54 protein-coding genes and 2 pseudogenes (2 of these 56 cut by a window edge) are annotated in these 55,356 nt (G+C 65.7%); 23 read left to right on the plus strand and 33 right to left on the minus strand.

The genetic code is table 11. The features are described 5' to 3' along the window. Positions 1-686, plus strand: partial view of an amino acid ABC transporter permease gene (locus PHLH3_RS15775; protein WP_213624819.1) — the 3' portion only. Its footprint begins 7 nt before the window's first position; only the last 686 of its 693 coding nucleotides appear in the window; its start codon lies beyond the left edge, outside the window; its stop codon occupies positions 684-686. A 92-nt stretch (positions 687-778) separates the two neighbouring features. Here PHLH3_RS15775 and PHLH3_RS15780 read toward each other — a convergent pair whose 3' ends face one another. The 10 genes from PHLH3_RS15780 to PHLH3_RS15825 form a co-directional block, all read right to left on the minus strand. Next, entirely contained in the window at positions 779-1,507 is a 729-nt protein-coding gene (locus tag PHLH3_RS15780) for a BPL-N domain-containing protein (protein ID WP_213624821.1), read from the minus strand. Between the two features lie 99 nt (positions 1,508-1,606). Beyond that, positions 1,607-2,377: a hypothetical protein gene (locus PHLH3_RS15785; protein ID WP_213624823.1), complete on the minus strand. Its 771-nt coding sequence runs from the start codon at positions 2,375-2,377 to the stop codon at positions 1,607-1,609. Between the two features lie 231 nt (positions 2,378-2,608). After that, on the minus strand, positions 2,609-3,946 hold the full coding sequence (locus PHLH3_RS15790) for an LLM class flavin-dependent oxidoreductase (protein ID WP_213624825.1): 1,338 nt from the start codon (positions 3,944-3,946) through the stop codon (positions 2,609-2,611). Beyond that, positions 3,933-5,489, minus strand: a complete 1,557-nt coding sequence (locus PHLH3_RS15795; protein WP_244862887.1) for a DHA2 family efflux MFS transporter permease subunit — start codon at positions 5,487-5,489, stop codon at positions 3,933-3,935. Before PHLH3_RS15795 ends, PHLH3_RS15790 begins: the two co-directional genes overlap by 14 nt. Positions 5,490-5,765: 276 nt before the next feature. Further along, positions 5,766-6,515, minus strand: coding sequence for a tRNA-dependent cyclodipeptide synthase (locus PHLH3_RS15800; protein ID WP_213624827.1), 750 nt, complete (start codon positions 6,513-6,515; stop codon positions 5,766-5,768). Between the two features lie 4 nt (positions 6,516-6,519). Then, a complete protein-coding gene (locus tag PHLH3_RS15805; RefSeq protein ID WP_213624829.1) occupies positions 6,520-7,296 on the minus strand; it encodes a 2OG-Fe(II) oxygenase in 777 nt (258 codons plus the stop codon). 269 nt (positions 7,297-7,565) lie between these two features. Continuing rightward, positions 7,566-8,513 carry an aliphatic sulfonate ABC transporter substrate-binding protein gene (locus tag PHLH3_RS15810; RefSeq protein WP_213624831.1) on the minus strand — a complete coding sequence of 316 codons (948 nt, stop codon included), beginning with the start codon at positions 8,511-8,513 and terminating at the stop codon, positions 7,566-7,568. Continuing rightward, entirely contained in the window at positions 8,513-10,966 is a 2,454-nt protein-coding gene (locus PHLH3_RS15815) for a TonB-dependent receptor (protein ID WP_213624833.1), read from the minus strand. Before PHLH3_RS15815 ends, PHLH3_RS15810 begins: the two co-directional genes overlap by 1 nt. 63 nt (positions 10,967-11,029) lie before the next feature. Then, a complete protein-coding gene (locus PHLH3_RS15820) occupies positions 11,030-11,524 on the minus strand; it encodes a RidA family protein (RefSeq protein WP_044402848.1) in 495 nt (164 codons plus the stop codon). Between the two features lie 89 nt (positions 11,525-11,613). Then, on the minus strand, positions 11,614-13,200 hold the full coding sequence (locus PHLH3_RS15825) for an FAD-dependent oxidoreductase (RefSeq protein ID WP_213624835.1): 1,587 nt from the start codon (positions 13,198-13,200) through the stop codon (positions 11,614-11,616). A 637-nt stretch (positions 13,201-13,837) separates the two neighbouring features. Between PHLH3_RS15825 and PHLH3_RS15830 the strand changes: the two genes are divergently transcribed. From PHLH3_RS15830 to PHLH3_RS15865, 8 genes and pseudogenes are all read left to right on the plus strand, one after another. Then, complete coding sequence (locus tag PHLH3_RS15830) at positions 13,838-14,494, plus strand: YjfI family protein (protein WP_213624837.1); 657 nt, start codon at positions 13,838-13,840, stop codon at positions 14,492-14,494. Between the two features lie 26 nt (positions 14,495-14,520). After that, positions 14,521-15,225, plus strand: a complete 705-nt coding sequence (locus tag PHLH3_RS15835) for a PspA/IM30 family protein (protein WP_021221891.1) — start codon at positions 14,521-14,523, stop codon at positions 15,223-15,225. Positions 15,226-15,296: 71 nt separating this feature from the next. Beyond that, a complete protein-coding gene (locus tag PHLH3_RS15840; RefSeq protein WP_213624839.1) occupies positions 15,297-15,854 on the plus strand; it encodes a rhomboid family intramembrane serine protease in 558 nt (185 codons plus the stop codon). 45 nt (positions 15,855-15,899) lie between these two features. Continuing rightward, positions 15,900-16,925, plus strand: coding sequence for an ion channel (locus PHLH3_RS15845; RefSeq protein WP_213624840.1), 1,026 nt, complete (start codon positions 15,900-15,902; stop codon positions 16,923-16,925). Beyond that, positions 16,922-17,584: a DUF2491 family protein gene (locus PHLH3_RS15850; RefSeq protein WP_213624842.1), complete on the plus strand. Its 663-nt coding sequence runs from the start codon at positions 16,922-16,924 to the stop codon at positions 17,582-17,584. The genes PHLH3_RS15845 and PHLH3_RS15850 overlap by 4 nt, the downstream gene beginning before the upstream one ends. A 16-nt stretch (positions 17,585-17,600) precedes the next feature. Beyond that, positions 17,601-18,026, plus strand: coding sequence for a DUF350 domain-containing protein (locus tag PHLH3_RS15855; RefSeq protein ID WP_213624844.1), 426 nt, complete (start codon positions 17,601-17,603; stop codon positions 18,024-18,026). Between the two features lie 25 nt (positions 18,027-18,051). Beyond that, the gene (locus PHLH3_RS15860) at positions 18,052-18,783 is read left to right on the plus strand and encodes a DUF1190 domain-containing protein (RefSeq protein WP_213624846.1); all 732 of its coding nucleotides are present in this window, start codon (positions 18,052-18,054) and stop codon (positions 18,781-18,783) included. 9 nt (positions 18,784-18,792) lie between these two features. Further along, a pseudogene (locus PHLH3_RS15865) lies at positions 18,793-19,949 on the plus strand (glutathionylspermidine synthase family protein). 327 nt (positions 19,950-20,276) lie between these two features. Here the strand turns inward: PHLH3_RS15865 and PHLH3_RS15870 are convergent. The 8 genes from PHLH3_RS15870 to PHLH3_RS15905 form a co-directional block, all read right to left on the minus strand. Further along, complete coding sequence (locus tag PHLH3_RS15870; protein WP_213624848.1) at positions 20,277-21,485, minus strand: dipeptidase; 1,209 nt, start codon at positions 21,483-21,485, stop codon at positions 20,277-20,279. A gap of 56 nt (positions 21,486-21,541) precedes the next feature. Beyond that, positions 21,542-22,495, minus strand: coding sequence for an ABC transporter substrate-binding protein (locus PHLH3_RS15875; RefSeq protein WP_213624850.1), 954 nt, complete (start codon positions 22,493-22,495; stop codon positions 21,542-21,544). Between the two features lie 15 nt (positions 22,496-22,510). Further along, a complete protein-coding gene (locus PHLH3_RS15880; RefSeq protein ID WP_213624852.1) occupies positions 22,511-23,344 on the minus strand; it encodes a class II aldolase/adducin family protein in 834 nt (277 codons plus the stop codon). Positions 23,345-23,372: 28 nt separating this feature from the next. Then, positions 23,373-24,317, minus strand: coding sequence for a D-isomer specific 2-hydroxyacid dehydrogenase family protein (locus PHLH3_RS15885; RefSeq protein WP_213624854.1), 945 nt, complete (start codon positions 24,315-24,317; stop codon positions 23,373-23,375). After that, positions 24,314-25,513 (minus strand): acyl-CoA dehydrogenase family protein, encoded by a 1,200-nt coding sequence (locus PHLH3_RS15890; protein ID WP_213624856.1) that lies wholly within the window; start codon positions 25,511-25,513, stop codon positions 24,314-24,316. The genes PHLH3_RS15885 and PHLH3_RS15890 overlap by 4 nt, the downstream gene beginning before the upstream one ends. Continuing rightward, positions 25,510-26,277: an ABC transporter ATP-binding protein gene (locus PHLH3_RS15895; RefSeq protein ID WP_172435089.1), complete on the minus strand. Its 768-nt coding sequence runs from the start codon at positions 26,275-26,277 to the stop codon at positions 25,510-25,512. Before PHLH3_RS15895 ends, PHLH3_RS15890 begins: the two co-directional genes overlap by 4 nt. Beyond that, positions 26,274-27,110, minus strand: a complete 837-nt coding sequence (locus PHLH3_RS15900; protein WP_213624858.1) for an ABC transporter permease subunit — start codon at positions 27,108-27,110, stop codon at positions 26,274-26,276. The genes PHLH3_RS15895 and PHLH3_RS15900 overlap by 4 nt, the downstream gene beginning before the upstream one ends. Before the next feature lie 187 nt (positions 27,111-27,297). Further along, a complete protein-coding gene (locus PHLH3_RS15905) occupies positions 27,298-28,218 on the minus strand; it encodes a LysR family transcriptional regulator (RefSeq protein ID WP_172433670.1) in 921 nt (306 codons plus the stop codon). Positions 28,219-28,325: 107 nt separating this feature from the next. Here PHLH3_RS15905 and PHLH3_RS15910 point away from each other — a divergent pair, with 107 nt between their 5' ends. Together PHLH3_RS15910 and PHLH3_RS15915 are read left to right on the plus strand one after the other, a co-directional pair. Continuing rightward, positions 28,326-28,934 carry a cysteine dioxygenase gene (locus PHLH3_RS15910; protein WP_044402870.1) on the plus strand — a complete coding sequence of 203 codons (609 nt, stop codon included), beginning with the start codon at positions 28,326-28,328 and terminating at the stop codon, positions 28,932-28,934. Beyond that, entirely contained in the window at positions 28,931-30,514 is a 1,584-nt protein-coding gene (locus tag PHLH3_RS15915) for a rhodanese-related sulfurtransferase (RefSeq protein WP_213624860.1), read from the plus strand. Before PHLH3_RS15910 ends, PHLH3_RS15915 begins: the two co-directional genes overlap by 4 nt. A gap of 51 nt (positions 30,515-30,565) precedes the next feature. On the opposite strand, the gene PHLH3_RS15920 is transcribed toward PHLH3_RS15915, so the two are convergent. Beyond that, the gene (locus tag PHLH3_RS15920) at positions 30,566-30,838 is read right to left on the minus strand and encodes a hypothetical protein (protein ID WP_213624862.1); all 273 of its coding nucleotides are present in this window, start codon (positions 30,836-30,838) and stop codon (positions 30,566-30,568) included. A 60-nt stretch (positions 30,839-30,898) separates the two neighbouring features. Continuing rightward, on the minus strand, positions 30,899-31,660 hold the full coding sequence (locus PHLH3_RS15925) for a hypothetical protein (protein WP_213624864.1): 762 nt from the start codon (positions 31,658-31,660) through the stop codon (positions 30,899-30,901). A gap of 721 nt (positions 31,661-32,381) precedes the next feature. Here PHLH3_RS15925 and PHLH3_RS15930 point away from each other — a divergent pair. Continuing rightward, positions 32,382-33,635 carry a hypothetical protein gene (locus PHLH3_RS15930; protein WP_213624866.1) on the plus strand — a complete coding sequence of 418 codons (1,254 nt, stop codon included), beginning with the start codon at positions 32,382-32,384 and terminating at the stop codon, positions 33,633-33,635. 12 nt (positions 33,636-33,647) lie between these two features. Here the strand turns inward: PHLH3_RS15930 and PHLH3_RS15935 are convergent. Next, positions 33,648-33,773, minus strand: a pseudogene (locus PHLH3_RS15935) (IS3 family transposase); the annotation flags it as partial. 433 nt (positions 33,774-34,206) lie between these two features. Between PHLH3_RS15935 and PHLH3_RS15940 the strand changes: the two are divergent. After that, the gene (locus PHLH3_RS15940) at positions 34,207-34,704 is read left to right on the plus strand and encodes a Bro-N domain-containing protein (RefSeq protein WP_213624867.1); all 498 of its coding nucleotides are present in this window, start codon (positions 34,207-34,209) and stop codon (positions 34,702-34,704) included. A 220-nt stretch (positions 34,705-34,924) separates the two neighbouring features. Here PHLH3_RS15940 and PHLH3_RS15945 read toward each other — a convergent pair whose 3' ends face one another. The 6 genes from PHLH3_RS15945 to PHLH3_RS15970 form a co-directional block, all read right to left on the minus strand. Further along, positions 34,925-35,812, minus strand: coding sequence for a fumarylacetoacetate hydrolase (locus tag PHLH3_RS15945; RefSeq protein WP_164707348.1), 888 nt, complete (start codon positions 35,810-35,812; stop codon positions 34,925-34,927). 5 nt (positions 35,813-35,817) lie between these two features. After that, complete coding sequence (locus tag PHLH3_RS15950) at positions 35,818-37,080, minus strand: MFS transporter (protein ID WP_213624868.1); 1,263 nt, start codon at positions 37,078-37,080, stop codon at positions 35,818-35,820. Positions 37,081-37,152: 72 nt separating this feature from the next. After that, positions 37,153-38,202: a type III polyketide synthase gene (locus tag PHLH3_RS15955; protein ID WP_044402893.1), complete on the minus strand. Its 1,050-nt coding sequence runs from the start codon at positions 38,200-38,202 to the stop codon at positions 37,153-37,155. Between the two features lie 204 nt (positions 38,203-38,406). After that, entirely contained in the window at positions 38,407-38,847 is a 441-nt protein-coding gene (locus PHLH3_RS15960; protein WP_044402896.1) for an OB-fold domain-containing protein, read from the minus strand. Between the two features lie 12 nt (positions 38,848-38,859). Next, complete coding sequence (locus PHLH3_RS15965) at positions 38,860-40,056, minus strand: thiolase family protein (RefSeq protein WP_044402899.1); 1,197 nt, start codon at positions 40,054-40,056, stop codon at positions 38,860-38,862. A 26-nt stretch (positions 40,057-40,082) separates the two neighbouring features. Continuing rightward, complete coding sequence (locus PHLH3_RS15970) at positions 40,083-41,165, minus strand: hydroxymethylglutaryl-CoA synthase (protein ID WP_213624869.1); 1,083 nt, start codon at positions 41,163-41,165, stop codon at positions 40,083-40,085. A gap of 528 nt (positions 41,166-41,693) precedes the next feature. On the opposite strand from PHLH3_RS15970, the gene PHLH3_RS15975 reads away from it, so the two are divergent. Then, a complete protein-coding gene (locus PHLH3_RS15975; protein WP_213624870.1) occupies positions 41,694-42,296 on the plus strand; it encodes a TetR/AcrR family transcriptional regulator in 603 nt (200 codons plus the stop codon). A gap of 39 nt (positions 42,297-42,335) precedes the next feature. Here PHLH3_RS15975 and PHLH3_RS15980 read toward each other — a convergent pair whose 3' ends face one another. Then, complete coding sequence (locus tag PHLH3_RS15980) at positions 42,336-43,220, minus strand: 2,4-diacetylphloroglucinol hydrolase (protein WP_213624871.1); 885 nt, start codon at positions 43,218-43,220, stop codon at positions 42,336-42,338. A gap of 153 nt (positions 43,221-43,373) precedes the next feature. On the opposite strand from PHLH3_RS15980, the gene PHLH3_RS15985 reads away from it, so the two are divergent. Further along, the gene (locus tag PHLH3_RS15985) at positions 43,374-44,048 is read left to right on the plus strand and encodes a CerR family C-terminal domain-containing protein (protein WP_213624872.1); all 675 of its coding nucleotides are present in this window, start codon (positions 43,374-43,376) and stop codon (positions 44,046-44,048) included. 86 nt (positions 44,049-44,134) lie between these two features. Here the strand turns inward: PHLH3_RS15985 and PHLH3_RS15990 are convergent, their stop codons facing one another. Beyond that, positions 44,135-44,572 carry a phosphotransferase system, HPr-related protein gene (locus PHLH3_RS15990; RefSeq protein ID WP_213624873.1) on the minus strand — a complete coding sequence of 146 codons (438 nt, stop codon included), beginning with the start codon at positions 44,570-44,572 and terminating at the stop codon, positions 44,135-44,137. 578 nt (positions 44,573-45,150) lie between these two features. Between PHLH3_RS15990 and egtB the strand changes: the two genes are divergently transcribed. Further along, the gene (gene egtB, locus PHLH3_RS15995) at positions 45,151-47,265 is read left to right on the plus strand and encodes an ergothioneine biosynthesis protein EgtB (protein WP_213624874.1); all 2,115 of its coding nucleotides are present in this window, start codon (positions 45,151-45,153) and stop codon (positions 47,263-47,265) included. Positions 47,266-47,637: 372 nt separating this feature from the next. Beyond that, on the plus strand, positions 47,638-49,014 hold the full coding sequence (locus PHLH3_RS16000; RefSeq protein ID WP_213624875.1) for a hypothetical protein: 1,377 nt from the start codon (positions 47,638-47,640) through the stop codon (positions 49,012-49,014). An 88-nt stretch (positions 49,015-49,102) separates the two neighbouring features. On the opposite strand, the gene PHLH3_RS16005 is transcribed toward PHLH3_RS16000, so the two are convergent. From PHLH3_RS16005 to PHLH3_RS16015, 3 genes are all read right to left on the minus strand, one after another. Next, positions 49,103-49,801 carry a hypothetical protein gene (locus tag PHLH3_RS16005; RefSeq protein ID WP_213624876.1) on the minus strand — a complete coding sequence of 233 codons (699 nt, stop codon included), beginning with the start codon at positions 49,799-49,801 and terminating at the stop codon, positions 49,103-49,105. Positions 49,802-49,978: 177 nt separating this feature from the next. Then, a complete protein-coding gene (locus tag PHLH3_RS16010; protein WP_213624877.1) occupies positions 49,979-50,281 on the minus strand; it encodes a hypothetical protein in 303 nt (100 codons plus the stop codon). A gap of 59 nt (positions 50,282-50,340) precedes the next feature. Next, positions 50,341-50,649 carry a hypothetical protein gene (locus tag PHLH3_RS16015; protein WP_213624878.1) on the minus strand — a complete coding sequence of 103 codons (309 nt, stop codon included), beginning with the start codon at positions 50,647-50,649 and terminating at the stop codon, positions 50,341-50,343. Positions 50,650-51,205: 556 nt separating this feature from the next. Between PHLH3_RS16015 and PHLH3_RS16020 the strand changes: the two genes are divergently transcribed. The 3 genes from PHLH3_RS16020 (at position 51,206) to PHLH3_RS16030 (ending at position 52,058) form a co-directional block, all read left to right on the plus strand. Further along, positions 51,206-51,481: a hypothetical protein gene (locus PHLH3_RS16020; RefSeq protein WP_213624879.1), complete on the plus strand. Its 276-nt coding sequence runs from the start codon at positions 51,206-51,208 to the stop codon at positions 51,479-51,481. Positions 51,482-51,483: 2 nt separating this feature from the next. Then, positions 51,484-51,708: a hypothetical protein gene (locus tag PHLH3_RS16025; RefSeq protein WP_213624880.1), complete on the plus strand. Its 225-nt coding sequence runs from the start codon at positions 51,484-51,486 to the stop codon at positions 51,706-51,708. Between the two features lie 122 nt (positions 51,709-51,830). Next, positions 51,831-52,058: a DUF2188 domain-containing protein gene (locus tag PHLH3_RS16030; protein ID WP_213624881.1), complete on the plus strand. Its 228-nt coding sequence runs from the start codon at positions 51,831-51,833 to the stop codon at positions 52,056-52,058. A gap of 145 nt (positions 52,059-52,203) precedes the next feature. Here the strand turns inward: PHLH3_RS16030 and PHLH3_RS16035 are convergent, their stop codons facing one another. After that, the gene (locus PHLH3_RS16035) at positions 52,204-52,431 is read right to left on the minus strand and encodes a hypothetical protein (protein WP_173175458.1); all 228 of its coding nucleotides are present in this window, start codon (positions 52,429-52,431) and stop codon (positions 52,204-52,206) included. Positions 52,432-52,725: 294 nt separating this feature from the next. Between PHLH3_RS16035 and PHLH3_RS16040 the strand changes: the two genes are divergently transcribed. The 3 genes in view from PHLH3_RS16040 to PHLH3_RS16050 are tightly spaced (each overlapping or abutting the next) and all read left to right on the plus strand, a layout consistent with a single transcriptional unit that may run on beyond the window. Beyond that, positions 52,726-53,802 carry an efflux RND transporter periplasmic adaptor subunit gene (locus PHLH3_RS16040; RefSeq protein ID WP_348529812.1) on the plus strand — a complete coding sequence of 359 codons (1,077 nt, stop codon included), beginning with the start codon at positions 52,726-52,728 and terminating at the stop codon, positions 53,800-53,802. Next, positions 53,795-54,892 (plus strand): efflux RND transporter periplasmic adaptor subunit, encoded by a 1,098-nt coding sequence (locus tag PHLH3_RS16045; RefSeq protein WP_213624883.1) that lies wholly within the window; start codon positions 53,795-53,797, stop codon positions 54,890-54,892. The genes PHLH3_RS16040 and PHLH3_RS16045 overlap by 8 nt, the downstream gene beginning before the upstream one ends. Further along, a protein-coding gene (locus PHLH3_RS16050) for an efflux RND transporter permease subunit (RefSeq protein WP_213624884.1) crosses the window boundary here: on the plus strand, positions 54,889-55,356 show its beginning. Its footprint extends 2,619 nt past the window's final position; 468 of the gene's 3,087 nt are visible here — the first part of the coding sequence; its start codon is at positions 54,889-54,891; the stop codon falls past the right edge of the window. Before PHLH3_RS16045 ends, PHLH3_RS16050 begins: the two co-directional genes overlap by 4 nt.

The following is a 55,356-nucleotide window of genomic DNA, read 5'->3' on the forward strand; positions in this document are numbered from 1 at the left end:
TCTCGGTGATCCTCGACAACCTCGATTACTTCCTGCTCGGCGCCTGGCCCGACGGCCCCCTGGGCGGCGCGGCGCTGACCCTGCTGCTGTCGCTGCTCTCGGGCATCGCCTCGGCGGTGCTGGGGCTGGTCCTGGGCACCGCCCTGGCGGTACTCGAAGGCCGTCCGCGCCTGGTGCTGCTGGCGGTACTGGGGTTCTTCCGCGCCATCCCGGTGCTGATGCTGATCTTCTGGAGCTACTTCCTGCTGCCGGTGCTGTTCCGCATCGACGTACCGGCGCTGGCCACGGTGGTCTGCGCGCTGTCGCTGATCGGCGGCGCCTACCTCGCCCATTCGGTGTGCGCCGGCATCCAGAGCCTGCCGCCGGGCCAATGGGACGCCGGCCGCGCCCTGGGCCTGCGGCCCTGGCAGGTGCTGCGGCTGATCATCCTGCCCCAGGCGCTGCCGATCATGCTGCCGTCGTTCCTCAACCAGTGGGTCTCGCTGATCAAGGACAGCTCCCTGGGCTACGTCATCGGCGTCGGCGAACTGTCCTTCGTCGCCACCCAGGTGAGCAACCGGGTGATGGTGCACCCGACGGAGGTATTCCTCTTCGTGGCGCTGGTGTATTTCGTGCTGTGCGCGAGCCTCGATCTGCTTGCGCGGTGGGTGACGCGGTTCACCGGTGCTTCGCGCCCGCAGGGGTGATGGGGTATGTCGGAGACGACGATTGATAGGGTTCGCGTAGCTCTACCCATCCTGCGAAGCTGAGCCGGCAACCTCGGCGGCGGAGGGCCGGATCACTGCTCATGCCGCGCGTTCATCTGCGCCAGCATCGCCATCAGGAGGTCCTGGTGCTGCTTCGCATCGGGCGGTAATCCGTCGGCGGCGTACCAGGCGCTGTCCGCTTCGTAATGCGGCCCGATGAGACCGACCGTGCCTTTGCCGTAGGACGAGATTCGCGCGGCGACGCGTCGGGATTTCGTGTAGTACGCCGTCGCCTCGGCGCCCGCCGGGAGCCGGCTGCCGAAATGCGGGCCGGCCTGGTAGTAGACGTCACGCTGCTCGTGGCCTGCGGGCAGCTGGATGGAGATGAACTGCGCCGCGTTGTCCTTCGGGATTTCCTGGTCGACCTCGGCCAGCTCGATCAGGCCAAAGGCCGGGACGCCTTCCTTCTCGTCGGCATAGCGCCCAGCCAGGTAACCGCCGGCACAGATGCCCAGGTACTGGCCACCCTGGGCGACGAAGTCGCGGATGGCCTGCACCTGGCTGGCGGACAGCTCCGACAAGGTGTCCATGATGTCGTCCGAGCCGCCCGGCTGTACGTAGAGATCGGCGTCCTCGAGCACCTCGGCGCTGAGTTGGTCTTCATCCACCAGGCGGACGTCGTAGCGATGTTTCTGCAACAGCTCGGCGATGGTCTTCGCGCAGCCGTCGCAGGTGCCGGCACCGTCGAAGATCACCGCCAGTTCGGCCTTGGCCAGCAGCGGAAACACCAGGGCCAGGGCGGCCAGTACACTCTTGTTCATCACGCACAGTTCCTTTGTGTCAGAGGTCGGTCAGGCCCTTCTAGCAGGCCTGCATGGCAATCCGTTGATTGTGGAAAAGGTTCGCCGTCATCGCCGGCTTCACAGGTGAGCGTCGACCTCGCTGGCAATGCGCCCCAATGCCAGCCACACCGTGTGCTCCCGCTGGAACGGCAGCGCGGGCTCGACGGTGATGTCCAGGGGTGTCAGCCCGGTGAGGATGTCCTTTCGTTCATCCCGGGGCAGGATCGCCACGTGCCGGAATGGCTGCCGAAGGCCCTTCGAGAGCACCAGTGTCGGGGCATCGCCAGCGATTCGAATAGGCAGGGATTCAGCTGAGGCGATGGGCTGCGCCAGGACCGAGAACACCGGGTCGATGCTCTTCTCCAGCTCGACGAAACCCACCAGGACCAGCAGCACCTGGCGTTGGCTGGGCAATGCCAGCGAGAAGACCGATCCCACAGGCGCCGTGGTACGGACCTTCCTGGGCTTGGGCGACGACACCTTTACAGGCTTTTCCGCCGGCTGAGGGGTTGCCAGCCTGGCTTCGAGCGCTTTGAGGGTCTTGCGACGGGCCGGCACATCCAGGGGCGCATCGCGCTCCCACACGAACAGGTCCCCGCCCGTGCGCAGCAGCGACAGCGCCTTGTCCTTGAGCGTCTCGTCCAGCCGGCCGTACTTCCAGGCCGTGTCGGCCAGGGCGAAGTGCACCAGGCAGGCCACCTCAGGCTCGCCCAGCCGTGCGGCATGGCGACCCAGGACCTTCTCGCAGGCCTCGCCGTGGGAAAGCCCGTGCTTCAGGTGCTGGATGTAGTCATCCCGTACATCACAGGTCGTGTCATCGGAATACAATCCCGTGCCCCAGGCGCCCATGTCCGGTCACGCCTCCTCGATGGGGAACGCAAGGCGCAGCACGAGGGATGCTGGGCTCGACGTGCTGCTGCCCTGCTTCGTGGGGACATCGGTGGCCGGGAATTGGAAAGGGTTGTCCATGTGCTGCCGCTCCGTGATGAAAGCGGGAAATCTACCGCTCTTCACCCGCGATCACCACGCCGGAGCGGAACGCCCGGATTGCAGCCCGGGGATTCCGACAGCCTGGCCGCGCTAGGCGAAATGCCGGTTGGCGATGCGCTGCAGGCCGAGGTTCTCGCGCAGGGTGCGGCCTTCGTATTCGCGGCGGAACAGCCCCACACGTTGCAGCTCCGGGATCACCAGGTCGACGAAGTCCTCCAGCCCGCCTGGCAGGTGGGTGAACAGCAGGTTGAAGCCATCCGCCGCGCGCTCTTCGTACCAGCAGGCCATCTCCTCGACTATCTGGCTCGGCGTGCCAACCAGCAGGCGATGGCCGCCGGCACCGAGCGTGCGCAGCAGCTGTGCGGCGGTGGGTTTCTCGCGGCGGATCAGGTCGATCACCAGTTGCTGGCGGCTCTTGTGGCGCTCGGTGACTGGCAAGGGATCGGGCAATACTACGGGCGCGTCCGGTGGCAGGCGTTCCAGGTCGATGCCGATGTCCAGCAGGAAGGACAGCGCCTTGAGCGCCGCCTCCGGGTCCACCAGCGCCTGCAATTCCTCGTGCTTCTCCTGCGCCTCGCTGGCGGTGCGCCCCACCACCGGGGCCAGGCCGGGAAATACCTTGAGCGCGCCCTCCTCGCGCCCGGCCAACGCCAGGCGCTGGTGGATATCGGCATGGAAAGCCTTGCCCTCCTCCAGGGTCTGCTGGGCGGTGAACACCAGCTCGGCGGTGCGCGCCGCCAGGGCCCGGCCGGCTTCGGAGGAGCCGGCCTGGGCGATCACCGGCCAGCCCTGCAACGGCCGTGGGGCATTCAACGGGCCGCGCACGCGGAAGTGCTCGCCTTCGTGGTCGAGCACGCGCATGCGCGCCGGTTCCAGCCAGGTGCCGGAAGCCTTGTCCAGGGGGAAGGCATCGTCGGCCCAGCTGTCCCAGAGCCCGGTGACCACCTCGAAGAACTCCCCGGCGCGCGCGTAGCGGTCGGCATGCTGCAGGTGCTCGGCGCGGTTGAAGTTCTCCCCGCCGATCAGCGCCGTCACCAGGTTCCAGCCGGCGCGGCCGCCGGACAGGTGATCCAGCGAGGCGAACTTGCGGGCAATGTTGTAGGGCTCGTTGTAGCTGGTGTTGGCGGTGGCGATCAGGCCGATGTGCCGGGTCGTCACCGCCAGCGCCGGCAGCAGGGTCAAGGGGTCCCAGCGCAGGCTGTAGGCGCTGCTGCGCAGCACACGCGGGTCCAGCTCGCCCACCGCCACGTTGTCGTTGAGGAACAGCGCATCGAAGCGCCCGCGCTCCAGGGTCTGGGCGTAGTGCCGGTAGCGCTCGAAGTTGATCGAGGCGTCGGCGTCCGCCCGGGGGTGGCGCCAGCTGCCGGCATGGGCGCCGGAGCCGGAGAGGAAGGCCCCCAGGCGTAGGCGACCGTCACGCCTTGCCATGGCTGGGCTCCTGCTCGGCAGCCGCCTCGGCGGGCACGGCCACCTGGGCGCGTAGCAGCAAGGCAACGCTGGCCCAGACCAACAGTACGCTGGCGGCGAGGAACAGCATCACCGCCTGGTAGCCCTGGAGGAAGGCGCCGTGCACCCAGCCCTGCAGCACCTCCGGGGCCTGTGCGAGGTGCGCGCCCAGCAGTGCCACGCCCTGCTCCGGCGCGGCCGCCGCACGGGCCAGCCAGTCGGTATCGGCCGCCACGCCCGTGGAGCCGGCCAGCGCGTGGGCGGCGAATGCGCGGTAGAGGCCCACGCCGACCGCCAGGCCGAGGCCGCCGCCGACGTTGTGCAGGGTCATCAGCGAACCCATGGCCACCGAGCCCACCTGCTGCGGCACCGAGGAGATGCCCAGCACCGTGGACGGCCCGAGGATGCAGGCCCAGCCCAGCCCCATCACCGCGAAGGCGCCCAGCAGGTACGGCAGCGAGGTGCCCTCGGCAAAGCCGGCCTGCAGCAAGGCCGACAGGGCGAAGAACAGCAGCCCGGCCTGGATCAGCAGCGCCGGGCCCTTGCGGTCCACCAGCCGCCCCACCACCGGCGACAGCAGCGCCACGCCCAGGGTGGTGGGCAGTAGCAGCAGGCCGCTGGCCTGCACGCTTTCGCCACGGATCAGCGACAGGTACAGCGGCATCACGAAGAAGGCCACGCAGTAGAACAGCGCCAGGCCGAAGCTGGCGGTCACCGCGGCCACGAAGCGGCGGTTGGCGAACAGGCGCAGGTCGACGATGGGCGCACGCACCCGCAGCTCCACCGCGACGAAGGCGATGAAGGCCAGCGCGGCCAGGCCGACCAGGCCCAGGGTGGTGGCCGAGGCCCAGCCCCAGGCACCGCCCTGGACGATCACCAGCACCAGGCTCGGCAGGCCCACCAGCAGCAGCGCTGCACCGGCCCAGTCGAGCCGCGCGCCGTCCTGCTCGGCACGGGATTCGTCCGCCGCCAGGGCGATGATCGCCAGGCTGAGCAGCACGAAGGGCACGTTGACCAGGAAGATCCACTGCCAGCCGAAGGCGCTGGTGATCACCCCGCCCAGCACCGGTCCCACGGCGAGGCCGACGCCGTTGACGCCGAACAGCACGCCGAAGGCCTTGCCCTGCTCCTCGCTGGCGAAGGTGGCCGAGACGATGGCACCGGAGGCCGTGTACAGCACCGCACAGGCCAGCCCCTGGGCCACCCGCGCGGCCACCAGGGCATCGATGCTGGTGGCCAGCCCGGCACCGAGGGAGGCCAGGCCGAATACGGCGAGGCCGATGTTCAGCACCCGCCGGCGGCCATGCAGGTCGGCCAGCCGGCCTACCAGCACCATGGCGCTGGAGAGCGCGAGGATGAAGCCGTTGATCACCCATTGCAGGCTCTCCACCGAAGCACCGAGGTCGGCCTGCAGGGCCGGCAGCGCGGTGTTGACGATGGTGAAATCCACGCAACCGAGAAAACTGGCGATGCTCACACCGAGCAAGGCCCACCATTTGCGTTGCTGTTGCGCAAAAACGCTCATGGGAACTCCTTCCGTCATGACAGGGGGTGGAGGCCGTCGTCCGTGTGGCGTGGGGCCGTGGTTGGGGCGAATTCATTCGCCCAGGCAGCCCGAAGGACTGCGTATTTTTCGCGGATGAATCCGCTCCCACAGGTGGTTCATCAACCCTCCGGCTGTGTGCCGGGTGGATTGGCGATGCGGCGCATCGCTGGGCGAATGAATTCGCCCCTACAGGTTTTTGTGGGAGCGAATTCATTCGCGATGGGCGGCGCTAGCCGCCCCTAGATGACCTGGTCCTCAGATCGCAATCGCACTCCCCGCCCAGGCCGGGTGCACGGCGCCCGGGAGGGTGAAGGGGATCGGGATGCCGCGCTTCTTGAACTTCAGCGGCAGCCAGTGCACCCGGTCCGGCGCGTGGGGTTCGATCAGCAGGCGCCGGGCGGTGGCCATGGCGTTGGTCATCTGCTGCGGGTAGATCACGTAGTCGTAGCCCTCCTCCGCCCACAGCGGGAGGATGATCGGCACCTCTTCCAGGATGTACTCGCGGCACTGGGCGGCCGCGCGCTCGACGTCAGCCTCCGGGTCGCGCAATCGCAGGCGCTCGATGAACACGCCGATGGTGGCCTCGATGGCGCCGCGCAGGTCCTCGCTCTCGCGGTAGAGCTGGTCCACCTGCTGGCGCAGCTCCGCGTAGCGGTCGGAGGCCAGCTCCTGGTTCCAGCGGCTGATGGTCACCGGCGCCTCCAGGCCGGCCAGGTACTTGCGGTTGCGCGCCAGCCAGGCGTCGCCGTCGCGGATCGAGGCGGAGAGCGCCTCGCCCGGGGATTTGCCGTGCTTGTTGTGGCGCTGCAGGGTGTCGGCCACCACCACTTTCACCCGGCTGAAGCCGGACTTGTTGATCAGGTGCACGGTGGAACTGAGCTTCTGCTCCTCGTGGTACTCCTGGCCCACGCTCACGGCCAGCACGCAGCGCTTGCCGGTGAAGTCCAGTTCTTCGCCACCCTTGTTGAAATAGGCCTTGAGGTTGATCGCTTCCACATCGCTCATGTCTTTAGCTCCAGTAGGCAAGGGGCTGGTCGTCGCCGAAATAGCCGATGAATACGCCGAGGGTGACCCGGGTGGCGGTGGCCGAGGGGCGCACCGCGTGGATCAGCCGCGGGTTGAGGAAGATCAGGTCGCCGGGCTCGGGCTTGACCACCAGGTCCGGCGGCGGCAGCAGGTGCCGCTCGATGCCGTAGGCGCGCTCGCCGCGCAGGCGGTCGTACTCGATCTCGTCGGGGTGGATGCCCCAAATCTCCAGTTCGCCGCCGTCCTCGGGTATCTGCAGGTAGATGTTGGTGGAGAGCTGGGTCAGCAGCTTCGGCTCGTGGTCCTGGGGCGCATTGCGTTCCAGGTTGTCGGTGTGCGGGGTGAGGTCGACGCCGTTGCCCTGGAAGCGGGCGATGCCGACGAAGCACTTCTCGCCGTTCACATCCAGCAGCCGCGCGCCCTTGGGCCAGACCTCGTCGAGCAGCAGGCGCAGCTCGTCGATGGGCGATGCCAACGGGCTGAACACGCTGCGGATCTTGCGGATATTGGTGACGGCCTGGGCGTGGTAGTCGACCCGGCTGGCCTCGTCGCCGATTTCGATATAGGCCTTGCCCAGGCGCACGAACTCGGTCTGTTCGCTGAAGGCACCGCGCAGCTCGTGGCGGCTCAGGCGGTCGAGCGCCAGGGCCACGGTATCGGCCGAAGCGAAGCCTTTTATGAGAATCCCGTAAGTGCGGGCGTGGATAACATCGTGTATATGCGCTGCGGTCAATTCCTCGACCGTGGTAATGGTCAGCATGAAGACTCCTCGCGTATCCCTGGAAGTTGTCGTTCGTATTAACGGCAGGCGTCCCTGCCTGGTATGCATGCATGATCCGAGATCACCTGATCTGCATATTCAACAGGTCGCAACCACTTGTGAAATATCGATTTTCTCTAGCCTCCAAACTTTGTTTCCAATTAATACGAAGTTATTCAAGGTCAGCCCTAATCACTATTAACGCCACGCATGAAGATTATGAAAGTTACAGTTTGAAGTTGAACTTACGTGCAACTTACAACCGTCATTCATTGCACTTGTCGAGTCGAATTGAATTGCCGGTCCACCTGGTCTTCAGCCTCGAATCCCGGCCCGATCACGCCCTCGTCCCGGTACAGCCGGGCGGTGTCGGCGAGGTCCTGCACCAGGGCCTCGTCCACGTCCACCCGCCTGGGTTGCGAGTAGCGGTTGGAGCGCAGGTGCACCTCCAGCGGCAGGCCGCTCTGGCGCGCCTGGATCGCCGAGAAGGCCTCGACATGGGCGTTGGCCCAGTCCCAGGCGCGGCCGACGCGCTGGAGGAAGTCCCGCAGCTGCTCCGGCTTGTCGCGGATCGCCGCCGGGTTGGCCACCAGCAGCATGTTGCCGGCGAACAGCCCTTCCCCGCTGACCAGCACCCGCGTGCCGCCTTCCAGCTGCACCATGCTGGTGTACGGGTCCCAGGTGGCCCAGGCATCCGCCCCGCCGTTGGCCAGCAGGCTGCGGGACTCCCCCGGCTGCAGGAACACGAACGTCGCATCGCGCCCGCTGCGGCCCACCGAGCGCAGCGCCGCCAGCGCCAGGTAATGGCCGATGGAGCCGCGCGTGGTGGTGATGCGCTTGCCCACCAGGGATGCCGCCTCGGTGAGCGGCGAGCCCTCGGGCACGACGATGGCCACCGCCGTGGGCGTGACCTTCAGGCGCACCACGCCCACCGTCTTCAACCCGGCACCGGCCGAGGCGGCGAAGACGAAGGGCGCGACGCCCAGGGTGCCGACATCCACCGCGCCGGCGCTCAGCGCCTCGGCCGTGGGCGCCGCCGCGCCGAAGGCGGCGAACTCGATGGGGTACGGCACCGACTCCAGTTCGCCGGCGGCCTGCAGCAGCACCTGCAGCGAGTTCTTCTGGCTCGACACGCGCAGCGCCTCGGCGCCCAGCGCGGGGGCAGCCCCCAGCGCCAGGCACAGCAGGCCCGCCAGCAAACGGCCCTTGCCCATCATCAGAACGCCAGGCTCACGCGGCCGTAGTAGTAGCCGCCACCCAGGCCGTACGGGGAGAACATGCCGTACTCGTAGGTACCGGCCCAGGGCACGATGCCGATGCTGTCCGGGTATTCGTCGAACAGGTTGTTGGCGCCCAGGGCCACGGTGAGGTTCTGGGTGACGTCGTAGGCGACGTCGATGTCGGTGATCCACTTGGCGCTGTAGGTGCGGTCGTTGGCGGGGATGTTCGAGCCCTCGGTGTACTCGCCGTAGCGGGTCAGCGTCAGGTTCAGGGTCCAGTCGTCCACCTTGTAGTTGGTGTTGATGATCCACTTGTCCTTGGGCGTGGCCTTGGTCAGGTCGGTCTGCTGCTGGCGGTCGAACAGCACGTAGCCGGAACCCAGGCTGGAGAGCTCGGACGGCGTCTCGGCCAGGTCGCGGATGGTGGTCTTGTTGTGGTTGTAGGCCAGGCTCCAGCGCACCGTGCCGTACTCGTCCAGCGGTTGGCGGTACTCGGCCACCAGGTCGACGCCCTTGGTGCGGGTGTCGGCGGCGTTGGCGAAGTACTGGCCGGAGAGGTTCGGCGACAGGCCGTTGGCCACCAGGATCGCCGACACCGCCGGGCCGGTGAGCACGCCGGTCTGCAGGATGCGGTCGTCGATGTCGATCAGGTAGAAGTCGGCGGTCAGGCGCAGGCGGTCGGTGGGCTCGGCGGTGAAGCCCAGGCTGTAGTTGCGCGAGGTTTCCGGCTCCAGGGTCTCGGCACCGAGGGCGATGGCTTCCGGCGAGCCGGGGCGCATCTGCTTGGTACGCGCGGTGGTGGTGGAGCCGCCGGCACCGAAGAGGGTCACCGAGCTGGTGGAGGAGAACACGTTCTGCGCCAGGGACGGCGCGCGGAAGCCGTTGCTCAACGCCGCCCGCACCGCATAGCCCGGGGCGAACTCGTAGCGGGTGGTGAACTTGCCGCTGGTGGTCTCACCGATGTCCTGGTTGTACTTCTCGTGGCGCAGGGCGAAGGCGGTGTACCACTCGGGCGTGATGTTGAGGCCGAAGTCCACATAGGCGGCGCCGCTGTGGCGGATCATGTCGCCGGCGTCATCGGGCGTGGTGCCGTTGACCGAGAACAGGCCCGGGTCGGGGCGCGTGCCGGCGCTGGGGATGACGTAGCTGCCGTAGTTGTAGGAGTTGGGTTCACCCTCGGTGAGCTCGTATTTCTCCCAGCGGTATTCGATGCCGAAGGAGGTTTCCAGCGGGCTGCTCCAACCGATGTCCAGCGCGCGGCTGAAGTCCAGGTTGGTGGTCCACTGGTCGAAGATCTCGTCGGTCAGGTGGAAGCGCCGCTGGCTCAACAGCGGGTTGTTGGAAAGGTTGAGGTTGTTGTCGGTGTAGAGCTCGGCCTTGTCGCGGCCGTAGGTGGTGGAGAGGTCCCAGTCCCAGTCGGCGGCCAGGCCCTTGAGCCCGCCGAGGAACTGGTAGTCGGTCTCCTCCACTTCACGGGTGGCCTGGCCGCCCTTGGGGTACGGCGCATTGGGCAGCCAGGTGGTGGCGGTGATGTCGGTGGGCGCGCGGTGGCCGAGCACCTTCTTGCCATCGCGGTAGCTGAGGGTGGAGAAGGAGTAGAACTTGAGGTCATCGCCCAGCGGCAGCTCCAGGTTGTAGGCGCTGCTGTAGGTGCGGTCGCGGCCCAGGCCGTACTCTTCGCCCCAGCCGTGGCGCTGGGTGATGCGCGGGTCGGGCTGGCCGTTGGCGAGGGTGCCGAAGTTGCCGCGCACCGCGCCGGCGCGGTCGTAGGGCTCCTGCACCTTGGCGTCGAAGGAAAGGTTGAAGAAGCCGCCCTCCCCCAGGCCGAAGCCGAAGTTGGCGGCCTCGTGGCCGGTGGTGCCGTCGCCGCTGTAGTACTGGCCGAGGGAACTGTCCGAGGTGATCCCCTCGGCGTCCTTCTTGAGGATGATGTTGATCACCCCGGCGATGGCGTCGGAGCCGTACTGGGCGGCGGCGCCGTCGCGCAGCACCTCGATGCGCTCGATGGCGGCGGTGGGGATCAGGTCCAGGTCCACCGGCACGGCGGCGGTGCCGACCCGGGCGTTGTTGTTGATCATCGCGGTGTTATGGCGGCGCTTGCCGTTCACCAGGATCAGCACCTGGTCACCGCCCAGGCCGCGCATGCTGATGCCACGCACCAGGAAGGCGGTGCCGCCGCCGTTGATTGTGGGTGCGTTGAAGGATGGCAGCAGGCGCGTGAGCATGTCCTTGAGGCCGTTCTGGCCGCTGGTCTTCAACTGCTCGCCGGAGATCACGTCCACCGGCGCGGGGCTGTCGGTCACGGTGCGCTGCTGGCTGCCGCGCACGCCGGTCACCACCACGGTGGACAGTGTCGGGTCGCTGGCGGCCAGCGCCTCGCCGCCCAGGGCGAGGAGCAGCGCGGCGCTGAGGGGGGAAAGCGAGAAGGTCTTGCTGAAGGCGTTACGCATCACGGGACTTCCTGTAGGCGACCGCAACCCGGCCGCATCTGGCTCGATCTGTGGGGGATTGGGTCAGCGGGCCTTGGCGGCCACCGCCTCGACTTCGATCAGCGCGCCGGGCAGCACCAGCCCGGCCACCTGCACCGTGGTGCGGGTCGGCTTCAGCGGCTGCTTCTCGCTGCCGAAGAACTGCCGGAAACCGCGCTGCAGGCCCTCGAAGTCCATGCGCCCGTCCAGTTTCGGGTCGCCCACCAGGTACACCCGCAGTTGCACCACATCGCCCAGGCCGAGGCCGCGCGGGGCCAGGGCGGCCTCCACCTTGCGCAGCACGGCGACGGTCTGCGCCTCGGTGTCGCCGGCGGCGCGCAGGTCGTCCTTGGCGGCCTTGGGGTCGGCCGGGTCCGGCAGGATGCCGGAGACGAAGGTCAGCGCCGTGCCCGGCGGCAGGGTCGCCGACTGCAGGATCGGCGAGTTGGGATAGGTCGAGGGCACCCGCTCGATCTCCGCGGCCTGGCCGACGGTGGCGAAAAGGACACCCAACCCCAGAAGGGCATGTTTGAAAGGCATCGCGAAAGCTCCAAGGTCTGTGTTGGCGCCAGCCTCGGAGGTCCGCTACCTGGCAGGTGGATCTGGTTATGGATGTGGCGCGGCGTGGTTCAGGCCGTTTGCCGGTGTTGCGACGTGCCTTGCGCACGCTCGAAGATGTTCCGCACCACGCGCCGGGCAGCGCCGGCGGCGGCCTCCTGCCAGATGCCCACGCCGCTGTGGGCGAGGCCGTCGCTGGTCAGGTGCACGCGGCCCTGGGCCTGGTTGAGCAGGCCGTAGTCCGGCTCCGCCACCTCATGGCTGATCCAGGGGCCGAGACTGTGGGGAATGCGGTTCCAGGCGATGGCCAGCGGCTTGCGCAGGTCCTGCCCGTGGCCGGGGTGCAGCAGCTCCACGGCCTGGCGCGACAGGGCGATCTGCTCGTCGATGGTCTTGTCGCCGAATTTGCGCGCCACCTCGCCGTTGTTGTATGCGGCGATGAGGATGCCCTCGGCCTGGTTGAAGCCACCGCTGGGGTACCAGAGCCCGGAGGCCTCCTGGTTGATGAAGGAAAGCCCGCCGTAGATCTGGTAGTCGGTCTCCCAGAAGCGTCGCGACTGCCAGGCCACCTTGTTGGCGTAGCCGAACTGCACCGCCGAGATCGCCTGGCGCACCGGTGCGGTGAAGTTGCTGTCGATCCTGGCCAGCAGCGGCAGCGGCAGCGCGATCACCGCGTAGTCGCTGGTCACCTGCAGCTCGCGGCCGCTGCGGCGGTCGCGGTAGCCGATCTCCACGCGGTCCTCGTGGTTGCGGATGGAGCGCACCTCCGCACCCAGGCGCAGGGACGGCTGCAGGTGGCGCTGGAAGGCCGCCGGGATGCGGTCCATGCCGCCCACCGGCTGGAACATGGTGGGCGAGAATTCCGGGTATTCGTCGATCATCAGCGCGGTGCCCAGGGCCGGGTTGAGCAGCGTGCGCAGCGGCAGCGGCTCGTTCTTCTGCGCCAGCTGGTCGCCGGCACCGGGCCACACCTTGTAGCCGGAGCGCGCCGAGCCGAGGTAGTCGAGCTTCTCCGAGAGGTCGCCCCAGGTCTTGAGGAAACCCAGCAGGTTCTGCCGGTCGGCTGCGTTCAGCTCCTGGTCCAGGGCCTGGCGGTTGACCGCCTTGGCCAGCAGCTCGGCGATGTGGCCACGGCTGTCGTTCACCGCCTGGCGGATCTGCATCGGCGGTGCGGACAGGTCCGGGCGTACCAGGGCGTTGCGGCTGGTGTTGACCAGCACCTCCAGCTCCACGCCCAGCTCGCGGCAGTAGCCGAGCATCAACTGGTGGTGGCTGGGCAGGCGCGCGGGGCCGGCGTTGAAGTAGAAGCCTTCGTCGAAGTCGGCGACCTGGGTGGTGCCGTCGGTGTACTCGACGCGATCGCCACGGCGCAGCGTCCAGTTGCGCCCGCCGACCCGCTCGCGGGCCTCCAGCAGGGTCACGGCGAAACCGGCCTTGCGCAGCTCGTAGGCCGCCACCAGCCCGCCGATGCCGGCGCCGACCACGGTGACGCTGGCGCCCTGCCCCAGCCCGCTGGCCGGTTGCAGCGCCGCGTAGTTCTCCTGGCTGGCACCCGTGGCCGGGCTCATCACCCCGAGCACACCCATGGCCGCCATGGCGGCGCGGTAGCCCCCAACGGCACCGATGCGGGCGATGAGCTGTCGTCTGGTCAAAGGCATTGCAGGCACTCTCCTTGATTCCCTTCCACCAGGCATGGCTCGCCCGATGGCGCCCTTCCCTGGCTGCATCCGGATATCGCATCCGGTTATAGATTCACATCAAAGAGCTTCGAAATCGCTCTATGTGGAGCCATCCTATGGGGCGGAATTTGATAAGAGAAATACATTTTGAGCATATGCAAATATTAAAATGTTTCATTTTTATCAATCTGCATATTGCGCGAAACGCATAATTATCTTGAAACATCATGCCCGCTCGCCCCGAGGCACGGGCGGCGCGGTGTTGGCGGGAACGCGGAGCTGACGAGACGGGATGGCGATCGTAGGAGCGAGCTCTGCTCGCGAAGGGCGTGGCACCACCGTAGGTTGGGCTGAGGCACGAAGCCCAACGTTGCGGGGTTGGAAATCGCTGCGTTGGGCCTCGCTGCGCTCGGCACCAACCTACGGTCTACCGTCTGTAAATTCCGGCATGGGTTTCGCTTCGCTCGCGCAACGCCGCCCTACCCATCCTATGGTCTGCTCCAAAAAATCCGACAAAAACCCTTACATGAAAGATTTAAAAATCTTTCATGTAAGGAATTGCGCGACAGCAGAAATCACCCTACTCTGCGCAGCACACCCTTGAGGAGGAACACAGATGCCTCGCAAGACCACTACGGACAAGGCCGCCAAGAAGCCCTCCAGCACCGCTGGCAAGTCTTCCGCCGACTACGTCCGCGACATGAGGAACCGGCTCCGCGAAGCGGGGTTGGTGAAACGCGAGTTCTGGATACTTCCCGAGAACGTGAACGCCCTGAAGGGCATCGAGAGAGCTTTACGGCAGCCCTTCCTGGGCGACCGAGTCAAACTGGAGGACTACATGACCGAGAACAGCAACTGGACCCTCAGCTCGCTTCACAACGCCCTGGCCGAACTGGCCCTGGTGACGTCCGGCGAGATCCTGCTGAGCGTCATCGACGGCGAGCAGGCCGGGCTCAGGCTGACCATGAGCGAGTACGGCGACCTGCCGATCTACCTGGCAGTCGAGGGTGACCACATCATGGTCGACGCCACCCTGGTGCCGCTTGACCTGGTGGAGGATGCAAAGGAGTTCAACGCACTGGTGCTGCGTACCCGGGACCTGTTCCCGCTGTCCTCGGTCGGCGTCGAGGTTATCGACGGCCAGGAGGTGTACTCCATGTTCGGCGCCCTCAGCGCCGCCTCGTCGCTTACCGTCATCGTCCAGGAAATCTACACCCTGGCGGAAAACGTGATCCGCGCCGTCGAAGCCTTCGAAGACCACTTCAAGGCTTGACCGAATCCATTCAAGGAGAAGTTTTCATGAGTATCTGGAAGAAGATCATCACCGCCGTTCGTGGCGGCGCCTCCGAAGTCGGCGAAGCCATCGTCGACGCCAACGCCATCCGCATCCTCGAGCAGGAAATGCGTGACGCCGACCGCGCGGTGCTGCAGGCCAAGAACGGCCTGGTGGACATCAAGGCCAAGCAGAAACTGTCGCAGCAACGCCTGGAAAGCCTCAACGGCGACGTCGCCAACTGGGAAGCCAAGGCCACCTCAGCCCTGAACAAGGGCGAAGAAGGCCTGGCCCTGGAATGCGCCAACCGCATCGCCGAGATCGAGGCCCAGCGTGACCAGGAGCGCAACCAGTCCGAGCAGTTCGGCAAGCAGGCCGACCTCCTCCACGCCCAGGTCAACAAGGCCGAAGGCCAGCTCAAGAGCCTGAAGCAGCAGATCGAAATGGCCAAGGCCCGCGAAGTGGTGCAAAAAGCCCGCGTCGCCACCGCCGAAGCCACCGGTGGCGCCAACGGCAAGGTGGAGTCCGCCCTGGACAGCCTCAACCGCCTGCGCCAGCGCCAGGACGAGCAGGATGCCCGTCTGGCCGCCGCCGAAGAGCTGCAGACCGCTGCCAACGGCGGTGACCTGGAGCGTCGCCTGCAGGAAGCCGGCATCGGCGCCCAGAGCGGCAGCGGTGCCGATGTACTGGCCCGCTTGAAAGCCAAGCAAACCCCGGACGGATCGCAGTAGAATCCGCGCCCGGCAGGCGACCCCGGTCGCCTGCCCACCACCTACCCGCAAATGGAGTTCGGGGAACGCAGATGGAAACAGGCAAGCGACTCAGGGTCATCCTGGCACTGGCGGCGATGATGGCCGTGGTCCAGGTGATCAATACCCTCACCGCCAACAGCCTGGTCCACCATGGCATCCTCCCGCGCACCCTCAGCGGGCTCCAGGGGCTGATCTTCGCGCCCTTCCTGCACGGTTCCTTCGCTCATCTGCTGAGCAACCTGCCACCCTTCATCATCCTCAGCTGGTTGGTGTCCACCGAGGGGCTCGGGCGTTATGTCCGCGTGGCCCTGCTGGTGAGCATCCTCGGCGGCGGCATGGTCTGGTTGTTCGCCCGCAACAGTCTGCACATCGGCGCCAGCGGCCTGATCTTCGGGCTCTGGACCTACCTGTTGGCCCGCGCCTGGTACCAGCGCAGCATCGCCAGCCTGCTGGTCGCCCTGGTGGCCCTCGCCGGCTACAGCGGCCTGGTCTTCGGCTTCATCCCCACCCCGGGGATATCGGTGGAATCGCATATCGCCGGAGCCGTCGCCGGTTGCATCGTCGCCTGGCTGATGCACTCGAAGTCGCTCCTCGAAACCGCCCACTGACCCCGCCCCCTTAACCACTCGAAAAGGATCAATGGAGTTGATTCCATGTCGCTGATCTTGCTGTTGCGGCACCAAACCTCGGCCTTCTTCCAGCGCTTCGGCTGGGCCGGCATCGGCTCGCTGCTGGCCATCCACTACCTGGCGTCCTACCTGCTCCTGGCGCTGGCCGGTGAGCAGCACCTGCTGCAAGGGCAGGACTTCACCTATTTCTATTTCACCACCGCGACGACCGTGGGCTATGGCGACCTCTCCCCCAAGAGCGCCTTCGGCAAACTCGTCACGGCACTGTGGATCATGCTGGGCGGCATCGCCCTGCTCACTGCGGTCATCGGCAAGGCATCGGCTTCGGTCGGCGAACTCTGGAGAAAGAACATGAAAGGCCTGGGCGACTACTCCAACCTCAAGGGCCACACCGTCCTCATCGGCTGGGAAGGCGAAGCCAGCGAGCGCATCGTCGAGCTGCTCTACCAGGACGAAGCCACGCGGGACGACAGCCTGGTGATCTGCGACGCGCTGATCGAGGAAAACCCTCTGCCCGGGCGCGCCTCCTTCGTCCGTGGTGATTCGCTGGACAACCCCGTGCTGCTGCGCCGCGCCGGCATCGAGAGCGCCGAGCGCATCCTTGTGCACACCCGCTCCGACAGCCTGACCCTGGCCATCGTCCTCACCATCAAGGCGATCGGCACGCGCGCCCATGTGGTCGCGCACTTCAACGACTCCGAGCGCGCCGCCCTCGCCCGCCGCTACGCCCCCGAGCTGGAGTGCACCTCCAACATGGCCATCGAGATGCTGGTGCGCGCCTCCCAGGACCCGGGCTCCAGCGCCGTGGTCACCGAGCTGCTGTGTGTCGGCGACGGCGCCACCCAGTTCCGCCATGTACTGCCCGAGGGTTTCAGTGGTACCTGCGGCGAGCTGTACATCCGCCTGCGCCAGGACCACGACGCCACCCTCATCGGCTACCGCGCCTCAGGCTCCAGCCGCTTCGAGATCAACCCCGCCAACGCGCTGGAAATCCGCGGTGGGGAAATCTTCTACATCGCCAGTGAACGCCTGGAGGAGAACGCACTATGAGCAAACTCAAGCGCTGGCTGGGCCTGGAACCGCCGCTGCCTTCCAGCGACGCGCACCGCCACCCCAGTGACAGCCGCCCTCTGGGGCTGGCAGCGGGCCGCATGCTCTGCCTGAACCCTTCGCTGGCGACGCTGCTCGACGGCCAGTCCCACGTCACTCTCCCCGGCGACGAGAAGATCTGGGCCGTCGGCACCATCGAGCTTGGCCAGTCCACGCGGATCAAGCGCTACTACCTGGACAATGAGGATTACTTCCTGCAAGTGATCATGAACGGCCCCCAGGACAGCGACATCGAGGCGGTGATCCTGTTCGGCTACCACCAGGTCACCCCCATCAACAGCCGCGAGGAACTGCTGCGCCTGGCCGGGCCCAATGCCCGCATCGGCATGCAGGTCTACGAGCTGGAGGGCGAGGAATACGGCCGCCAGTGGGGCAGCGAAGACGGCCAGACCGAGCTGGTGCCCATGCACGAGTACGTGGTCAGCCCCGAAGCCAGTTATGGCGTGGTGCATCAGAGCATGCTCTACGCCCGCGAGATCGGCTTGCTCAACCGGAGGGAGTTCCTGCTCTTCTCGGTGGAGGAAGACGAAGAAGGTGCCATCGCCCTGACCACCGCGGTGGGCGTGACACTGCAGATCACCGACATCCAAGTTCTCTAACCAAGGAAGATCCACCATGCTCGACGCGCTGCGCATGTCGCTCAACTCAACCGCCGTCATCGGCTTCGTCATCTACATCCTGGTGGCGGCGGCCCTGTTCGCCCTGTTCCAGTTCATCTACACCCGCGTCACCCCGCACCGCGAGTTCGCCCTGATCCGCGAAGGCAACAGCGCAGCGGCCATCGCCCTGGGCGGCTCGCTGATCGGCTTCGCCCTGCCGGCCAGCAACATCATCACCTACAGCGTCAGCGTCCTCGATTTCGTGGTCTGGGTAGTGATCGCCGCCGTCGTCCAGCTGCTGGCGTTCTTCGTCACCAGCCTGGTGCTCAAGGACCTGCCCGGCCGCATCGCCCGTGGCGAGTACGCCGCCGCCATCTACTCCGGCGCCGTGGCCGTCAGCATCGGCCTGCTCAACTCCGCCTGCATGACCCCTTCGACCTGATCCCCGGCCGCGCAAGGAAATCCAGATGAGAAAGCGCAATTCCATCCAGCTGGTGCTCGCCGGCACACTGCCGCTGGCCCTGGCCGGCTGCAACGACCCGCAGGACACCGTGCAGATCAGCGCCACCAAGACCTTCAAGAACGTGCAGGCCTGCGTGGCCGACAAGTTCCCGGTCGACGTCTGCTCGGACGCCTACATGACCGCCATGGCCGACCACAAGCTGATCGCCCCCACCTACGACAGCCAGGCCGCATGCGACGCCGACTTCGTGCCCGACTACTGCCAGCCCACCTCGGGCGGCAAGTTCATGCCGCGCCTGGCCGGCTTCGAACTGTCGATGACCAATGAGGTCTCCCGCGCCAGCTACGAGCAGGCCGAGCAGCAGGTGGTGCACAGCACCGGCCACAGCGACAACGGCCTGATCACCGGCATCCTCATCGGCCAGATGATGGGCAGCGGTGGCAACCACTACTACTCGCAGCCGATCTACCGCTACCGCGACGCCCGTGGCAGCTACAGCACCTCCACGCTGTCCCGGCAGATCGAACAGGGCAAGACCTTCAGCCGCTCCAACCAGGCGCGCAACAGCCCGACCTCGACCTACACCCAGCAGACCCTGGGCAAGAGCCTGAGCAGCAAGACCGGCAAGGGTGGCTCGGCGGTGGCCTCGACCATCTCCCGTGGCGGCTTCGGCTCCGAGGCCAACGCACGCGGTGGCTGGGGCGGCAAGACCGGCGGCTTCGGGTTCGGTGGCTAAGGACTGCAGATGAAAAAGATCAGCATCGAAGAACGCCCGGGCTGGCAGGCGCAGGTGGAGCGTGAGGGCTTCCTGTTCCACACCATCGACGGCGAACGCTACTGGGACGAGCGCGGCTACTACCTGTTCACCCGCGAGCAGGTGACCCGCGATATCGAGCAACCCACCCGCGAACTGCACGAGATGTGCCTGGACGTGGTCGATCGCGTGGTGGCGAGCGAGGAGCTGCTCAGCGGCCTGGCCATCCCCCGGCGTTCTTCGATCTGGTCCGCACCTCCTGGCTGGAGGGGCACCCACACCTCTACGGGCGCATGGACTTCAGCTACGACGGCAAGGGACCGGCCAAGCTGCTGGAGATCAACGCCGACACGCCGACCTCGCTGCTCGAATGCGCCTCGGTGCAGCTGCTCTGGCTGGAAGACCAGATACGTCGCGGCGCCCTCCCCGCCGAGGCCGATCAGTTCAACACCCTGGCCGAAGACCTGATCCGCGCGCTGGGCACCTTCCGCAAGGACATCCCCTTCCACTTCGCCGCCATCGCCGGCTCCATCGAGGATCGCGGCACCACCGACTTCCTTGCGCAGATGGCCCGGCTGGCCGGCATCGATACACGGCACATCGACATCGAGGATATAGGCCTGAACGGCGACGGCCGCTTCGTCGACCTGCAGGGGCAGTGGATTCCCCGGCTGTTCAAGCTGCACGCCTGGGAGCACATCTTCAGCGAGGCGTTCGGCAAGGCCGTGCCGGGCTGCGACACCCAGTTCGTCGAGCCGGCCTGGAAGTCGATTATCAGCAACAAGGGCATCCTGCCGCTGCTGTGGAAATTCAACGAGGGCCACCCCAACCTGCTTCCCACCCAGGTCGACGCCAACCCGCGCACACCGGTGCCCCGGGGCTGGGTGCGCAAGCCGTTCTTCTCCCGCGAGGGCGCCAACATCGAGATCCGCACCCAGCAGGACGAAGTGGTGGTGCAGGACGGCCCCTACACCGACGCCCCCTACATCCTCCAGCAGTTCTCGCCCCTGCCCCGCTTCGGCGACAGCTACACACTGATCGGCTCCTGGATCGTCGGCGATACCGCCTCCGGCATGGGCATCCGCGAGGACGACAGCCTCATCACCAAGGACACCAGCCGTTTCCTGCCCCATGTGGTGATGGATTGAGTTGCCGAGGCTGGCGCGCTCCCTCGTAGGATGGCGTAGAGCGAAGCGAAACCCATCAGCGACGTCAGCATGGGTTTCGTACCTCTACCCATCCTACGAAGCCAGCACCGAGGCACTCACCGTAGGTTGGGCTGAGGTACGAAGCCCAACATGACCAGGCCCAGCATCACACCGTTGGGCCTCGCTGCGCTCGGCACCAACCTACGGGCTGAAGCCTGGGCTACCGTCTCGTCACCTGCCGCCTTGAGGGCGTCCGTAGGATGGCGTAGAGCGCAGCGAAACCCATCGGCGACGTTCGTACCTCACGGAGATGCCGCCCGCCCCATCCTACGGAGCAGTTCCGGCAGCTTCGGCAGCGGCCAGTACTCGCAATAGATTTCCACCCCAGATGGCAGCGAGGTCCTGCTCGCTGTAGCCGGCGGCGAGCAGGCGTTCGCTGATGCGTGGCAGGTCGCTGACGTCGCGCAGGCCTTCCACGCCGCCGCCACCGTCCCAGTCGGCGCCGATGCCGACGTGTTGCGGGCCGACCACGTCGAGGATGTGCAGCAGGTGTGCCATGAAGTCGTCCAGGCGCGTGGGCGGAAGCGGGTAGCGGGCGTCGGCCTCGCGGATGCGCCGGGCGAGGTCGGCCACCTGCTCCGGGGAGAGGCTGGCGGCCAGGCGGAACTCGCGATAGAGCGGCGCCAGGACCTTGTCCCGCTCGGGGTTTGGCGGCCGGGGGACCAGGTCGCTGGGGAAGCTGTTGACCTGTATCACGCCGCCCTTTTCCGCGAGCCTGCGCAGCCGCGCGTCGTCGAGGTTGCGCGGGTGCGGGCCGATGGCGCGGGCGCCGGAGTGGGAGGCGATCACCGGCGCGCGGGACAGCGCCAGCACCTGGTCGAACACCGCGTCGGAGGCATGGGACACATCGATGAGAATGCCCAGCCGGTTGGCCTCCCCCACCAGTTCGCGCCCCGCCGGGCTGAGACCGTGCCATTCCGGCAGCGCGGTGGCCGAGTCGGCGAATGAATTGTTCTGCGCGTGCACCAGGCCGAGCATGCGCAGCCCCAGGCGCTGGTAGGTGGCCAGGCGGCCCGGGTCGGCGGCCAGGGGCTCGGCGTTCTCCATGCTGATCAGCACCACGCGGCGCCCCGAGGCGACGATGCCGGGCACCTCCTGCGCGCGGGTGGCCAGGGCGAATTCATCGGGCCGCGCGGCGACCATGTCACGGATGCGGGTGATCACCGCCAGGCCGTGTTCGCTGGCCAGGGTGCGCCCCTCCGCCGTGCGCGGGCCCTGGGGCGTGAACACGGCGAAGAAGCCGCCATCCAGCCCGCCCTCGCGCATGCGCGGCAGGTCGACCTGGGACAGGTCGTCGGCGTAGCGGTGGCGCTGGCTGATGTCCCAGCCGGGCCGCGCCAGTTGCATGGGGGTGTCGAGGTGGCTGTCGAGCACCAGCAGCCGCTCGTGGAGGGCGCGGATAGCGGGCGGGACGTCGGCAGCCTGGGCGCTGCCGGTGAGCAGTGCCAGGGCGATCAGGATGGGTTTGAAGGGCATGGAGCCGGGTCCTTGGCGGTTTGTAGGTCGGGTGAAACCCGGCGTATTGCAGCGGCTCAACCCCAGCGGAAGCTCCGATCCCACAACGGCGCCACGTCCAGCCGCTGCGGCAGCACACCGGCCTCGAAGAAGGTGTCGGCCACGGCCTGCTGGGAGCGCACGGCGGCGTCGTCCACCGCCTGCAGCACGCGGGGCCCGCTCTGGGCCTTGTACTGGGCGAGGAACACCTCGCGGGGGATGCCGAGGATCTTCTCGCTCTTCGCCGCCCAGGCCTCGGGGTTGTGCTGCACCCATTGCCAGCTGCGGTACTCGCGCTGGACGTAGTCCTCGATGGCGGCGCGCTTGTCCGGGTCGGCGATGGCGCGCTGGTTGGCGGCGATCACGTAGTTGCCGGAGAGGTAGCCCTGCCCCGTGCGCAGCACCCGCGCGCCGCTGCGCAGTTCGGCCAGCTGGATGAAGTAGCCGAAGGTCACCCAGACATCCAGGTTGCCGTTCTGGAAGGCGGCGAAACCGTCCTGGGGCGTCAGCGCGAAGGGCTGGATATCGGCCAGGGTCAGGCCCTGCTCCTTGAGCGCACGCAGCAGCATGTAGTGCGAGGAGGTGGAGCGGATGTAGCCCACGCGCTTGCCCGGCAGCTCCGCCAGGGACTGCATGGCCGAGCCCTTGGGCACCACGAAGGCCTGGTTGTTGACGTCGCCGGTGAGCACGGCGATGAGCTTCACCGGCGCCTGGTTCCTGATGCCGAAGATCGGCGGGATCTCGCTCATGGGCGCGAGGTCCAGGGTGCCGCTGATCAGCGCTTCGAATCCGAGGTTGCCGCCGTTGAATTCGGCGTACTTCACCGCGTAGGGCGGGCGCTCGATGCCCGCCTCGTCGAAGAAGGTGGGCGCCGCGCCCTTGTAGGTGGCCACGTTCAGGCCGATGCCGTTCCAGTCCCGGGCGAAGGCCGTGGGCAACGCGCAGGCGAGCCCGGCCAGGGCGGAATACTGGAGGAAATGACGGCGATTCATGGGGGCTCCTTGCAATCAGTCGAGGAAGTCGGGCTCGTCGCGCAACAGGCGGTCCCAGTAGGGCTGGAAGCTGAACCAGCCGCCGAATTCGGTGCCCACCTGGCGCGCGGTGTGTTCGGCCACGGCCGGGGGAATGGGCCGGGGCGTGCCGGCGGCTTCGGCCAGCAGTTGGGCGTGGGCGGCGTTGTCCAGGGCGATGAAGCGCCACACCGCCGCCTCCACCGTGCGGCCGACGGTGAGCAGGCCGTGGTTCTGCAGGATCAGCGCGACGTTGCTCGGCCCCAGGGTGGCGGCGATGCGCGCGCCCTCGCTGGCTTCCAGCACCACGCCGGTGAAGTTGTCGAACAGCGCGTGCTTGCCGTGGAATGCGCAGGCGTCCTGAGTCAGCGGGTCGAGCAGGCGCCCGAGGCTGGACCAGGCCTTGCCATAGAGCGAATGGGCATGGGCGGCGGCGACCACGTCCGGCCTGGCCTCGTGCAGCGCGGCATGGATGGCGAAGGCGGCGAGGTTGAGCGCGCCCTGCCCTTCGACGATTTCGCCGTGGGGGTTGACCAGCAGCAGGTCGGAGACGCGGATGTGGCCGAAGTACACGCCCACCGGGTTGACCCAGAAGTGGTCGGGAAACTCCGGGTCGCGCACGGTGATGTGCCCGGCGCCGCCCATGTCGAAGCCGTACCGGGCGAACAGGCGGAAGGAGCCGGCCAGGCGCTGCTTGCGCAGCAGGCGCTCGGCCTCGACCGTGGGCTGCTGCGGCGGCTCCTGCCAGCGGAATACGGTGTGGCCGTCGCGGGGCAGCGAGTAGGCCGTGGGTTGCGGGGTGCCGGTGAGGCCGGTCAGCCTGGCGGTCATGCGGTTTCTCCTTGAAGGGCCGGCGGGCTCAGTAGCCACGTGCGGCCTGCACCAGGTTCTCCAGCGGTTGCCCGCTGTGGAAACGTTCGAGGTTGCGCGCCAGCAGCGCGACGAGGTTGCGGTACACCTGCGGCGTGTTGGCCGAGGTGTGGGGGCTCAGCCGTACACGGGGATGGCTGTAGAACGGGTGCCCGGCCGGCAGCGGCTCGGGGTCGGTGACATCGAGGCTGGCCAGGGCCAGGCGCCCGTCGTCCAGGGCCTGGAGCAACGCGGCCTGGTCCACCAGGGCGCCACGCGCGACGTTGATCAGGTGCAGGCCGGGGCGCGCCGACGCCAGGGTCTGGCGGTTGACCACGTGGTGCGTCTCGGCGGTGGCGGGCGCGGCCAGCACCAGGTGATCGGCACGGGCGAAGAGTTCATGGATGTTGCCGGCACGCTGCACGCCGTCCAGGCCGAAGGGCTGGGGCGAACGGCGCAGGGCGAGCACCTGCATGTCCAGCGCCAGGGCCTTGCGCGCCAGGTCCCGGGCGATGCTGCCGAAGCCGTAGAGGCCGAGGGTGCTGCCGGCCAAGGACGCCAGCGGGCGTTGCCGCCAGGCGTCGGCGCTGTCGATCCACAGCTCGGGCAGTTGCTTGGCGGCGGCGAAGATGGCCGCCAGGGCGAACTCGGCGATGCTGCTGGCGGTGGCGCCCCGGGCGCTGGCCACCGGCAGGCCGTCGAACAGCCAGGGCGGGAAGAAATCCAGCCCCGAGCTCACCAGTTGCACGAAGCCCAGGCCGAAGGGCCAGCCGGCGGGCGGCTCGGCGGCGTTGCGCCAATCGGCGTGGGGCGCGGCGAGCAGCACCTGTATGTCCGTCGGCAGCGTGCTGGGTACTCCACGAGGCAGGTCCAGCACCTCCACGCCCGGCAGGCGCGCGCGCAGCAGGTCGTTGAAGGTGCCGTCCAGCTGGCTGGCGATGCGCGCCCGGCTCATGCCTGCCCGCCCCGGCTGGGCAAGGCGAACGCGGCGCGACCGGCGGCGCCGAGCACGGCGTCGTTCTGCGGGGTGTGGATGCGGCTGCAGAGCACGTCGCGGTAGTGCCGCTCCAGTGGGTTGCCCCGGGCCAGGGCCGGGTTGCCGATGGCTTCCACGCCCAGCTCCACGGCGGTGATGGCCTGGGTGGTGACCAGGTACTTGACCTGGGTCGCCTCGCTGGCGGGGATGCGGCCTTCGGCGGCGGCATCGAGCAGCACGCGGTTGGACAGCAGCAGCGCGTCGATGCGCCCCACCAGCTCCTGGAAGCGCGGCAGGCTGGAGAGCGGCGCGCCGAGGTTGGCCGGCGTGCGCTCGGCCAGCCAGCCCACCAGCCAGTCCCGGGCGGCGCGGGCGACGCCGTCGTAGATGCTGGAGAGCAGCACGGCGAGCCAGAGCACGCCGCTGGAGTCCAGTTCCGAGGGGCGCGGCTGGCTGGCGGGGAGGATGTCCACGGCGTATTCGTCGGGCACCAGGACGTCGTCGAAGACCACGTCGTGGCTGCAGGTGGCGCGCATGCCCAGGTGGTCCCAGGTTTCCTCGATGCGGATGCCCGGCGTGTCGCGGTGCACCAGCCAGGTGCCGACGCGGGGCTCGGTTTCGTCGCTGCGCGCCCACACAGAAAGCCAGGTGAGCCCGGGGATGCCGGTGGAGTAGATCTTCCGCCCGCTGATGCGCCAGCCCTCGGGCGCGCGCCGGGCGATGGTGCCCGGCAGGCCGCCACGGGCGGGGGTGCCCAGGTCCGGCTCCACGCGCAGGGCGTTGATCAGCGCGCCCTCTTCCACCGCCTCGCGGGCCAGGCGCAGGCGCAGGTGCTCGGGCCAGGCCTGGTTGGCCTGCAGGCGCGCGTGCTGCAGGTATTGCATCACCAGCACCAGGGCGGTGGACGGCTCGCCCCGCGCCACGGCGGCGATCACCCGGCGCGCCTGGGCCAGGCTGGCCTCGCTGCCGCCGAGGCGACGCGGCACGGTGAGGGCGATGAGGCCGTGCTCGTGCAGGCGGCGCAGGTTGGCGTGGGGGAATTCGCCGTGGCGGTCGTAATGGGCGGCGCTGGCGGCGAACTCGTCGCTGAGCTGGGCCAGCAGGTCGGCGAAGGCCGGGGAATCGAGGTCGGGCACGCGGGCCGTCTCCTTGGCGGTTTTCAGGTCGAGGCTCATCGTTGGGCGGTCCGTGCGAGGGTGTGGACGAAGGGGCTGGCCGGCGCTTCGACGCCGAGCAGGGTGAGCAGGTGCTGGCGCAGCTCCTGGAAGCCGCGGCTGGCCACCTCCCGTGGACGCGGCAGGCGCACGGGGATCTGCTCGGCGATGCGCCCGGCCTCCAGCACGACGACGCGATCGGCCAGCAGCACGGCCTCGTCGACGTCGTGGGTGACCAGCAGCACCGAGGGCTGGTGGGTGCGCCACAGCTCGATGATCAGTTGGTGCATGCGGATACGGGTCAGGGCGTCCAGCGCGGCGAAGGGCTCGTCCAGCAGCAGCAACTCCGGCTCGCGCACCAGGGCGCGGGCCAGTGCCACGCGCTGCGCCTCGCCGCCGGACAGGGTGCCGGGCCAGGCGTCGAGGCGGTGGCCCAGCCCCACTTCCTGCAAGGCGGCCAGGGCGCGGGTCTGCGGGTTGGCGCCGCGCAGGCCGAGGGCGACGTTGCGCCAGGCGCGCTTCCAGGGCATCAGCCGGGGCTCCTGGAACACCGCCGCGTGGGCCTCGGGCACTTCCAGCGTGCCGCCGTCCACCGCGTCCAGCCCGGCCAGGGCGCGCAGCAGGGTGGTCTTGCCCGAGCCGCTGCGCCCCAGCAGGGCGACGAATTCGCCGGCACCCAACTCCAGGTCGAGGCCGTCGAGCACGGCCTGGCCGGCGAAGCGACGGGTCAGCCCGCGCACGCGCACCGGTGGGCGCAGGCGTTGCAGCGCAACATCCATGGTCAGTTCCTTATGAAGGTGGGGCGCCAGGCCAGGGCCAGGCGTTCGAGCAGGCGCACCAGGGCGTCGATGGACAGGCCCAGCACGCTGTAGACGATGAGGCAGATGACGATCACGTCGGTGCGCATGAAATCGCGGGCGTCGTTGACCAGGTAGCCGAGGCCGGCGCTGGCGTTGATCTGCTCCACCACCACCAGGCCGAGCCAGCTGATGCCGAAGGCGTAGCGCAGGCCGACGAAGAAGGACGGCAAGGCACCGGGCAGGATGACGTGGACCACCAGCTCCAGGCGGCTGAGGCCGAACAGGCGCCCGGCCTCCACCAGCTTGGGGTCGACGCCACGGATGCCGGAGAACAGCGTGAGGTAGACCGGGAAGGTGGTGCCGAGGGCGATCAGGGCGATCTTCGGCGTCTCACCCACGCCGAACCAGAGGATGAACAGCGGCACGATGGCCAGGAACGGCAGCGTGCGCAGCATCTGCACCGGGGAGTCGATGATCAGCTCGCCCCGGCGCGACAGGCCGGCCAGCAGGGCCAGCACCGTGCCGATGGACACGCCTATGGCCAGGCCGCTGAGGGCGCGCTTGAGGGACACCCAGAGGTGCCCGGCCAGTTCGCCGCTGGCGATCATCTGCCAGAGGGTGTCGCCGATGGCGCTGGGCGCGGCGATGATGCGCGCCGGCAGCAGGCCCGTGCGGGAGGCCAGCTCCCAGAGCAGGAGCAGCACCAGCGGGCTGACCAGGCGCAGGCCGAGGTTGCTCCAGCCCTTCCAGCGCAGGGGCGCCAGCAGGGCCGTCAGTGCGGTGCCCGGGGGCACCAGGGCGTTGCTTCGCCGGGACATTCCTTCTCCTCGCTCGGGGCCTTTCCAATGGTCGGGGGCCGCAGGCGGGAGGTTGGATCGAGCCCGCTGCAGCCTGGCTTGACCCACATGCTATCCATCTAAAAAACCGCAGTGAAATTCGATCTGGTTCTAATCTAATATACAAATCGCGCATCTAACAGATGCGGTTACATGCAAGATGCTTTGGTTATGAGCCTGCCGCGGCCCCCTCCTCCGCCTGGTGCGCCACGCGCTGGGCCACGGTCTCGCCGAACAGCGCCACCGGCGCCTGCAGGTTGCCGAGGAAGCGCGGGTGGATCAGCCACAGGTCGATCACCGGCTTGAAGTCGCTCACCGGCACCACCTCCAGGCGCTCGCGGTGGCGGCTGTTCTCCAGCAGCGGGCGCGGCACCAGGCCGAAGCCCAGGCCATTGGCGATCAGCCCCAGCTGCAGCTCGGTGCCGAAGGTCTCCAGGTTGATGCGCAGCGACAGCCCCTCGTCGCTCAGGGCGCGTTGCAGGCCGGCGCGGAAGCCGCAGCCATCGGGGTTCAGCACCCAGCCGCGCTGGTAGCAGTCGGCGAGCTTGCAGGAGCGCTTGCGCACCTCGCCCTTGGCCGCGACCACCACCAGGTCCATGCGCGCCAGGGAGCGCCCGACGATGCCTTCGGGGAACACCTTGCCCGCCGGGAACAGCGCCGCCACGGCGTCCAGCTCGCCGTTCTCCATCTTGCCCAGCAGGTGGCTGCCCCAGCCGGTGGAGACCTGGGTCTGCAGGTCCGGGTAGAGGGTCTTGAGCTGGCTGAGGGCGTCCAGCAGCACCACGTCGCCCACCGTCTGCGGCACGCCCAGGCGCAGCACGCCGCTGGGGGAGGAATCGCTCAGCACCAGTTCGCGCAGGGCGTCCATCTCGCGCAGCACCGCGCGGCATTGCTCGTACACGCGCATGCCCATGGGCGTGGGCTTCAGCGGCTTGGTGTTGCGGTCCAGCAGGCTGACGCCGAGGGCCTCCTCGAAGTTCTGCACGCGCCGGGTGATGGCCGGCTGGGTGAGCTGCAGGGACTCCGCCGCCTGGCTGATCGACTGGCTGCGGATGACGGCCACGAATGCATCGATATCATCTATCTTCATTCTTTATTCGCATAATAAATGGCTGGAAGAATACGCAAGAAGAATAATATCTTTTGCCCCGGCACGGTAGCGGTTACCGCTGCGCACTCACGGACATCGAGGGAACCATGTCTCAAACGCCCAACCTCGGACGACTACGCGGCTTCATCGTCGACCTCGCCGACCTCCTCGCCCAGGCACCGGACGAGCCACGGATACTCGACCAGGGCGCCGCGCTGCTGCGCGACCTGGTGAGCACCGACGACTGGCTGCCGGACGCCTACGCCCAGCCCAGCCCGGAGCGCTACCAGCAGTACCTGCTGCACGCGGACTCACGCCAGGCCTTCTCCATCGTCAGCTTCGTCTGGGGCCCCGGCCAGTCCACCCCGGTGCACGACCACCGCACCTGGGGGCTGATCGGCATGCTGCGCGGCGCCGAACTCAGCCAGGGCTTCGCCCGCAACGCCGACGGCAGCCTGCGGCCCGACGGCGCGGCCGAATCCCTGCAACCGGGCGATGTGGTCGCCGTGTCGCCCCGGGTGGGCGACATCCACCAGGTGCGCAATGCCTTCGAGAACCGCACCTCCATCAGCATCCACGTGTACGGCGCCAACATCGGCGCGGTGCGCCGCGCCGTCTATGCCGAGGGCGGCGTCGAGAAACCCTTCATCTCCGGTTATTCCAACCTCCACCTGCCCAATATCTGGGACCTGTCGAAAGAGAGCCTGGCGCCATGAGCCGCATCCCCCTTCGCCGTTTTGCCGACATCCGCTCCGCCCTCCTCGCCCACGAGGAAGTCGCCCTCATCGATCTGCGCGAGGAGGCCCCCTTCGCCGAGGCGCACCCCCTGTTCGCCGCCAATATCCCGCTGTCCAAGCTCGAACTGGAAGTGCTCGACCGCGTGCCCCGCCGCGACACCGCCGTGACCCTCTACGACGACGGCGAAGGCCTGGCCGAACGCGCCGCCGAGCGCCTGCTGCAACTCGGCTACAGCGACGTGGCCCTACTGGAAGGCGGCCTGGCCGGCTGGCGCGAGGCCGGTGGCGAGCTGTTCCGCGACGTCAACGTGCCCAGCAAGGCCTTCGGCGAACTGGTGGAAAGCCAGCGCCACACGCCCTCCCTCGCCGCCGAAGAAGTGAAGGCGCTGCTGGACGCCAAAGCCGACGTGGTGGTGCTCGACGCCCGCCGCTTCGACGAGTACCAGACCATGAACATCCCCGGCTCCATCAGCGTGCCCGGCGCCGAACTGGTGCTGCGCGTACGCGAACTGGCGCCGGCCCCGAGCACCCGTGTGATCGTCAACTGTGCCGGGCGCACCCGCAGCATCATCGGCACCCAATCCCTGGTGAACGCCGGCATCCCAAACCCGGTGGCCGCCCTGCGCAACGGCACCATCGGCTGGACCCTGGCCGGGCAGACGCTGGAGCACGGCCAGCAACGGCGCTTCGCCGAGGTCGGCCAGCACACCCGCGAACAGGCCGCACAGGCAGCCCGCGCCGTGGCCGACAAGGCCGGCGTACACCGCGCCGGCCTCGCGCAGCTAAGCGCATGGCGCGCCGAGGCCGGCCGCACCACCTACCTGTTCGACGTGCGCACCGAAGAGGAATACCGCGCCGGCCACCTGCCCGGCGCCCGCTGGGTCGCCGGCGGCCAGCTGGTGCAGGAGACCGACCACTACGCCAGCGTGCGCGGCGCGCGCATCGTCCTCGCCGACGACGACGGCACCCGCGCCAACATGACCGGCTCCTGGCTGGCGCAACTGGGTTGGGAGGTGCATGTGCTCGATGGACTCACGGCAGCGGACTTCAGCGAGAGCGGCGCCTGGCGCCCCACCCTGCCCGCCCTGCCCCAGGTCGAAGCCATCGCCCCCCAGACCCTGGCCACCTGGCTGGAGCATGGCGACACGTCGGTGCTGGACTTCACTGCCAGCGCCAACCACGTCAAACGCCACATCCCCGGCGCCCGCTGGGTGCTGCGCGCCCAACTGCGCGAAGCCCTCGCCGCAGGCCCCAAAGCCGAGCGCTACGTCCTCACCTGCGGCAGCGGCCTGCTGGCCCGCTTCGCCGTGGACGAAGTGGCCGCCATCACCGGCAAACCCGCCTTCCTGCTCGACGGCGGCAACACCGCCTGGGCCGACGCCGGCCTGCCGGTGGAAGCCGGTGAAAGCGGCCTGCTGTCACCGCGCATCGACCGCTACCGCCGCCCCTACGAAGGCACCGACAACCCGCGCGAGGCCATGCAGGCGTACCTGGATTGGGAGTTCGGGTTGGTGGAGCAGTTGGGGCGGGATGGGACGCATGGGTTCTTTGTGGTGTGAGTGACAGCCGAGGCAGGTGCTTGCATGAGTGCCTGCTTCAGCGGCGTTCGACTAGAAACCCGATGAGTGAAGCCTTTGCCGTATCCATTCACAGAGCTGAGCATCAAGACAGGCGGGGATGTGTTCATCCCCACCCCAGGATCGATTGATCCGATGTTCCCACTCCATGGCTACATCCATCAGGGCTTGCGACTGCCCCCAGAAATGGGTTGCATGCACCGTGGCCTTCGCCACGCTGTACAACTCAGGCAACGTGCTAGCGCCTTCAAGATAACGTTGGCTGACACCGATCATTTTCCTGAACTCAATGATCGCTACGGTCATATTGCTGCATCCCCTCTTGGCACAGCGCAGTAACCTCCTCGCAGCACCCGCATGAGTGCCTCAAGCCTCTTTCCCATACGGGCTGGGCATGTCGTTGCGTTCGAGCAGGTATTCCATCGAGTTGTTGATCGCCCACACCATCAGCGCATCCAGCGTCATGTCGAGGGGTTGGCCGTTCAGCAGTGGTTCGAGCCGCTGCAGGGTGCCGGGGTAGTCTTCGGTGTGGAAGCGGAACCGCCCGTAGTTGCCGTGGCGGTCCACCAGGAGATAGGTGCAGTAGTGGTCATCGTCCGACCAGCGCCCGAAGCAGAAGTAGTTGGCGCTCAGGTGCGCGATCTGTTCTTCCGTCAACTCTTCCCTGGCGAAGTACTCGCCGAAGTTCCAGGCGATCGCCGGGCAGAACGCATGCAGGCACGGGTAGGAGGTCGAGGTTGAACGCCCGTAGATCTCGAGGATGCGACGGTCGCCCCAGCGGCCGCGATCCGCAATGACGTCGTAGATGGCGAAGCGCTTCCTGAACAGCGCCTTCAGCTCCTCCGGCATCGCGAACGCATGCTGCGTCTCGGCGCTCAGCAGGTCCTCGTCGGATACAGCGCCCGACCACTCGAACAGCGTGCCGTCCTGGAAGTACTCGTCGAAGTACAGCTCATAAGTCTCCCCTTCCTCGTCGTAGAACGCATGCAGGCTCCGGCAGAACGGCTCGAAACGGTTCAGTGCCTCAGGCCAGGTTTCGTCCGCCCCGCCACGGAGATGCTCGCCATAGCTGTTTTCACCAGCGGGTTTGGGCTGGATGCCGAGAATGCCTTTGAGTTTTTTGAACACGATGGGGGGCCTGATGAGGGGCTGGGGATGCGAGGACATTAAATGAAAATGCCCCTGATTGGATGGGCGTAGTTATCGAATCGAGTACTAGCTAGCGGTATGGCCCACTCCCTCCTCCAGTGCGCTCTTGTCGGCCTGCCGAACATAGACACGCAGCCGACGACTTCTTAACCTCCAAGCAGGTTTTTGCCACTTCCGCCACTCCGGGTGGCCCGAATCTTTAGCGCTTAGGCAACCGACTCAAAAGACAAGGAAGGTCATGCATCAAGGATTGATCCGCTTTACAACGCTCGCTCTCGACCGCGACCAGGTCATACAACCGGGATTCTAATAGCCGCGTATGGCTCTTTGAGACACAGGGGATCTCACTGTCAGCGAACACTCGGATCTGCGGGCCTCATGGCTTTCCCTGTCGAACCTATGGATGGTACGCCGACAATTGCTACTGGCGCAGGAGAGGTGCGCTCGTAATGTAGGAAATATCGTGATGGCCAAAAACGGAGAGTTGAGCGGGCAACCTGACCAGTTTTGATCGGTTTGCTGTCTTCAAAGTCGGCGCTAGCCGAAGTCAACACAGAAATTTAGAGCTACTTCAGACCATCCCTAGCAGAGCTTTGGAATACTAATAATTTATAAATTAAGTTCTGCGAGCGTTATGTGTTGTGTGTGCTGAGGCATCTCAGCCGGGCATTGATAACAAAATCCAATGGATACCAGGCAAATGAAAGAAAAAATTATTCAACTGATTGCAAGCTCCAATTCCACGCAAGAGGCTCTTTATTTGTATCGAATGTTTAAAGGAGTACTACCAAATTGTAAATTCGTATTTGCAGCAAAGCATGGAGTAGCTCCCGGGCTCTCCATAAATCGCGAGTTTTCAGCAGGCGCGGTAGTTCGCAGTCTATTCCACACTCCAAAGGTGCTGCTCCTAGATGAACAGACCATTGAAGAAATGGATTCAGGGAAAGCTATTTTTCCAATTGATTATTCGATCTCCTTGGATACTCAGGCCCTTAGTTATCTTGAGCCTTATATAGGGGGGAACACATCAAAACTTCCAAAAGACTTTGAAGAGGTTTTCAGGTTCATTGCTGCAGATAACGTTTATGTAGACCCCCTGCCCTACACGCTTGAGAATATGAAAAACCTCAGCAACCCTGAGAAAGCACAAAAAATATTCAAGAAGATGAAATTCTATGAAATCCTTCGAGATATAGATACTGAAGTGCTTGCCGCAAGAGGAGAAGTCCATTCTAAGGCGACAGAGGGAGAGATTGAAAAGAGAGCGCAAGAGAGCATGGCTAGAATGTATATGAATCTCGATGATGACGATTTCATGGATTCGCTATCTTCACGCCATAGATTTATGTATTGCCAGCTTTTAAAAATGACTGTTATAAATCTAAGAAATGAGCTTGGCACGCCATTTCTCAAAACCCGTTGCTTTCTCGACTTTTGCGATCAGTCACTCGGCAGTATGGGGGCAAGGGAGATAGTCGTTGCTAAAGAGTATTTTACGAAAGGCCAAAAATTTAGATTTTTTGGAAAAATACAGAAAAATAAAAAAGACATATTGGAAATTCTTGATGGAATGGCTTGGGATCTTTGGCATCTCAGACAGCTTGAGCAAAACATGACGATAACTCTTGACTCTCGCGCCAGATATTTCTTTCCATCTCTCTTAACATTTGACAAGCGTTTTATTGAAGTAATGGATCTCTATCCACTCAAATCTCTTGCTTATATTGATGGCAGTAGTGAGCCGATGCCATTCTACGATGGGAATCTAATAAGCTTTTTAGCTGATGGGGAACTAAAGCAGGAAAAAGAAATTGAAAATCGCTATTACTCCATTAGTGCAAAAGAAAGTAGAGGCACAAGGAGAGCTGCATGCCAGAAAAATATAGAGCAAATCATTGAAAGCCTGGAGAAGGAGTTGAGGCAAATTGTCCCGAGCATTGAGCCGCTTGAATAAAATACGTGAAACGTTGTGACAGTTGCCGCGTCGATTCATGCTACTGATCAAGTTGTTGGCTTTGAGGAAACTCTGCTAGTCCGAGCTACTGAACTGGTCGCCCTGATCGGAGTGGATTATTACCTCCTGGCGCCTCCTAACGGTGCCCAATTATGAGGCTTGGAAGTGTCTACGAAATCAGGAGCGATTAAGTCCTACTATGCTGTTTACAACCGCTAATTATGAGGCGCATTGCGAACTTCTATTTACACGCTATGCACTCTTCCCCTTGCCCTAAACCCTTCCCATCCCTATCCTCCCCTCGCCACGGTAGATCCCGTGGTCGGGTTTGACAGCCCGCATACGTTGGCGCGATTGCGCCGCAGGGTGCATGCGAAAAACGGCGAATGTTTTTTGCAGGCATCAGCACGCATGCAGTTTTCATAACTGCTCTGCTTTATGGCAGGTCGCGCGGGGAGGTCCTCGTGGCCTGCCGGTTCCAACGTACCGGTCTGTCAACCCCGCGTGCCCTGTCACCCTTCGATTGACAGCGAATGGCGACAGCTACCTGACCTTACGTTGGAGCTGCACCATGCATGACGCATCCATACCCATCACCTTTCAACGCCATTGTCATCAACTTCGCGCAGTGATGATCGACAACCGCCCCTGGTTCGTCGCCATCGATTTCGCCCTGATGATCGCCGCTGTCCGCCCCTATCGGCTGACCAAGCGCCTGTATCCCCACCAGCACCGTTTCGCCACGCTGCGCTTTGCCAGCGGTCATTGTGAGGAACTGGAGTTAATCAGCGAGGCCGGGCTTTACCGGGCGCTGTATCGCTTCGGGCATCCGGAGCATTGCGCGTTGAGCCAGTGGCTCAGCGATGAGGTGATCCCTGCGCTGTACGACTGTCACCGCGAGGTCGATGCCAGCCCGCGACGCATCCTGATGACCTGGGCGAACCAGCGTGTCGGCGCTCTGCGTTGGCAGGGGGAGCTGTGGATCGCGCGGCGGGACCTGCCGCGTTTCATGGCGGCGCATGATGACCCGGCATTGAGTGATGGGCCGAGTTGGAAGCGGTTCTTCTAGTGAAGGTGCGGCGTTTTCGTTGTTGCCTGTGCCGTGCAAGAACGGTGGGCTGAAGCCCACCCTACGGCGCTCCTCCTGGCGGGCTCTTGGCTCGGGCCTGATGACTCGTGAGCACATCCAGATGAAAAGCGCCGCATGGGAATGCGGCGCTTTTCTGTGTTGCGCTCGCTGGGCAAGTTGGTGGGCTGAAGCGGAACGCCACCCGGCCCACCTTGCTGACTCAGGCCGCCCTGCCCTGCCCCGCGCGGCGGCGCGATGAGAGCGGCAGCAGGTGGCGCAGTTCCTCTTCGACGATGCGGTTTTCGAGGCGCATGTCGAGCATGGGGCAGCTCAGTTCCAGGCAGTCGCCGTGTTGCAGGTGGGTGGCGACGATTTCGCTGTCGAGGCGGCTGAAGAGGTAGTGGACCATGCCCGGCTGGAGGAATTGCGGGTGTTGTTCCAGCAGGGCTTCGCCGGCTTCCCGCGAGGCGCGCCAGGCCTGCGGGTCGAGGCGCAGGTGGGTTTCGCTGAAGCAGGTGCCATTGCGTTCGATGCGTTGGCGCAGGTGCAGCGGTTCGTCCAGTTCGCCCAGCAGCAGTTCCGAGGCCACGGCGCATTCGAGCAGGTGGGCGCGGGCGGATTGGCCCTGCAGCGGGTCGTGCAGGTCGTGGCCGAGGGTGACGCCGACGTGGAGCAACTGGCCACGCGAGCCCACCAGGTAGATGGAGACCAGGCAGGCGTCCGCCGCGATGGCCTGGACGTGGTACGGCACTTCGAGGTCGTCGCGGTCGATGCGCAGGACGCGGCCGTTGCCCTTGTAGAACCAGCCGGCGTCGTCCCGCGCGCCCAGCGGCAGGCCGCTGACGTGGGTGAGCAGCGGGTTGTCGGGCATGGCGGGCGGGCGCAGGCGGGTTTCCTGGCGCAGGGCGGGCAGCGTGTGCGTTGGGCCCGGCAGGTGGCGCAGGTGCGCCAGGTGGTCCTGATGGCGGCGGGCGCAGTCCTGCAGGGTCTGGTAGAGGCCGCTGCTTTCGCCGTGCACCCGCACCGTGTGCGCGGGGTCGTCGCCCAGCAGGCCGATGCGCGGCCCGCCGCTGTGTTCGATGTCGAGGACTTTCAGGTAGTCGCCCATTTCAATTACTCCCTAATAAGCAGTGCGGCGTTGGCCGGCGGTGTGGCTTCGCGGGGTTCCTGTGCGCGGCCTTCCTTGAGCCCGAGCGCCAGGCACAGGCCGGCGAGGCTGCCGGCCAGGGCCAGGTAGAGGATCGATGGCAACCCGTGTTGGGTGGCGAGGTAGCCGGCGAGGATCGGCGCCAGGCCGCCACCGAGGATTTCGCCGAAGCCGATGACGATGCCGGTGGCCGCCGTGAGCAGGTGCGGCGCCACCGACTCGCCCGTGAGTGGGCCGACGGTGAGGCAGATGAGGCTGAAGTTGAAGAAGGTGATGAAGAACAGCACCAGGAACAGCAACCAGGGCTCGGCGGGGGTGACGATCAGCGTGGCGACCAGCGCAGCGCTGGCGCAGAACGAGAGCAGCACCACCGGCTTGCGCCCGAAGCGGTCGGACAGGCCGGGGATGATCAGTTGGCCGACGAAGCCGCCGAAGCCGATCGCCGAGATCACCAGCGCCATCGCCTCCAGCGACAGCCCGAGGTGGTCGGTGAGGTAGCTGGGCAGCAGCGCGCAGAGCACGAACTGGCAGGTGAGGATGCAGAACATGATGCCGATGTTGCGCCGCACGTTGCCGCTGCCGAGGGCCGCGAGCCAAAGGCGCCAGGGCCGCTCCTGCCCGGCCTGGACGGGTGCGGGGACGGGGCGGTAGGTGCGCTGCAGCCACCAGGCGAGGATGAACCCGGGGATGGACACGCTGATGAACACCCAGCGCCAGGAGCCGAGCCAGGCCAGCAGGCCGGCGGCGATCAGCGGCCCGAGGCCAAGCCCGAGGATGGGGAACACGGCCTGCTGCACGCCGATGTTGAACCCGGTGCGCCGGGGGTGCGAGACCTGGGTGGTGACGCTGATGCTGGTGGGCGTGAACGCGCCCTCCGAGAAGCCCATGAGGCCGCGCAGGAGGATGAGCCCGAGCACGCCGCCGGCCAGGGCGGAGAGCCCCGAAAGCAGCGAGAAGGCGAGCACGGAGACGACCAGCACGCGCTTGGCGCCGAGCCGCTCCACGAGGCAGCCCATGCCCAGGGCGGAGACGCCCCAGGTGAGGGCCAGGGCCGCGGAGATGTTGCCGAGGTCCTGATAGTCCAGCTGCAGGTCGCGCATGATCAGCGGGAACAGCGGCAGGATGATGAAGCGATCCAGCCCCACCAGGCCGAAGCTCAGCGACAGCAGGATCACCATGCGTGTTTCGTAGCGGGCATCCCAGCCCGTGTCGCTTGCCTGCTCGCGCATGGCCAGCCCTCCTCTTCTAAGGAGCCGAAAAGGGTGGCGCGGGTTACCCCGCGCCACCGCGCCCGAGGGTACTCAGGCTGCCCATTCACCGAGTGCCATTTCGGCGGTGAAGCCCGGCCCGAACGCGGCGAGCAGGCCTTTGCTGCCGGGTTTGGGGGAGCTGTCGAACTGCCGGCGCAGGACGTCGAAGACCACCACGCTGGCGATGTTGCCGGCCTCGGAGAGGCTGGTGCGCGAGAGCGAGACGCGCTCGGACGGCAGGTCCAGGTGGCGGACCAGTTCGTCGAGGATCTTGCGGCCGCCGGTGTGGAAGATGAAGAAGTCGTTCTGCGCGCAGTTCTGCTGGTAGCCGGCCTGGTTGAGGCGCTCGATCACCGGGGCGACGTCCTTGATGGAGTTCATCACGGCCTTGTCGAGGGTGAAGTGGAAGCCGGTGTCCTTCACGTCGTACTTGATGAAGTGCTCGCTCTTGGGCAGGAAGAACGAGTCGGTGGCCTTGATGCGGAAGCCCTTGGCCTCGTCGTCGGCACGCAGCACGCAGGCGGAGACGGCATCACCGAACAGCGCCGCGGAGATGAAGGAGTGCAGCTTGGTGTCGTCCGGCTGGTAGCACAGCGAGGAGAACTCCAGGGAGACGATCAGCACGTGGTTGTCGGCCTTCAGGGTGGCGAAGTCGTGGGCGCGGTTGATGGCGGCGGCGCCGGCCACGCAGCCGAGCTGGGCGATGGGCAGCTGGATGGTGGAGTTCGGCAGGCCGAGGTCGTTGATCAGGTGGGCGGTGAGCGACGGCATCATGAAGCCGGTGCAGGAGGTGACGATGACCATGCGCACGTCCTCGGGCTTGAGGCCGGCGTTGTCCAACGCCTGGCGGGCGGCAGCGGAGGACATCTCGCGGGCGGCACGCTCGTAGACGATGCTGCGGTGGGTGAAGCCGGTGTGGATGGCCAGCTCGTCGATGGGCAGCACGAGGTGGCGCTCGTTGACCTCGGTGTTGAGGATCATGCGCTTGGCCAGGGCCATGCGCGGGTGGTCACCGTGGAGGTTCTCCAGGTGCTCGATCATCTGCTGCTGGGTGATCTTGTGTTGCGGGAACAGTACGTGGGGTTGGCAAAGAGTCGACATGTTGAATCCTCGTTGATCGTTCAAAATTCGTTCATTCAGTGGGTAGGAACCCGTTCTTCAGGCACAGCCAAGCCCGTCAGCGCTGGCGTGGGCCAGCACTTCCCGGGGGGCAGCGGCAGGAGAAAAGGGCGTAAACCGCACGCCGGAAAATGACGTTCTTGTTTTAGCTGCCACGGAGCCCTTCCGGGCCCCGCGGCAAGAGCCTCAGTGGTCGAGTACGAACTTGTAGGCGTACTGCCAGGCCAGGTTGCTTTCACGCACCTGCTTGCGCACCACCATCCTCACGCGCGCGCCGACCTTGAGCTGGGCCGGGTCGACGACATCGACGATCTCGGAGGCGATCACCAGGCCGTCGTCCAGCCGCACCATGGCGATGTGCCGGGGCACCACTTCGCCGTAGCCCATGGCCGCGAGGATCGGGTTCTCGGCGTTGGCCATGACTTCGATATGGCCGGTGCGCTCGCAGCGGTAGGCGCTGACCTTCAGCGAGTTGCAGGCGCCGCAGACGGTGCGCCGGGGGAAGAAGATCTCGTGGCATTCGTCGCAACGGCTGCCTTCGAGCCGGTACTTGCCGCCGTGCTCGCGCCATTCGCGGAGCATGCTGGCGGTGGTCATCCGGTGGATCTGTTCGGGATAGAGAGACATGGTCGACACTCCTCAGTCGTTGGCCAGGACGATCACCGAGTTGTGGGCGGCGTAACCCCCCAGGTTCTGCGAGACGGCGATACGGGCGCCGGGAACCTGGTTGGTGGACTCGCCGCGCAACTGGCGGAACAGTTCGGTGATGTGCAGGATGCCGTCGGCGCCGGAGGCGTGGCCGCGTCCGATGTTGCCGCCGTCGGTGTTCAACGGCAGTTGGCCGTCCAGGGCGATGCCGCCCTCGCGGACGAAGTCGCCGGCCTGGCCGGGTTTGCACACGCCCATGGACTCCATCTGGATGAGCCCGGCGCCGAGCAGGTCGTAGACCTGGGCGACGTCGATGTCCTTGGCGGTGATGCCGGCCTTCTTGTAGGCGATCTCGGCGCAGGCGATGGAGTTGGCCGAGACGGCCATGCCGACGTCCTGGGGCAGGCCCGGGTACTTCAGCGTCGGGTTGTGGTAGCGGGTGCCGTAGTAGTGCGACACGCCGGTGTAGGCGCAGCCCCGCACGAACACCGGTTTGTCGGTGTACTTGTGGGCCAGGTGCTCGGCCACGAGGATGGCGCAGCCGCTGGCCTCGCCCCAGGCGAGCATGGAGCCGCAGGCTTCGGTGCGCTTGAGCTCTTCTAGGCTGGGGATGGGGTGGCCGTAGCGGGTGGAGCCGGGGGTGTTGTGGGCGTAGATGCGCATCTGCCGGCCGAAGCTGGCGAGCACGTCGGCCTCGCGACCGGCGTAGCCGTACTTGTGGAAGTACTCGGCGGTGGCCAGGGCGAAGGCGTCGGTGTGGGAGATGCCGAGGAAGTAGTCGTACTCGCACTCGGTGCTGGAGCCGATGTACTCGGCGTAGTTGAAGTGGTCGGTCATCTTCTCGAAGCCGCCGCACAGGACGATGTCGTATTCACCGGAGGCCACCATCTGGTGGGCCATCTGGAACGACACCGAGCTGCTGGTGCAGTTGGCGGTGCTCATGAAGGTGGGCGCGGGGCTGATGCCGAGGGCGTCGGACAGGGTCGGGCCGAGGCCGCCGTATTCGGAAATGCCCTCGCCGTGGTAGCCGTAGGCGACGCCCTGGATTTCACGCGGGTGCATCTTGGCGGCGTGGATGGCCTCGTAGGCGGACTCGACGATCATTTCCTTGAAGGTCTGCCGGACGCGGGAGTTGCCGGGTTTCGGCGTATGGGCGGCCGACACGATTGCAACGCGACGTGCAGTCATGGTTGTGCTCCTTGCAGTACGGGCGGTCAGAGGTAGGCGGTCAGGGCGTAGTCGGCGCGCAAATACTTGAATTCGTATTTGATCGACGTGCCGTAATCCACGTACACCTTGTTCTCCAGCACCTTGCGCAGCGGCTTGGTGCGCTGCTGGTAGGCGAGGATGGCGTCGGTGACCGTCAGCGCGATGGCATCGCTGCCGGCGCCGAACCCGTACGACGAGAGGAGGATCTTCTGCCCCGGCCGTGCCTGGTCGAGCACGTTGATCAACCCCAGCAGCGGGCTGGCCGAACCGGTGTCGCCGACGCTGCCGGCGTAGATGCCGGGCTCGATCTGGCGCGGCTCGAAGCCCAGGTGGCGACCCAGAGAGCGGGGGGTGGAGACGAGGTTCTGCTGGAACACCGCGTAGTCGTAGTCATGGCTGGAGGTGCCGAGCTTCTTGAACAGGCCGTGCACGGCGCGGGCGGTCTGCTCTTCCAGGCCGATGCTGTTCTTGTCGGAGCCCAGCCCCATGCCGGAACGGATGTAGCGTTCGCCCTGGGGGCGGATGTTGTCGGCGACGTCGGCGGCGCAGGAGAAGCTGCCGTCGAACTCGGCGATCAGGTTGTCGCGGCCCAGCAGCAGCGCGGCGGCACCAGCGCCGGCGTAGGCTTCTGTGAGGTCGCCCGGGGCGGTGTTGCGGTTGATGGTGTCGGCGCCGATGGCCAGGGCGTTGCTGGCCATGCCGGAGGCGACCAGGGCGTGGCCGATCTGCAGGGCCGAGGTGCCGGACTTGCCGGCGAACTGGACGTCGGCGCAGAAGGCGTCGTAGCCGCTGCCGAGCATCTCCAGGATCACCGCCGCCGAGGCGCGGGATTCATAGGGGTTGGTGCAGGTTCCCAGGTACAGGGCGTCGAGCTCGGCGATACCGCCCTGCTCCACCGCCTGCTGGGCCGCGAGGGCACCCAGGGTGATCACATCCTCGTCCGGCTGGAGCACGGCACGTTCGGTTATCCCTAACTGATCCCTGACCAGTCTCAGGTCGGCGTTACGCCAGACGCTGAGCACGTCTTCGACTTTCAGGCGGCACACGGGCAGCCCGTAGCCGTAACTGACAATTCCTGTCTTATGCACGGTCGTATTCCTCTTGAGCACATTTTCATTGAGACAAGCCATCCCTTGCCGTCCGGAATGGGCAGCACGCAAATCACATCGAAAAAGGAGTACCTGCTTGTAGTTGTTCTGATAGGTGGGAACGACGCGATGTTCGCTCGCCACAGGTATCCGCGACGTCCGCAGGTTGTCACGGGCACCGACCACCGCCACGCAGCGCTAACGCTTGGGCGTGCTGCATTTCTCAGCGCATTGACGCTGCAAAGTGGCACTGCGTGAAAATCTCTTCGTCTTCGTTGCCTCTCATCAGAGATACGAAACGTGCCGTATCGTATTTAGGAAACAATTCAACAGCCGTCACCCAAAGAGAAAAGGAAACCGGTAGCCTTGGTTCTATCTGCCTGTGATATGTGACCGCCGACCCGATCCCCTCATCTCAAGAGGGATTTTGTTACAGAACAACTAACCGAAACGGTCCGTATCGTTTCGTAAAAACGAGCCTATACCTTAGAATTCGTTTGTCAATACATTTTCTATGGGGACTTTGCCTTGAATCGAACCCGCTCCAGAAGCTCCATCGGCTCGCTACGTAGCCCGCATGCGCACAAAGCCATCCTCAAATCGACGACAGAAATTCTGACGGAAAGTGGCTATGCGGGGTTGAGCATCGAATCCGTCGCGCGACGGGCCAGTGCCAGCAAACCGACGATCTATCGCTGGTGGCGGAACAAGGCAGCCCTCATAGCTGAGGTCTACGAGAAGGAAAGCGAGCAGGTCAGGGTTTTTCCGGAATTGGGCTCGTTCCGCGAAGATCTCTCCTTCCTGCTGCACAATCTGTGGAATATCTGGAGGGAAACCATTTGCGGCCTGGCCTTCCGCAGTGTCATCGCGGAAGCCCAGCTGGACCCGGAAACGCTCGAGGAGCTCAAGGACCAGTTCATGGAACGGCGCCGGGAAGTACCCAAGCGCCTGGTGGAAAATGCGGTGAGTCGCGGTGAGCTGCCGAAGGACATCAACCAGGACCTGCTGCTCGACATGATCTTCGGGTTCTGCTGGTACCGGCTGCTCACCGATCAGTTGCGCGCCGAAGAGGACATCGACGACTTCATCAACTTGCTGATCAACGGTGTCTGCTCCTCCCCCGCCACCTGAAGCAGGAACAGGACCCGCAGGGAACGCGGGTCGTCCAGGTCAGGCCGGATCGCCGGAGAACTCGCGGTAGAGTTCCGGCAGGAAACTCGCCAGGTGATTGAACTCGCACAGGTCGTGCACCGCGAACTCGAACGCCAGCTCTTCCAGACCGGCGGCGTCAAGGCCCAAGCCGGCGAGCAGGGCTTCCGCGCGCTCGGCGCCGGGGAACCGCGCCATCGACGGATGCGCACCGACCCAGTAGCGGCTGGTCAGCCACATCCCCTCTTCCGTTTCCTTGAACAGATGGATCATCAGCGACACCGGCACGTCCGGCTCCTGGGCCAGGCTCATCAGCGCACTGACGCTGCCGTCGATCTTCGCCTCGCGGTAGAGCGCCGGGTCCAGCCCCAGCTGCGCCGGCTCGTGGAAGTCGATCTTCAGGTCCATCAGCCGGGAGCCGACGTATTCCGTGGCACAGAAGCTGTTGCCGTACAGCCGGTGCCGGAAGCAGCGCTCGGTATCGCAGAGCTTATGGGCGTTCAGGCAGGGGTTCCTCACATGGGCGTAGGGGAACCAGAGCATGTAGCGCTCGGCCTCCAGCGGGTGCCAGAGGAACCACCACTCGAACATCCGTGCGCTGCAGCCCGGAAAGAACTTGCGGCTCTGGACATAGGCCATCGGCCCGCTCAACAGTGCGTACCCGGCCTCCGCGCTGGCGTAGTCCGGATCGAGCAGGCGATTGATGTCCTCCACCGAGGGGCTCAGCGTCTGCTCCAGGGGCAAAGGCCCCTGCTGCAGTAAACGCATGGCCGATAGCGGAACCCGCATATCGCCGCTGAAAAAGCGCGCATAGGGCTTGCCGCGGATCGCTTCGCGGTTGCGCAGGAACTGCTTCTGCATGGGCAGGGAAAAATAACTGAATGGCACCATCACGCGTGTTTGCATTGAAGTAACCTGCATCGTTGGCTCGATGGGATCAGGTGCGGACGGATCACATATCTCACCTTCCTGCGGGAAGGTGTCGGCCCCTGAGACGCTAGGACAGGCTAAAAGCAAAGTCAAATTTGAATTTAAACTAAGACGAAAAGAGTCGGTTCCATGACAACTACCGAGCAGCAGGCCCCCAGCCGGGCGCCTCGCCAGGACGGCCAGGCCACACGCCAGCAGATTCTCGAGATCGCCGGGCAGGTTTTCGCCGAACGCGGCTTCGCCAATGCCACCAGCAAGGAGATCTGTGCGCGCTCGCAGGCCAACGTCGCCGCCGTGAATTACCACTTCGAGGGCAAGGACGGGCTCTACACCGCCGTCCTGCTGGAAGCCCACCAGCGCATCATGACCCTGGAGACGCTGGAAGCGCTGACGACCAGCGAGCTGACCGGCGAGGAAAAACTGCGCCGCCTGATCACGGAGCTGCTGGCGAGTCTCGGCAGCCCTCGCCTGGCCTGGCCCGCCAAGGTGCTGGCGCGGGAGCTGTTGTCACCCTCCCCGCTGCTGCCGGCCGTGCTGAAGAAAGAATCCTTCCCCAAGGCCCTCGCCACCCGGCGCATCATCGGCGAGCTGCTGGGCCTCCCGGAGGATGACCCGGCCGTGCTGCGCAGCGCCGTGAATATCTTTTCGCCCTGCCTGTTCCTGCTGATCGCCCACGACACCCTCAGCACGACCGTGCTCCCGGGCCTGGATACGGAACCTCAACCGCTGCTGGAGCACATGCTGACTTACGCCCTGGGCGGGCTTGCGGCGATTGGCGAACACCGCCGCAACGGCGGCGCTTGACGCCCTTGACGAACGCCCGGGCTTTAGCCCGGAGCGACATCAAGGGCCTTCCCGGGCTGAAGCCCGGGCTACGTTTGGCGGCCCGGCTATTGCGCCTCGCCATCCCAGGGCTTGCCGTCCAGCGGTCGGGCCCGCGCTTCCTCGGCCTCATCCAGCCCACCGCCCGCGCCGATCTCGCCGCCCCTCACCACGGACAGATCCTTGTCCGCCGGCAATACGCCGCCCGGGTCACGGCCGACACGGGTCTCGTTCTCGTCGATCAGGGTCTCGGGGCTGAGGTCATCGGCGGAGACGCCGTCCTCATGCAGGCTGCGCCCCAGCGTCTCGCCGCCCGACATGCCGGCCTCCCGCACACGGCGGTCAGGGAACTCACGCTCCACCTCTTCCTCCGGGCGCAGGTCGCCCACGCGCCCCTGGCGCTCGTCCTTGCGGTCACTGAAATCCAGCTGCTCCATGGAGCCCATGCGGTCCTCGATGTCGTCGATCTCGCGAGGGGTATAGGGCTTGCGTTCACTGCTGCTCATGGCGGCTCTCCTGCTTGGCGTGTTCAAGGTGGACAGGCCAAAACCCGCAAAGATTCAGGCTTTTCGATGCCTGCACGCCCGCCACAAGCCAATGCCCAGGCAAAATCTAGAATTCACCTTAAGTATTAGAAATCAATAAATATCAATAGTTTAAGAGATATTCATAAAGTCGGAAGGCAGGAAATTCGTCGCCAGCCCCCCCTCAGCCCTGGGCGACGAGCCAAATAAGCAAGGCGCGACACGCGTTGCGTAGCGAGCACCTGTGGCCAGCATGAAATTCACAGCAACCAAGAAATTAAATACATATTTATCAATGTTTTATGAGCGAAATCTAAAAATAAAATAAAAATTTGCGCTCTTGGAGCGTGGCGTTGCCTGGCCCTTTGAGCCGGGCACACCCAGAGCTCGGAGCATGCCGCCGCCGCTCGCTCCGGATGGCGAAACCACACGAACTTTCCTCGACCCCAAAGCATCAGACCCTATGACCCCGCTCTTCGGGGCCTGCTGCCCTGCCTGCCGTTCGGGCATGCCATCACGCGCATCCAACAGTCCTGCCAACAGCACTGAGAGAGAGGCCGATGAACCGCACCACGCTGCTCGACCGATACCTGCAAGTCCGTAGCCACAGCGAATCCCTGGTGGCGCCCCTGAGCGAAGAGGACATGGTCGTGCAGTCCATGCCCGACACCAGCCCGGCCAAATGGCACCTCGCACACACCACCTGGTTCTTCGAAACCTTCCTGCTGGCGCCGAACCTCGCGGACTACAAGGTCTTCGACCTGGGCTTCGCCTACCTCTTCAACTCCTACTACGAGGCCCTCGGCCCACGCCAGCCGCGCCCCCAGCGCGGGCTGCTGACCCGACCACCGGTGTCGCAGGTCATGGCCTACCGCCGCTACATCGACGAACACATGCATGCACTGCTGCAGGACGGCATCACGGACGAGCTGGCCACCCTCGTGGAGCTCGGCCTGGCCCATGAGCAGCAGCATCAGGAACTGCTGCTCATGGACCTGCTGCACCTGTTCAGCCGCTCGCCCCTGCACCCGGCCTACGACACCCGCTGGCGCGAGCCGGGTGGCGACCGGCCGGCGCGCTTCGTCGCCCTCGCCGGCGGCCTGGTCGAGATCGGCCACGACGGCCAGGGCTTCGCGTTCGACAACGAGGGGCCGCGCCATCAGGTATTCCTGCCCCCGTTCCAGATCGCCGACCGCCTGGTGAGCAACGGCCAATGGCTGGCGTTCATCGAGGCAGGCGGCTACTCCCGTGCGGACCTCTGGCTCTCCGAAGGCTGGGCAAAAGTACAGGAAGAAGGCTGGGAAGCGCCCCTGTACTGGCAGCATGGCGAAACGGGCTGGATGGAGATGGGCCTCGGCGGCCTGCGCCCGCTGCAGCCGGCATCACCGGTGACCCACATCAGCTACTACGAAGCCTGCGCCTACGCGACCTGGGCGGACGCCCGCCTGCCCAGCGAAGCGGAATGGGAAGTCGCGGCGCGCGCAGGGCTGCTCGGCCAGGTGGAGGATTGCGCCTGGCAATGGACCGGCAGCGCCTACCTGCCCTACCCCGGCTTCCATCCCTCCGCCGGCGCGGTGGGCGAGTACAACGGCAAGTTCATGGTCAGCCAGATGGTCCTGCGCGGCGGCGCCAGCATCACCCCGGCCGGCCACGCACGGCCCAGCTACCGCAATTTCTTCTACCCGGCCCAGCGCTGGATGTTCTCCGGCCTGCGACTGGCCCGCGACGCCAGCGCCGACGAGCAGGCCAGCGAGCACGAAGGCTTCGCCGAGGACGTGCGCAGCGGGCTCGGGGCGCCGAACAAGAGCCTGCCGCCGAAGTACTTCTACGACGCCGCCGGTTCCGAGCTGTTCGAAGCCATCTGCCGCACCCGCGAGTACTACCCCACGCGCATGGAAACGGCGCTGCTGGGCGATATCGCCAGGGAGCTTTCAGCGGTCATCCCACCTGGCGCGGCGCTGGTGGAGTTCGGCAGCGGTGCCAGCCTGAAGACCCGCCTGTTGCTGGACGCGGCGCCGCAGATCGGCCTCTACCTGCCCATCGACATCAGCGAGTCGGCCCTGCGCAAGGCCACCGCCATGTTGCAGGGCGCCTATCCGGATCTCTGCGTACTGCCCCAGGTGGGTGACTTCACCCACTTGCCGCACCTGCCGCAGGCGGCCGCCTCCCGGGCACGGGTGGCCTTCTTCCCCGGCTCGACCCTGGGCAACTTCAGCCCGGTGGAGGCGCTGCGCTTCCTGCGCTCGGTGCGCCGCTTCCTCGGTCGCGACTCACGCCTGATCCTGGGCCTGGACATGCAGAAGGATGTCGCCACGCTGGAGGCCGCCTACGACGACGCCGACGGCATCACCGCACAGTTCAACAAGAACCTGCTCGCCCGCATCAACCGCGAACTGGATGGTGACTTCGACCTCGACGCCTTCGCCCACCTGGCGCGCTGGAACGCGCAGGACCGCTGCATGGAGATGTTCCTGGTCAGCCTTCACGAGCAGGACGTCCGCGTCGCCGGCCGGCGCTTCCACTTCACCGCCGGGGAGCGCCTGCACACCGAGTGCTCGCACAAGTACAGCCTGGAAGGCATCGCCGAGATGGCCGCCGAATCCGGCTGGCACCTCGCCCGCCACTGGCTGAGCTCGGAACCGCAGGTGGGGATATTCGTGTTGGAGAGTGGTTGAGGCTGCTGAGGGCACCTGAAGCTGGCAGGCGCTCGGCTCAGCCTCCTACACCAACGCCGTCTTCGCACATGAGCATCTGCCTGGGCGATCTCATCGCTACGATGCATGCCATTGCGACCCAGGCCGTGCCTACCGACAGCGGCATGGCCACCCCGTCACTGCGCCTATCACCGTGAAGGAACAGGCCTGAGCCTGATGTGCCAGCGGGCAATCTGCCGGTCAGGTTTCCTTACTCATCTCCCGCGACCCCTTGCAATACAAACACCTGCTGCACAACAGCGGAAAAAACCACTGACGCCCCCACCGGAAGGTGATCGACGGGGTCGCCCTAGCATCTGCGCTCGCCCTTTCACAGACACAAGGATGAAGCCGATGCCAGCCCTCAAAACCACGCTCCACGCACCCCAGCTATTGCTGCTGGCCATGCTTGGCGCCCAGGCTTCCAATGCACTGGCCGACACCCCCAGGCTTCCGCCGGGAAGCACCCTTACCGCCGAGTCCCATTTTGCGCCACCTGCCGTCCTGCGGCAGGTGCCGTTACCCGGCAACCTCCCCGCTACTCCCCCGGTCTCATCAGTACCGCAAGCGGCAGCGCCCAAACCTCCCATCAGCAGAAGCAACGGCCTGCAAGCACGCAGCAATGCTTACACCCCGTTGTGTACGTCGCTTTCGATCAACCAGCTGTACACCCTTTCCGGTGTGCAGCAAGGCGGCAGCTACTGCTACCACTTCGAAATCGGCCAGCATTCCAAGACCGAAGCCGTCGTCACCGAGCAGAGCCCAGGCACTGACTTCGAACTCTTCCTGTTGAGAGACATCGGCAACGGCAACCTCCGGTTGGTCGGGCATTCCAACCAACCCGGCAATGCGGACGAATCGATCCTCGCCGTCACACCTCCCGGTCATTACTACTGGCTGATGAACGCCCACGCCTCCGACGGCTCGCCCGTCGGCTTCGGCGCACTGGTCGCTGCCCCGATCGATGCCCATGAACCCAACGACAGCCTCGAGTCGGCCACCGTCCTGCCCGACACCCTGAACGTCATCACGGGTAACTCGGACAGTGCCTGGGACTACGACTATTACGCGTTCACCAGTGTTCGTGGGCAGACGCTGCGGCTCATGCTGACGGGGGAGGATTCAGGGACGAGCAATCGCTGGTTGCTGGAGGTCTACAACAACGGTGCCTGGCAGCAGGAGACCAAGGACATACGACTGAATATCAACGGGCTGCCAGCCAATGAGCGCCTCCAGGTTCGGGTTCGCCCCAACCCGGTAGTGGCGTGGACTCCCCATCTGCGCTATCGCCTGACTATTGGCTCAACGCCCTTCATGCGCAATCACTACGTCGAGGGAGAGTCGAATGTCCTTCGCATTCCATACTCCGCTCCATTGGCATACGGGCAGCGATACATGACGACACAGGCTTATAAACAGGTGAAGTGGTCGATGTTGCTGACAGACAGCACCGACACTCCGATAAAGGGGGTCACACCAGTACTCCACCTGTTACAGCGAACGCGTCTCGGGCAGGAGCCTTATATTTCGTATCCTGCAAAAACCGATATCAATGGATGGGCTCGTGGCACCATAAATCTGGGGACTTGTTATGGGGACTGGAGCACGACTTTTGTCGACTATTCGGGAAGTTACAGGAACACGTGGAAGACTGACTACAACTACGGCTCATGGTACCTAAGGCTTAACGAAGAACCGAGTGTAGGAGTCGGCAGCCAGAGAATTCCGTAGTTTTAGGGCATCTATGTCAACAGACACTTCTTAAGAGCGAGCGTTGATGCTTGAGCTTTGTGCGGGCTAATAAGCCCGCACATTCCAACTAGGCTGGCGGATGAATCCGTCGCTCGGTCCAGTGTCCATAACGTACGACACCCCATGAGAACAGATGGGCCTGAAGGCTGTTGTACTCAAGGGCTCTGACAACGCTCGAGAAATTGCTTTTGTCCAAGTGATAACGGCCGAACCCATCGAAGTCCACGTTCATATCCGACTCGATACGCTCGATGGCCAACTCCACATAACGATTGGCGTACTGCAGCAATTCGGTGGAAGCGTTCATTCGTGCAGACAGCCGTTTCGCCACATCATCCCTGAGTAAGCCATTGTGATTACTGACGATGATGTTGCCTGCGCTATCCACCGATATACCAACCAATCCGTCACGCATAACCGGCTCCCGCCCCGACAACCCTCTCAATATGCTGCCGTAGATCGCCTGAAACCCCGCATGCGCCATGTTCAGCTCCGCATCGATGATTTCCAGCGGACGCGCATTGTCCTTGGGCGGGCGCGTCACCTGTTCGATGGCCCATATCTCAAGATCGAAACTCACCTGCGGCTTCGTTGGCAATTGCGCCAACCGGTTGTAAGTATGACTTTCGATGACTCGATCCAGATCTTTCTGCGGCAGTGCCTCTGGCAGTGCCAGTGCTCGGGCCGACTCGCCCGCCTTGGCCACTTCGGCGACCCGGGTATCCGAGCGCATGAGCCATAACGGCAGGTTGCGCGTGATTTCCATGACGACCTCTCCTTTCTGGGGTGTTCCCTCAAGGTCGGCCGGTGTGTTTTTAAGCTGAGTGCGACGAGCGACTGGAACGTCCTATTCCCATGTAGGAACAAGACGCTCCAGTCGGAGCAGCCCGGGGGTGTGGGTGATGCAGCTCACCGGGCACGATCGGCACCGGTGGAAACAGCATCAGCCCGCCTGGCGGATCCCCTGCTCCTGGGCGCTGGCGAGCTTGACGATGCGCCGGCTGCCGCAGCCGGCCTGGAGCAGCACCATGTCCTCGAACACCTGCTTGCCCAGGCGCAACACGGCGCTGGGGTCCTGGTAATCGAGGTGGTTGAGCCCGGCCACGGTGAAGTGTTCATGGGTCGCCGGGTTATGCACGAAGAGGCTGAAGGTGCCGTCCGTGAGCGTCCGGCTTTCCACCCTGCAACTGGGGATGGCGCGCGCGAGCATCAGGTCCAGTTCCTTGCCAGACAGTGCAGTTTTCATCAACAGCCTCCTTGTTACGGTCATGCCGGCCGCGTGAATTCGGGCCGCGCGCAATGGGGTCAGAGCATGCGTACCGGGAACACCGATGCGCCGTCCACGCCCCTGATGGATGGCCGCTCGGCCATCACCTCGAAAATCGCCTTGTCCTGCCCGGGGTCCAGCGGCTCCAGTTCGATCAGCCGCGTGCGGTTCCAGTTCTCCGGTGCCGCCCCCACGAAGCTGATGTGCCCGGCGAGCCCATCCAGCGCCGCCCAGTCTTCGAACTGCGCCAGGCCGAAGTCGAGCGTCACCGCGCGCGGCTCAAGCCGCACGACGCCTTCGGACAGTGCGGGCGAGTACAGGGTCAGATGAGCGAGGGACGTGATCATCCTGATACCTCCGGAAGCCGGTGAGACAGGCTCGGAAAAGGTTTTCAACCCCCAGGGGAGCACAGGCAACTAGCGATAAACATGCCAATACAGGTTTTCTGCAACTTCCCTGCACCCCGTCGCCGCCCTGCACAGGAAAACCGCCACAACCTGATATCGACACGATGGCAAACCACCCAAAAAGCCGGGGAACCCGCGTCCTTGAGCGGGGTCGAGCCCATGCATTCTGCACGGGCGTTCTGCACGATTCGGGCGATTTGCAAGGTCGCGAACAGGCACGATGCGATGATCGGGGGCGGGCTGCACGCTAATGGTGCTCGTCGACCCCGCACGGGGAAGCGGCCGGGAAATCACCTGATATCAGCGCGTCATCTCGATGATATTGAAACCATTGCAGCGGACGAACGGCCTCTTCCAGCAGCGTAATAAGGCTGAACTCACACCCGCTCCCGGACTTCTCAATAGCAACTCACGCGTATCCCAACTTGAGGCCCGGTCGCTGCGGCATGCGTCGGGCTTCTTTTTTGGATGGACCCACCCGTACCTGGACATAGCCATGGCTTTTCAACCCTCAGCCGAAGAATTGCAGCAAAGGCTGGACGCCCGGCTGGACAACCACCTGTGCGTGGTCAAGTTCCGCGACGACGAGGTGGTGCTGTCCCTGCGCGACCTGCGCACCGGCCGCCTGACCATCGTCTCCGGCCTCTTCCCCCGCCACTGGGCCAGCCACGCGCAGTTCGAGGCCCTCAATAACCAGTTGATCGACGAACTGGAGCGCATGCTCGAGCAGGACCCGGGTGGAGGCGACGACGCCCTGCCGGAGGGCGACTGACCATGCCCCTCGCCCCGCTCGACGAGCCATTGCGCACCACCCTGCACGACGCCTCGCTGAACAATCAGGTGGCCTGCATCACGCTGGTCAGCGCCGCGCAGAAGATCGACGACGAAGAACTCTGCGAGGCCCTGTTCCGCACGGTGGCGATCCTGCGCAGCGAAGCCGAGCGCCTGGCAGCGCTCGCCAGGGAGGCTTCACGCGGACGCATCCGCTGCAAGCCCTGAAAGAGCACGCACCGGCACAAAGGCGGAACCTGTCCGGCAGCACCGGCTCTATAAGTCCCTGAGAGGCGCCTGGGGGCGCAAACGGCATCAAGACCGTCGACGTTAATGAACTGGAGATCCACATGGGCTGTTATCACATTTCCCCCACGGAAAAGGGGTGGGAGTTGCGCAAGGAAGGTGCGACGCGCCCGTCCAAGACCGCCAGCGAGAAAGCCGTACTGCTCGAGAGCATCGAGAGCTTCATGCAGAACCGTGCAGGCACGGTGAAGGTGCACGGGGAGGACGGTAGCGTCGAGCAGGAGCTGCGCTATCCGCCCACCCGGCGTTACTACGAGCCGTCGGACGACTAGCGCGCGTCACCGCCTCGCCAGGGTTGTCAGCGGCCTCTTGGCCACTGACCGCTGCCCGCGCCGAGAAACGCGACCGACCCGGGACATCCGCCTCACGCCTTGCAAGGTGAACGTCCCGGATCGGTCGCGTTGTCACATTCGAGGCTCAGGCGCGCGAGATGCCGGTGATGGTGATGCCGTAGCGCTTGAGCAACTGGATCGCCGGCTCGCGGCTGTGGTCCTCGCTCTCGGCGTACTCCCCGGCAGGCAGGTTGTCCTCGGCCCACGCCAGCAACTGGCGGTTGGCCTCCTCCGTATCCGGTTTGCTCGCCGCCTCGATGTCCAGCGTCGAGGTGTTGTTGTCCTTGTGGTAGGTGATGATCCAGTGCGCCATGTCGGTTACCTCGGCGTTGGCGGGTGTCTCTCTGCTGACTGGCGTCGACGACGATGAGTTCACTGCCAAGCGCCTTGCCGACTTGAACTTTCCTCCTGCCGCTTCCCTCGAATTGCCATCGGCGCCACCGCTTCGCTGCACGCTCGGCGCCATTCACGTCGCATTCGCCACCGGAGGCCTGGTCCAGGGATGAACCCGCTGCATACCCCCTCATCGAGGAACATTCGCATCGCAACCGGCCTCCTGGCCGCCTTGCTGTTGGCCGCCTGCCAGGAGCAGGAGACGCCCAAGCCCGTGCAGCGAGTCCTGGTGCAGAACATCGAGGAAGCCGATTTCAGCGCCGAAGTGCGCCTCACCGGCGACATCCAGGCCCGCGTCGAGGCGCAGCAGGCCTTCCGCGTGGGCGGCAAGATCATCGAACGCCTGGTGGACGTGGGTGACCAGGTCCAGGCGCAGCAGGTACTGGCGCGCCTCGACCCGCAGGAGCAGCGCAGCAACCTCGACACCGCCAATGCGGCCGTCACCGCCCAGCGCGCGCAGCTCAGGGAGGCCGAGCTGGCCTTCGAGCGCCAGCGCAAGCTGCTGCCCAAGGGCTACACCAGCCGGAGCGAGTTCGACCAGGCACAGGCCCAGCTGCGTGCCACCCGCAGCTCCCTGGACGCCGCCGAGGCACAGGCCGCCAACGCCCGCGACATGCTCGCCTACACCGAGCTGAAGGCGTCGACCGACGGCGTGATCACCAGCCGCCACGCCGAAGTCGGCCAGGTGGTGCAAGCCACGGTGCCGATCTTCACCCTCGCCCGCGAGGGCGAGCGTGACGCCGTGTTCAACGTCTACGAATCGCTGTTCGACCAGCAGCTGGAGAGCCAGGACGTGACCGTCGCCCTCCTCGGCCAGCCGCAGGTGACCGCCAAGGGCGAGGTGCGCGAGATCACCCCGACCATCGACCCGCAGAGCGGCACCCTCAAGGTCAAGGTGGCGCTGCAGGACGTGCCGCCACAGATGAACCTGGGTGCCGTGGTCACCACCCGCCTGCGGCCGCGCAGCGGCGATGGCGTCGTGCTGCCCTGGTCGGCGCTGACCAAGGCCGGGCGCGAACCGGCGGTGTGGCTGGTCGGTGATGACCAGCGGGTGGCGCTGCAGAAGGTCGGCGCGGTTCGCTACGCCAGCGGCAAGGTGCTGGTGGGCCAGGGTTTGCAAGCGGGCCAGCGGGTGGTGATCGCCGGCGGCCAGTTGCTGCACCCCGGCCAGCAGGTAGAAATCGCCCGCGCCGAACAGGCCGCCGAACCGGACAAGGCCGCAGCGGTGCGAGAGGACCGCGACGAGCCGGCGCCACAGCCCCAGGTCGAAGGGAGCGTGCCCCATGAATGACGCCACCCGCATCGCCTGCCTCCTGCCCCTCGGCGCCCTGCTGCTGGCCGGTTGCGGCGAGCAGGAACAGACGCCGCCCCCACCGCGCCCGGTGCTCAGCGTGGTGGTGGAGAGCCAGCGCCAGGAGAGTGTCGGCCGCTTCGCCGGCACCATCCAGGCGCGCTACGAAACCACCCTGGGCTTCCGCACCAACGGCCGCATCGCCTCGCGTGCGGTGGATGTCGGCGACAAGGTGGCCAAGGGCGCCCTCCTCGCCACCCTCGACCCCACCGACCAGCAGAACCGCCTGCGTGCCAGCGAGGGCGACCGCGCCAGCGCCGAAGCGCAATGGATCGACGCCCAGGCCGATGCCCGCCGCCAGGAGGAGCTGTTCGCCCGGGGCGTCGGCGCCAAGGCCAACCTCGACGCCGCGCGCACCCGCCTGCAGACAAGCCGCGCCAGCCTCGACCAGGCCCGCGCGGCGGTGCAGCAGGCCAGCGACCAGCTCGACTACACCCGCCTCACCACCGACTTCGACGGCGTCGTCACCGCCTGGCGCGCCGAGGCCGGCCAGGTGGTCGCCGCCGGCCAGGACGTGGTGACCCTCGCACGCCCGGAAGTGCGCGAGGCGGTGTTCGACCTGCCCGACGACCTCGTCGCCGCCCTGCCCGAGGACGCCACCTTCCTCGTCAGCGCCCAGCTGCAGGAGAACGCCTCCACCACCGGGCGCATCCGCGAGATGGCGCCCCAGGCCGACGCCGCCACCCGCACCCGCCGCGTGCGCCTGAGCCTGGAGCAGACCCCGGACAGCTTCCGCCTCGGCACCACGGTGCGGGTGGAACTGAGCAGCCCGGTGACCCCGCGCGCCAGCCTGCCCGCCAGCGTGCTGGTGCGTGCGGAACCCGGCGCGCAGGAGGACCGTGGCCAGGTCTGGGTGGTGGACGAACAGGCCGCCGTCGTGCACCGCCGCGAGGTGCAGGTGCTGAGTCGCGAAGGCGAGCACGTGCTGGTCGGCAAGGGGCTCGCCGATGGCGAGCGGGTGGTCAGTGCCGGGGTCAACAGCCTCAAGGAAGGCCAGGCAGTGAAACTGGATGAAGGGGATCGGCCATGAGTGATGCCAAGGGCGGCTTCAACCTCTCGGAATGGGCGCTGCGCCACCAGTCGTTCGCCTGGTACCTGATGGCGGTGGCACTGGTGATGGGGGTTTTCTCCTATTTCGAACTGGGCCGCGAGGAAGACCCGGCCTTCACCATCAAGACCATGGTCATCCAGACCCGCTGGCCCGGCGCCACGGTGAACGACACCCTGGAACAGGTCACCGACCGCATCGAGAAAAAGCTCGAGGAACTGGACAGCCTCGACTACGTGAAGAGCTACACGCGGCCGGGCGAATCCACCGTCTTCGTCTACCTCAAGGACACCACCGACGGCACCCGGATACCCGACATCTGGTACCAGGTGCGCAAGAAGATCGACGACATCCGCGGCGAGTTTCCCCAGGGCCTGCAGGGCCCGGCGTTCAACGACGAGTTCGGCGACGTCTACGGCAGCCTCTATGCCTTCACCGGCGACGGC

The sequence above is a fragment of the Pseudomonas sp. Pc102 genome (assembly GCF_018408275.1).
Classification (GTDB): domain Bacteria; phylum Pseudomonadota; class Gammaproteobacteria; order Pseudomonadales; family Pseudomonadaceae; genus Metapseudomonas; species Metapseudomonas tohonis.

What these genes read in the sequence shown, in the direction of transcription:
- PHLH3_RS15830 (WP_213624837.1), top strand. Translation starts at nt 13,838, where the DNA reads ATGCCTCGCAAGACCACTACGGACAAGGCCGCCAAGAAGCCCTCCAGC.
- PHLH3_RS15885 (WP_213624854.1), bottom strand. Translation starts at nt 24,317, where the DNA reads ATGAGCCGGGCGCGCATCGCCAGCCAGCTGGACGGCACCTTCAACGAC.
- PHLH3_RS15835 (WP_021221891.1), top strand. Translation starts at nt 14,521, where the DNA reads ATGAGTATCTGGAAGAAGATCATCACCGCCGTTCGTGGCGGCGCCTCC.
- PHLH3_RS15840 (WP_213624839.1), top strand. Translation starts at nt 15,297, where the DNA reads ATGGAAACAGGCAAGCGACTCAGGGTCATCCTGGCACTGGCGGCGATG.
- PHLH3_RS15915 (WP_213624860.1), top strand. Translation starts at nt 28,931, where the DNA reads ATGAGCCGCATCCCCCTTCGCCGTTTTGCCGACATCCGCTCCGCCCTC.
- PHLH3_RS15990 (WP_213624873.1), bottom strand. Translation starts at nt 44,572, where the DNA reads ATGAGCAGCAGTGAACGCAAGCCCTATACCCCTCGCGAGATCGACGAC.
- PHLH3_RS15955 (WP_044402893.1), bottom strand. Translation starts at nt 38,202, where the DNA reads ATGTCGACTCTTTGCCAACCCCACGTACTGTTCCCGCAACACAAGATC.
- PHLH3_RS15850 (WP_213624842.1), top strand. Translation starts at nt 16,922, where the DNA reads ATGAGCAAACTCAAGCGCTGGCTGGGCCTGGAACCGCCGCTGCCTTCC.
- PHLH3_RS15845 (WP_213624840.1), top strand. Translation starts at nt 15,900, where the DNA reads ATGTCGCTGATCTTGCTGTTGCGGCACCAAACCTCGGCCTTCTTCCAG.
- PHLH3_RS15870 (WP_213624848.1), bottom strand. Translation starts at nt 21,485, where the DNA reads ATGCCCTTCAAACCCATCCTGATCGCCCTGGCACTGCTCACCGGCAGC.
- PHLH3_RS15890 (WP_213624856.1), bottom strand. Translation starts at nt 25,513, where the DNA reads ATGAGCCTCGACCTGAAAACCGCCAAGGAGACGGCCCGCGTGCCCGAC.
- PHLH3_RS16025 (WP_213624880.1), top strand. Translation starts at nt 51,484, where the DNA reads ATGCCCCTCGCCCCGCTCGACGAGCCATTGCGCACCACCCTGCACGAC.
- PHLH3_RS16010 (WP_213624877.1), bottom strand. Translation starts at nt 50,281, where the DNA reads ATGAAAACTGCACTGTCTGGCAAGGAACTGGACCTGATGCTCGCGCGC.
- PHLH3_RS15875 (WP_213624850.1), bottom strand. Translation starts at nt 22,495, where the DNA reads ATGAATCGCCGTCATTTCCTCCAGTATTCCGCCCTGGCCGGGCTCGCC.
- PHLH3_RS15795 (WP_244862887.1), bottom strand. Translation starts at nt 5,489, where the DNA reads ATGAGCGTTTTTGCGCAACAGCAACGCAAATGGTGGGCCTTGCTCGGT.
- egtB (WP_213624874.1), top strand. Translation starts at nt 45,151, where the DNA reads ATGAACCGCACCACGCTGCTCGACCGATACCTGCAAGTCCGTAGCCAC.
- PHLH3_RS15780 (WP_213624821.1), bottom strand. Translation starts at nt 1,507, where the DNA reads ATGAACAAGAGTGTACTGGCCGCCCTGGCCCTGGTGTTTCCGCTGCTG.
- PHLH3_RS15930 (WP_213624866.1), top strand. Translation starts at nt 32,382, where the DNA reads ATGAAAGAAAAAATTATTCAACTGATTGCAAGCTCCAATTCCACGCAA.
- PHLH3_RS16020 (WP_213624879.1), top strand. Translation starts at nt 51,206, where the DNA reads ATGGCTTTTCAACCCTCAGCCGAAGAATTGCAGCAAAGGCTGGACGCC.
- PHLH3_RS16005 (WP_213624876.1), bottom strand. Translation starts at nt 49,801, where the DNA reads ATGGAAATCACGCGCAACCTGCCGTTATGGCTCATGCGCTCGGATACC.
- PHLH3_RS15920 (WP_213624862.1), bottom strand. Translation starts at nt 30,838, where the DNA reads ATGACCGTAGCGATCATTGAGTTCAGGAAAATGATCGGTGTCAGCCAA.
- PHLH3_RS15860 (WP_213624846.1), top strand. Translation starts at nt 18,052, where the DNA reads ATGAGAAAGCGCAATTCCATCCAGCTGGTGCTCGCCGGCACACTGCCG.
- PHLH3_RS15910 (WP_044402870.1), top strand. Translation starts at nt 28,326, where the DNA reads ATGTCTCAAACGCCCAACCTCGGACGACTACGCGGCTTCATCGTCGAC.
- PHLH3_RS15905 (WP_172433670.1), bottom strand. Translation starts at nt 28,218, where the DNA reads ATGAAGATAGATGATATCGATGCATTCGTGGCCGTCATCCGCAGCCAG.
- PHLH3_RS15820 (WP_044402848.1), bottom strand. Translation starts at nt 11,524, where the DNA reads ATGCCTTTCAAACATGCCCTTCTGGGGTTGGGTGTCCTTTTCGCCACC.
- PHLH3_RS16035 (WP_173175458.1), bottom strand. Translation starts at nt 52,431, where the DNA reads ATGGCGCACTGGATCATCACCTACCACAAGGACAACAACACCTCGACG.
- PHLH3_RS15855 (WP_213624844.1), top strand. Translation starts at nt 17,601, where the DNA reads ATGCTCGACGCGCTGCGCATGTCGCTCAACTCAACCGCCGTCATCGGC.
- PHLH3_RS15965 (WP_044402899.1), bottom strand. Translation starts at nt 40,056, where the DNA reads ATGACTGCACGTCGCGTTGCAATCGTGTCGGCCGCCCATACGCCGAAA.
- PHLH3_RS16045 (WP_213624883.1), top strand. Translation starts at nt 53,795, where the DNA reads ATGAATGACGCCACCCGCATCGCCTGCCTCCTGCCCCTCGGCGCCCTG.
- PHLH3_RS15985 (WP_213624872.1), top strand. Translation starts at nt 43,374, where the DNA reads ATGACAACTACCGAGCAGCAGGCCCCCAGCCGGGCGCCTCGCCAGGAC.
- PHLH3_RS15900 (WP_213624858.1), bottom strand. Translation starts at nt 27,110, where the DNA reads ATGTCCCGGCGAAGCAACGCCCTGGTGCCCCCGGGCACCGCACTGACG.
- PHLH3_RS15815 (WP_213624833.1), bottom strand. Translation starts at nt 10,966, where the DNA reads ATGCGTAACGCCTTCAGCAAGACCTTCTCGCTTTCCCCCCTCAGCGCC.
- PHLH3_RS15810 (WP_213624831.1), bottom strand. Translation starts at nt 8,513, where the DNA reads ATGATGGGCAAGGGCCGTTTGCTGGCGGGCCTGCTGTGCCTGGCGCTG.
- PHLH3_RS15940 (WP_213624867.1), top strand. Translation starts at nt 34,207, where the DNA reads ATGCATGACGCATCCATACCCATCACCTTTCAACGCCATTGTCATCAA.
- PHLH3_RS15790 (WP_213624825.1), bottom strand. Translation starts at nt 3,946, where the DNA reads ATGGCAAGGCGTGACGGTCGCCTACGCCTGGGGGCCTTCCTCTCCGGC.
- PHLH3_RS15950 (WP_213624868.1), bottom strand. Translation starts at nt 37,080, where the DNA reads ATGCGCGAGCAGGCAAGCGACACGGGCTGGGATGCCCGCTACGAAACA.
- PHLH3_RS16015 (WP_213624878.1), bottom strand. Translation starts at nt 50,649, where the DNA reads ATGATCACGTCCCTCGCTCATCTGACCCTGTACTCGCCCGCACTGTCC.
- PHLH3_RS16030 (WP_213624881.1), top strand. Translation starts at nt 51,831, where the DNA reads ATGGGCTGTTATCACATTTCCCCCACGGAAAAGGGGTGGGAGTTGCGC.
- PHLH3_RS15945 (WP_164707348.1), bottom strand. Translation starts at nt 35,812, where the DNA reads ATGGGCGACTACCTGAAAGTCCTCGACATCGAACACAGCGGCGGGCCG.
- PHLH3_RS15980 (WP_213624871.1), bottom strand. Translation starts at nt 43,220, where the DNA reads ATGCAAACACGCGTGATGGTGCCATTCAGTTATTTTTCCCTGCCCATG.
- PHLH3_RS15785 (WP_213624823.1), bottom strand. Translation starts at nt 2,377, where the DNA reads ATGGGCGCCTGGGGCACGGGATTGTATTCCGATGACACGACCTGTGAT.
- PHLH3_RS15880 (WP_213624852.1), bottom strand. Translation starts at nt 23,344, where the DNA reads ATGACCGCCAGGCTGACCGGCCTCACCGGCACCCCGCAACCCACGGCC.
- PHLH3_RS16000 (WP_213624875.1), top strand. Translation starts at nt 47,638, where the DNA reads ATGCCAGCCCTCAAAACCACGCTCCACGCACCCCAGCTATTGCTGCTG.
- PHLH3_RS15800 (WP_213624827.1), bottom strand. Translation starts at nt 6,515, where the DNA reads ATGAGCGATGTGGAAGCGATCAACCTCAAGGCCTATTTCAACAAGGGT.
- PHLH3_RS15825 (WP_213624835.1), bottom strand. Translation starts at nt 13,200, where the DNA reads ATGCCTTTGACCAGACGACAGCTCATCGCCCGCATCGGTGCCGTTGGG.
- PHLH3_RS15960 (WP_044402896.1), bottom strand. Translation starts at nt 38,847, where the DNA reads ATGTCTCTCTATCCCGAACAGATCCACCGGATGACCACCGCCAGCATG.
- PHLH3_RS15805 (WP_213624829.1), bottom strand. Translation starts at nt 7,296, where the DNA reads ATGCTGACCATTACCACGGTCGAGGAATTGACCGCAGCGCATATACAC.